General features: G+C 56.5%; 59 protein-coding genes (1 of these 59 cut by a window edge). 20 read left to right on the top strand and 39 right to left on the bottom strand.

Features of this window, described 5'->3' with window-relative positions:
• On the bottom strand, positions 1 to 591 hold the beginning of the coding sequence (locus O2597_RS14565; protein ID WP_269525984.1) for a cytochrome P450. It extends 792 nt beyond the left edge of the window; only the first 591 of its 1,383 coding nucleotides appear in the window; the start codon lies at positions 589 to 591; its stop codon lies beyond the left edge, outside the window.
• Positions 592 to 1,070: 479 nt separating this feature from the next.
• Here O2597_RS14565 and O2597_RS14560 point away from each other — a divergent pair, with 479 nt between their 5' ends.
• From O2597_RS14560 to O2597_RS14550, 3 genes are all read left to right on the top strand, one after another.
• The gene (locus O2597_RS14560) at positions 1,071 to 2,081 is read left to right on the top strand and encodes a DUF1152 domain-containing protein (RefSeq protein WP_269525983.1); all 1,011 of its coding nucleotides are present in this window, start codon (positions 1,071 to 1,073) and stop codon (positions 2,079 to 2,081) included.
• 27 nt (positions 2,082 to 2,108) lie between these two features.
• Complete coding sequence (locus O2597_RS14555; protein WP_269525982.1) at positions 2,109 to 3,110, top strand: aldo/keto reductase; 1,002 nt, start codon at positions 2,109 to 2,111, stop codon at positions 3,108 to 3,110.
• Between the two features lie 318 nt (positions 3,111 to 3,428).
• Entirely contained in the window at positions 3,429 to 3,995 is a 567-nt protein-coding gene (locus tag O2597_RS14550; RefSeq protein ID WP_269525981.1) for an REP-associated tyrosine transposase, read from the top strand.
• Between the two features lie 466 nt (positions 3,996 to 4,461).
• Here O2597_RS14550 and O2597_RS14545 read toward each other — a convergent pair whose 3' ends face one another.
• The 16 genes from O2597_RS14545 to nuoB form a co-directional block, all read right to left on the bottom strand.
• Positions 4,462 to 5,232, bottom strand: coding sequence for a creatininase family protein (locus O2597_RS14545; RefSeq protein ID WP_269525980.1), 771 nt, complete (start codon positions 5,230 to 5,232; stop codon positions 4,462 to 4,464).
• Positions 5,229 to 5,981: a hypothetical protein gene (locus O2597_RS14540; RefSeq protein WP_269525979.1), complete on the bottom strand. Its 753-nt coding sequence runs from the start codon at positions 5,979 to 5,981 to the stop codon at positions 5,229 to 5,231. The genes O2597_RS14545 and O2597_RS14540 overlap by 4 nt, the downstream gene beginning before the upstream one ends.
• Positions 5,982 to 6,007: 26 nt before the next feature.
• A complete protein-coding gene (locus O2597_RS14535; protein ID WP_269525978.1) occupies positions 6,008 to 6,811 on the bottom strand; it encodes a fumarylacetoacetate hydrolase family protein in 804 nt (267 codons plus the stop codon).
• A gap of 309 nt (positions 6,812 to 7,120) precedes the next feature.
• Positions 7,121 to 8,626, bottom strand: a complete 1,506-nt coding sequence (locus O2597_RS14530) for an NADH-quinone oxidoreductase subunit N (protein ID WP_269525977.1) — start codon at positions 8,624 to 8,626, stop codon at positions 7,121 to 7,123.
• Positions 8,626 to 10,206, bottom strand: coding sequence for a complex I subunit 4 family protein (locus O2597_RS14525; RefSeq protein ID WP_269525976.1), 1,581 nt, complete (start codon positions 10,204 to 10,206; stop codon positions 8,626 to 8,628). Before O2597_RS14525 ends, O2597_RS14530 begins: the two co-directional genes overlap by 1 nt.
• 7 nt (positions 10,207 to 10,213) lie before the next feature.
• Positions 10,214 to 12,070, bottom strand: coding sequence for an NADH-quinone oxidoreductase subunit L (nuoL, locus tag O2597_RS14520; RefSeq protein WP_269525975.1), 1,857 nt, complete (start codon positions 12,068 to 12,070; stop codon positions 10,214 to 10,216).
• A 4-nt stretch (positions 12,071 to 12,074) separates the two neighbouring features.
• Positions 12,075 to 12,380 (bottom strand): NADH-quinone oxidoreductase subunit NuoK, encoded by a 306-nt coding sequence (gene nuoK / locus O2597_RS14515; RefSeq protein WP_269525974.1) that lies wholly within the window; start codon positions 12,378 to 12,380, stop codon positions 12,075 to 12,077.
• A gap of 19 nt (positions 12,381 to 12,399) precedes the next feature.
• On the bottom strand, positions 12,400 to 12,888 hold the full coding sequence (locus tag O2597_RS14510) for an NADH-quinone oxidoreductase subunit J (RefSeq protein ID WP_425603762.1): 489 nt from the start codon (positions 12,886 to 12,888) through the stop codon (positions 12,400 to 12,402).
• A gap of 131 nt (positions 12,889 to 13,019) precedes the next feature.
• On the bottom strand, positions 13,020 to 13,571 hold the full coding sequence (locus O2597_RS14505) for a NuoI/complex I 23 kDa subunit family protein (protein WP_269525972.1): 552 nt from the start codon (positions 13,569 to 13,571) through the stop codon (positions 13,020 to 13,022).
• Between the two features lie 11 nt (positions 13,572 to 13,582).
• Complete coding sequence (locus O2597_RS14500) at positions 13,583 to 14,677, bottom strand: complex I subunit 1/NuoH family protein (RefSeq protein WP_269525971.1); 1,095 nt, start codon at positions 14,675 to 14,677, stop codon at positions 13,583 to 13,585.
• Between the two features lie 21 nt (positions 14,678 to 14,698).
• Positions 14,699 to 16,414 (bottom strand): NADH-quinone oxidoreductase subunit G, encoded by a 1,716-nt coding sequence (locus O2597_RS14495; protein ID WP_269525970.1) that lies wholly within the window; start codon positions 16,412 to 16,414, stop codon positions 14,699 to 14,701.
• A gap of 2 nt (positions 16,415 to 16,416) precedes the next feature.
• The gene (nuoF, locus tag O2597_RS14490; RefSeq protein ID WP_269525969.1) at positions 16,417 to 17,781 is read right to left on the bottom strand and encodes an NADH-quinone oxidoreductase subunit NuoF; all 1,365 of its coding nucleotides are present in this window, start codon (positions 17,779 to 17,781) and stop codon (positions 16,417 to 16,419) included.
• A 3-nt stretch (positions 17,782 to 17,784) separates the two neighbouring features.
• Positions 17,785 to 18,264, bottom strand: a complete 480-nt coding sequence (locus O2597_RS14485; RefSeq protein ID WP_269525968.1) for an NADH-quinone oxidoreductase subunit NuoE family protein — start codon at positions 18,262 to 18,264, stop codon at positions 17,785 to 17,787.
• Between the two features lie 42 nt (positions 18,265 to 18,306).
• On the bottom strand, positions 18,307 to 19,548 hold the full coding sequence (gene nuoD / locus O2597_RS14480) for an NADH dehydrogenase (quinone) subunit D (protein WP_269525967.1): 1,242 nt from the start codon (positions 19,546 to 19,548) through the stop codon (positions 18,307 to 18,309).
• An 11-nt stretch (positions 19,549 to 19,559) separates the two neighbouring features.
• Complete coding sequence (locus O2597_RS14475; protein ID WP_269525966.1) at positions 19,560 to 20,177, bottom strand: NADH-quinone oxidoreductase subunit C; 618 nt, start codon at positions 20,175 to 20,177, stop codon at positions 19,560 to 19,562.
• A gap of 3 nt (positions 20,178 to 20,180) precedes the next feature.
• A complete protein-coding gene (gene nuoB, locus O2597_RS14470; protein ID WP_269525965.1) occupies positions 20,181 to 20,729 on the bottom strand; it encodes an NADH-quinone oxidoreductase subunit NuoB in 549 nt (182 codons plus the stop codon).
• Positions 20,730 to 20,914: 185 nt separating this feature from the next.
• On the opposite strand from nuoB, the gene O2597_RS14465 reads away from it, so the two are divergent.
• From O2597_RS14465 to O2597_RS14455, 3 genes are read left to right on the top strand one after another with little or no spacing between them, the layout of a single operon-like run.
• A complete protein-coding gene (locus tag O2597_RS14465; RefSeq protein ID WP_269525964.1) occupies positions 20,915 to 21,253 on the top strand; it encodes an FmdB family zinc ribbon protein in 339 nt (112 codons plus the stop codon).
• Between the two features lie 3 nt (positions 21,254 to 21,256).
• A complete protein-coding gene (locus tag O2597_RS14460) occupies positions 21,257 to 22,183 on the top strand; it encodes an archaeosortase/exosortase family protein (RefSeq protein WP_269525963.1) in 927 nt (308 codons plus the stop codon).
• A 41-nt stretch (positions 22,184 to 22,224) separates the two neighbouring features.
• Positions 22,225 to 23,046 (top strand): hypothetical protein, encoded by an 822-nt coding sequence (locus tag O2597_RS14455; RefSeq protein ID WP_269525962.1) that lies wholly within the window; start codon positions 22,225 to 22,227, stop codon positions 23,044 to 23,046.
• Here O2597_RS14455 and O2597_RS14450 read toward each other — a convergent pair.
• From O2597_RS14450 to O2597_RS14440, 3 genes are read right to left on the bottom strand one after another with little or no spacing between them, the layout of a single operon-like run.
• Entirely contained in the window at positions 23,043 to 24,965 is a 1,923-nt protein-coding gene (locus O2597_RS14450; protein WP_269525961.1) for a tetratricopeptide repeat protein, read from the bottom strand. The genes O2597_RS14455 and O2597_RS14450 overlap by 4 nt on opposite strands.
• Positions 24,940 to 25,332, bottom strand: a complete 393-nt coding sequence (locus O2597_RS14445) for a hypothetical protein (RefSeq protein WP_269525960.1) — start codon at positions 25,330 to 25,332, stop codon at positions 24,940 to 24,942. The genes O2597_RS14450 and O2597_RS14445 overlap by 26 nt, the downstream gene beginning before the upstream one ends.
• A gap of 38 nt (positions 25,333 to 25,370) precedes the next feature.
• On the bottom strand, positions 25,371 to 27,020 hold the full coding sequence (locus tag O2597_RS14440; protein WP_269525959.1) for an ATP-binding cassette domain-containing protein: 1,650 nt from the start codon (positions 27,018 to 27,020) through the stop codon (positions 25,371 to 25,373).
• Positions 27,021 to 27,073: 53 nt separating this feature from the next.
• Between O2597_RS14440 and O2597_RS14435 the strand changes: the two genes are divergently transcribed.
• Positions 27,074 to 27,709 carry a hypothetical protein gene (locus tag O2597_RS14435; RefSeq protein WP_269525958.1) on the top strand — a complete coding sequence of 212 codons (636 nt, stop codon included), beginning with the start codon at positions 27,074 to 27,076 and terminating at the stop codon, positions 27,707 to 27,709.
• A 67-nt stretch (positions 27,710 to 27,776) separates the two neighbouring features.
• On the opposite strand, the gene O2597_RS14430 is transcribed toward O2597_RS14435, so the two are convergent.
• Complete coding sequence (locus tag O2597_RS14430) at positions 27,777 to 27,947, bottom strand: hypothetical protein (protein ID WP_269525957.1); 171 nt, start codon at positions 27,945 to 27,947, stop codon at positions 27,777 to 27,779.
• Positions 27,948 to 28,134: 187 nt separating this feature from the next.
• On the opposite strand from O2597_RS14430, the gene O2597_RS14425 reads away from it, so the two are divergent.
• From O2597_RS14425 to O2597_RS14410, 4 genes are all read left to right on the top strand, one after another.
• Positions 28,135 to 28,872: an RHS repeat-associated core domain-containing protein gene (locus tag O2597_RS14425; RefSeq protein WP_269525956.1), complete on the top strand. Its 738-nt coding sequence runs from the start codon at positions 28,135 to 28,137 to the stop codon at positions 28,870 to 28,872.
• A 28-nt stretch (positions 28,873 to 28,900) separates the two neighbouring features.
• Positions 28,901 to 29,386, top strand: coding sequence for a hypothetical protein (locus O2597_RS14420; protein ID WP_269525955.1), 486 nt, complete (start codon positions 28,901 to 28,903; stop codon positions 29,384 to 29,386).
• A 222-nt stretch (positions 29,387 to 29,608) separates the two neighbouring features.
• On the top strand, positions 29,609 to 29,848 hold the full coding sequence (tnpB, locus tag O2597_RS14415; RefSeq protein WP_269525954.1) for an IS66 family insertion sequence element accessory protein TnpB: 240 nt from the start codon (positions 29,609 to 29,611) through the stop codon (positions 29,846 to 29,848).
• Positions 29,849 to 29,943: 95 nt separating this feature from the next.
• Positions 29,944 to 30,126, top strand: coding sequence for a hypothetical protein (locus O2597_RS14410; RefSeq protein WP_269525953.1), 183 nt, complete (start codon positions 29,944 to 29,946; stop codon positions 30,124 to 30,126).
• 322 nt (positions 30,127 to 30,448) lie between these two features.
• On the opposite strand, the gene O2597_RS14405 is transcribed toward O2597_RS14410, so the two are convergent.
• Together O2597_RS14405 and O2597_RS14400 are read right to left on the bottom strand one after the other, a co-directional pair.
• Positions 30,449 to 30,832, bottom strand: coding sequence for a hypothetical protein (locus O2597_RS14405; RefSeq protein WP_269525952.1), 384 nt, complete (start codon positions 30,830 to 30,832; stop codon positions 30,449 to 30,451).
• The gene (locus tag O2597_RS14400; RefSeq protein ID WP_269525951.1) at positions 30,832 to 31,485 is read right to left on the bottom strand and encodes an RHS repeat-associated core domain-containing protein; all 654 of its coding nucleotides are present in this window, start codon (positions 31,483 to 31,485) and stop codon (positions 30,832 to 30,834) included. Before O2597_RS14400 ends, O2597_RS14405 begins: the two co-directional genes overlap by 1 nt.
• Positions 31,486 to 31,608: 123 nt before the next feature.
• Between O2597_RS14400 and O2597_RS14395 the strand changes: the two genes are divergently transcribed.
• The 4 genes from O2597_RS14395 (at position 31,609) to O2597_RS14385 (ending at position 33,473) form a co-directional block, all read left to right on the top strand.
• Positions 31,609 to 31,854 carry a DUF4160 domain-containing protein gene (locus O2597_RS14395; RefSeq protein WP_269525950.1) on the top strand — a complete coding sequence of 82 codons (246 nt, stop codon included), beginning with the start codon at positions 31,609 to 31,611 and terminating at the stop codon, positions 31,852 to 31,854.
• Positions 31,826 to 32,089 (top strand): DUF2442 domain-containing protein, encoded by a 264-nt coding sequence (locus O2597_RS14390; RefSeq protein WP_269525949.1) that lies wholly within the window; start codon positions 31,826 to 31,828, stop codon positions 32,087 to 32,089. Before O2597_RS14395 ends, O2597_RS14390 begins: the two co-directional genes overlap by 29 nt.
• A gap of 155 nt (positions 32,090 to 32,244) precedes the next feature.
• Positions 32,245 to 32,979, top strand: a complete 735-nt coding sequence (locus O2597_RS18665) for an RHS repeat-associated core domain-containing protein (protein ID WP_345783020.1) — start codon at positions 32,245 to 32,247, stop codon at positions 32,977 to 32,979.
• 5 nt (positions 32,980 to 32,984) lie between these two features.
• On the top strand, positions 32,985 to 33,473 hold the full coding sequence (locus O2597_RS14385; protein ID WP_269525948.1) for a hypothetical protein: 489 nt from the start codon (positions 32,985 to 32,987) through the stop codon (positions 33,471 to 33,473).
• A 315-nt stretch (positions 33,474 to 33,788) separates the two neighbouring features.
• Here the strand turns inward: O2597_RS14385 and O2597_RS14380 are convergent, their stop codons facing one another.
• The 4 genes from O2597_RS14380 to O2597_RS14370 are packed head-to-tail and all read right to left on the bottom strand — an operon-like array spanning position 33,789 to position 35,750.
• A complete protein-coding gene (locus tag O2597_RS14380) occupies positions 33,789 to 34,430 on the bottom strand; it encodes a hypothetical protein (RefSeq protein WP_269525947.1) in 642 nt (213 codons plus the stop codon).
• A gap of 6 nt (positions 34,431 to 34,436) precedes the next feature.
• Entirely contained in the window at positions 34,437 to 35,033 is a 597-nt protein-coding gene (locus O2597_RS18660; protein ID WP_345783019.1) for an RHS repeat-associated core domain-containing protein, read from the bottom strand.
• A gap of 56 nt (positions 35,034 to 35,089) precedes the next feature.
• A complete protein-coding gene (locus tag O2597_RS14375; RefSeq protein ID WP_269525946.1) occupies positions 35,090 to 35,422 on the bottom strand; it encodes a helix-turn-helix domain-containing protein in 333 nt (110 codons plus the stop codon).
• On the bottom strand, positions 35,415 to 35,750 hold the full coding sequence (locus tag O2597_RS14370) for a type II toxin-antitoxin system RelE/ParE family toxin (protein ID WP_269525945.1): 336 nt from the start codon (positions 35,748 to 35,750) through the stop codon (positions 35,415 to 35,417). The genes O2597_RS14375 and O2597_RS14370 overlap by 8 nt, the downstream gene beginning before the upstream one ends.
• A 364-nt stretch (positions 35,751 to 36,114) precedes the next feature.
• Here O2597_RS14370 and O2597_RS18655 point away from each other — a divergent pair, with 364 nt between their 5' ends.
• Positions 36,115 to 36,336: a type II toxin-antitoxin system RelE/ParE family toxin gene (locus O2597_RS18655; protein ID WP_345783022.1), complete on the top strand. Its 222-nt coding sequence runs from the start codon at positions 36,115 to 36,117 to the stop codon at positions 36,334 to 36,336.
• A 267-nt stretch (positions 36,337 to 36,603) separates the two neighbouring features.
• On the opposite strand, the gene O2597_RS14365 is transcribed toward O2597_RS18655, so the two are convergent.
• The 5 genes from O2597_RS14365 to obgE form a co-directional block, all read right to left on the bottom strand.
• A complete protein-coding gene (locus O2597_RS14365; protein ID WP_269525944.1) occupies positions 36,604 to 37,632 on the bottom strand; it encodes a tyrosine-type recombinase/integrase in 1,029 nt (342 codons plus the stop codon).
• 233 nt (positions 37,633 to 37,865) lie between these two features.
• Entirely contained in the window at positions 37,866 to 40,280 is a 2,415-nt protein-coding gene (locus O2597_RS14360) for a YfbK domain-containing protein (RefSeq protein WP_269525943.1), read from the bottom strand.
• Between the two features lie 20 nt (positions 40,281 to 40,300).
• A complete protein-coding gene (locus O2597_RS14355) occupies positions 40,301 to 40,822 on the bottom strand; it encodes an RNA polymerase sigma factor (protein ID WP_269525942.1) in 522 nt (173 codons plus the stop codon).
• Positions 40,823 to 40,938: 116 nt separating this feature from the next.
• A complete protein-coding gene (locus O2597_RS14350; RefSeq protein ID WP_269525941.1) occupies positions 40,939 to 42,579 on the bottom strand; it encodes an AMP-binding protein in 1,641 nt (546 codons plus the stop codon).
• 68 nt (positions 42,580 to 42,647) lie between these two features.
• Positions 42,648 to 43,697: a GTPase ObgE gene (obgE, locus tag O2597_RS14345; protein ID WP_269525940.1), complete on the bottom strand. Its 1,050-nt coding sequence runs from the start codon at positions 43,695 to 43,697 to the stop codon at positions 42,648 to 42,650.
• A gap of 118 nt (positions 43,698 to 43,815) precedes the next feature.
• On the opposite strand from obgE, the gene O2597_RS14340 reads away from it, so the two are divergent.
• The gene (locus O2597_RS14340; protein ID WP_269525939.1) at positions 43,816 to 44,772 is read left to right on the top strand and encodes a Ppx/GppA phosphatase family protein; all 957 of its coding nucleotides are present in this window, start codon (positions 43,816 to 43,818) and stop codon (positions 44,770 to 44,772) included.
• A 78-nt stretch (positions 44,773 to 44,850) separates the two neighbouring features.
• Here O2597_RS14340 and O2597_RS14335 read toward each other — a convergent pair whose 3' ends face one another.
• The 7 genes from O2597_RS14335 to nusA form a co-directional block, all read right to left on the bottom strand.
• On the bottom strand, positions 44,851 to 45,786 hold the full coding sequence (locus tag O2597_RS14335; RefSeq protein WP_269525938.1) for an RluA family pseudouridine synthase: 936 nt from the start codon (positions 45,784 to 45,786) through the stop codon (positions 44,851 to 44,853).
• Positions 45,779 to 46,726, bottom strand: a complete 948-nt coding sequence (ribF, locus tag O2597_RS14330; RefSeq protein ID WP_269525937.1) for a riboflavin biosynthesis protein RibF — start codon at positions 46,724 to 46,726, stop codon at positions 45,779 to 45,781. The genes O2597_RS14335 and ribF overlap by 8 nt, the downstream gene beginning before the upstream one ends.
• A 7-nt stretch (positions 46,727 to 46,733) precedes the next feature.
• On the bottom strand, positions 46,734 to 47,450 hold the full coding sequence (truB, locus tag O2597_RS14325) for a tRNA pseudouridine(55) synthase TruB (protein WP_269525936.1): 717 nt from the start codon (positions 47,448 to 47,450) through the stop codon (positions 46,734 to 46,736).
• A gap of 29 nt (positions 47,451 to 47,479) precedes the next feature.
• Entirely contained in the window at positions 47,480 to 48,490 is a 1,011-nt protein-coding gene (locus O2597_RS14320) for a DHH family phosphoesterase (RefSeq protein ID WP_269525935.1), read from the bottom strand.
• Positions 48,480 to 48,827 carry a 30S ribosome-binding factor RbfA gene (gene rbfA / locus O2597_RS14315; protein WP_269525934.1) on the bottom strand — a complete coding sequence of 116 codons (348 nt, stop codon included), beginning with the start codon at positions 48,825 to 48,827 and terminating at the stop codon, positions 48,480 to 48,482. The genes O2597_RS14320 and rbfA overlap by 11 nt, the downstream gene beginning before the upstream one ends.
• Positions 48,828 to 48,873: 46 nt before the next feature.
• Positions 48,874 to 51,423 (bottom strand): translation initiation factor IF-2, encoded by a 2,550-nt coding sequence (gene infB, locus O2597_RS14310; protein ID WP_269525933.1) that lies wholly within the window; start codon positions 51,421 to 51,423, stop codon positions 48,874 to 48,876.
• A 66-nt stretch (positions 51,424 to 51,489) separates the two neighbouring features.
• Entirely contained in the window at positions 51,490 to 52,707 is a 1,218-nt protein-coding gene (gene nusA, locus O2597_RS14305) for a transcription termination factor NusA (RefSeq protein WP_425603761.1), read from the bottom strand.
• Positions 52,708 to 53,003: 296 nt separating this feature from the next.
• On the opposite strand from nusA, the gene queC reads away from it, so the two are divergent.
• The 3 genes from queC to O2597_RS14290 are packed head-to-tail and all read left to right on the top strand — an operon-like array spanning position 53,004 to position 54,860.
• On the top strand, positions 53,004 to 53,705 hold the full coding sequence (gene queC, locus O2597_RS14300) for a 7-cyano-7-deazaguanine synthase QueC (protein WP_269525931.1): 702 nt from the start codon (positions 53,004 to 53,006) through the stop codon (positions 53,703 to 53,705).
• Between the two features lie 18 nt (positions 53,706 to 53,723).
• Positions 53,724 to 54,155: a 6-pyruvoyl trahydropterin synthase family protein gene (locus O2597_RS14295; protein ID WP_269525930.1), complete on the top strand. Its 432-nt coding sequence runs from the start codon at positions 53,724 to 53,726 to the stop codon at positions 54,153 to 54,155.
• Positions 54,156 to 54,170: 15 nt separating this feature from the next.
• Positions 54,171 to 54,860 (top strand): 7-carboxy-7-deazaguanine synthase QueE, encoded by a 690-nt coding sequence (locus tag O2597_RS14290; RefSeq protein WP_269525929.1) that lies wholly within the window; start codon positions 54,171 to 54,173, stop codon positions 54,858 to 54,860.
• Positions 54,861 to 55,225 lie beyond the last annotated feature (365 nt).

The raw sequence follows: 55,225 nt of genomic DNA, 5'->3' as shown, positions 1-55,225 counted from the left end.
CCAGCCGAGACTGGCGGACTTGAGCATCTCTTTATTACTGATAGCCATGGTTTCCGACATACCATCCGGCAAATCCTTCTGAATCAAAACGCGCGCCATCATGGCGATAATCGTCTGCATGCAGAAGATACGGAGATTAGTCACGCCATCCGGAAGACTGTCGATTTCCTTAAAGATCGCCTCACTCATCTTGCCTGTGTGAGGCATGATCACGCTGGGACGAAAACCCGGCAGCATACGGCGACGTTTGGCAGTGTATTCCTTGCCCTCGAGCTGATTTAGATAACGGTCACTAAACTGTTCTCTAAAGTGACGGTTTGTCTTGTAGTAGTTCCAGAGTTCGTGGTTGGTCCAGGTAAACTTGTTGGCATCCAAACCACCCATCGCGATCTGTTCGCGGCCGAAGAGTTTAACCCGGAAGACGGGTCCGTATTTGCGGTAGCCTTCCATGAACACATGGGTCGGATCCTTGAAGAAAGCCGCGTCGCTCGATCCGTCCGAAGAGCCCGGGGGAGCAAAGAAGGGGATCTCGCTGGCGGGTTTAATCACGACCTCGGCCGTGCCTTCTGTCTCTAGTGTTGCGTTAATCATGGGTCGCGGTCGCTAGCATCAGCTGTGCCAGAAAATATGAAGACACCCGTGACGAACCCCTCGTTCGAAAAACTTCAAACTTATGGCATGGAACTAGCTCCAAGTCCGGCATGCCAACCAGACAACCAGTTCAGTATTTCTTCATGATCCTGGGGAACGTTGGCTGCTGCCTTGGTCGGCGGCGTTAACCCCAGCAAGCCCGGTTTCCCGGAGAATTCGTGGACGCCAGCAAGCAATTGCCAGGCGGGGCTGCAACCGTCTGTGCCAATTTACCCGAAGTCATGCAGCACCCTCGGCAGGAGGGAATCCCTGCAGCAGACTTTTACCCAAGGACAGATTTACGACCTTGGCCACACACATAGCCGCTTGCCGGCTGCGCCAAATCGGAGTGGCGCGCCAGCAAGCGGCCCTTCGCAGGGCCCGGCCGCCAGACACACGGCAGAGCCGCCCCGCCTCACAACTACCAAAACGATTCAACCATGACACAGACATTGAAACCCTCCCTCCTGGAGGTTGCGCTCAAAAGCAAGCGAGGCCTGATACTCGGCCTTGGCGGCGGCGGAGACGTCATCCAAGGCATCCCGGTGGCGCGCCTCTTCCAGCAACTCGGCTTCGACGAAGTCTATATCGGCGGCGTGAGCTGCCAGTGGTGGATGCCGGACGGCAAGCCGCAATCGGACGTCTTCGGCACCTCTATCCTAGGCCCCACCATCTACGACATCCACCAGCTTTCAGACAGCGAGTTGCTGGCCCCGGAGATCCGCAGCGTGAACAGCAAGTCTGCCATCGGGACATGTCAGCCCGCGGAAGCGGTCCTCGCTGAAAGCCTGCCCGGCACCCCGTTCGTAGCCAGCCTGCGTCAAGGCACGGCCGGCTTGGCCGCCAGCCTCAAGGAATTTGTGGAGGCCAAAGGCATCGACATCGTTGTCGGCGTCGACATCGGATCCGACTCCTTCCACCGCGGCGACGAGGTGCAGCTGGCCCACACCTCACTGGTCGACTTCATGTCGATCGGTGCCCTCCTCGATCTGCCCTGCCCGATCTTTTACGGGGTCTCCGGCTATGGCTGCGACGGTGAAATGCAACTGCCCGAGCTGGATGAGCGGGTCGGCATCGTCATGAAAGCCGGCGGCTATCTGGGCGCCCACGGACTGACCCAGGGGGATGTGGCATCCATGCTCGAAGCCTGCGAAGCCTACCCGGACCCGGTTGAACCGCTGGCACCGCTGGCCGCGACCGGCGAGCTCGGCCTGCGGCGCGTCAACACCCATGGCCCCTGGGGCACACCCGTACATGTCAGCCCTCTGGCGGCGGTGATGATGTTTTTTGATCCTGCAATTATGGCTGCCGAAGTTTCCAAGGGGATACTGGCCCTGAAAAACACCACGAGCCTCGCGGAAGCCGAAAGGATTTTCTACGAGGATCTGGGCGAATTGCCCGAGTCGAGACTGCTCCCGACGGTTCGCTATTTCAAGGAGCCGGGGGAATAAAGGGAGGCATTCAGCAAACGTATCGCCATGCAATATACAAATCTAGGACACACGGACATCAAAACCTCAACCCTCGTGCTCGGCACTTGGGTGATCGGCGGATCCGACTGGGGCGGCAGTGATGAATCCGAATCGATCGAGGCCATCCATGCCTCCATCGACCAAGGCATCAACTTTATCGACACCGCACCGATCTACGGGACCGGCGAATCGGAACGCGTGGTTGGCAAGGCCATCGCCGGCAAGCGGGACCAGCTGGTCATCGCCAGCAAAGTCGGGCTACGCTGGGACCACGAGGAAGGCGAATTCAATTTCGAGGCCGAAGACGGCACTAAGATCTACAAGAACTTAAAGGCAGACAGCATCCGTCATGAAGTCGAGCAGTCACTGAAACGCCTCGGCACGGACTACATCGATTTACTGCAGACCCACTGGCCGGATGCCACCACCGGAATCGATGAGACCATGGAAACCCTGCTCGCGCTCAAGAAGGAAGGCAAGGTCCGGGCTATCGGCGCCTGCAACCTGACGACCGATCTGCTGCAACAGTATCTGGATGCCGGCCCCTTGGACACGATCCAGGAAAAATACAGCATGGTGGACCGGGAACTGGAAGCCGACCTCTTCCCCATGGCCAATGCCCAGGGCATGTCTATCCTCGCCTATTCCCCGCTCGGCATGGGACTCCTCACCGGCAAAGTCGGACCCGAGCGCAAGTTCGGCGCAGATGACATACGCTCATGGAGTCCACGGTTTACCGTCGAGTGCCGCCAACAGGTCGCCGCGCTGCTGGAACAGTTCGAACCGATCCGCGCGAAATACGAGGTGAGCCTGGCGCAGCTGGTCATTGCATGGACCGTACACCAACCCGTCATCAGTCATGTACTCTGCGGGGCCCGCAATTTGAAACAGGCCGAGGAAAATGCGATCGGAGGCAATCTTGAGATCAGTACCGAGGATGTGTCCGCGATGACCGCCATCCTTGAAGCCGCCAATCTTCAGCTGCCCCACCCCTTCAAAGGCGACTAGCCACAGCCGTTAATTTTCATCAGGTGTAAAGCAATCACATCCCTCCAACCGGGATCTTCATGGTATAAAAAGTAGGCAAGGCGTCCGGGTCCGAATCAAGGGCTCGGAGCCTTGCCTATAATTTTATAGATCATCCAACCCGTGGCGTGCCCGCTCGCGGGCGCCCGACCCACACCTAAATCGCGTACAACACCGCATCACCTACAACACAGCTGGCGTGCGCAAGCACACACACTACTGCCCGTGGCGTGCCCGCTCGCGGGCGCCCCAACCAATAAAAACTGGCAACACCTCTCGGAGCTCATTCAAATAACGCCAATGAGAAGATACAACCACCAAGGCACGGACCGGCTAAGGACAGGACGCATCTCGATTCCAGGCGCACGCTACTTCATTACAGTAACAACGAATGAAAGGAGAAAGAGACTTCATGCGCCAAACGTACGCACATGCATAGCTGCATCGCTAAAATCCCTCCATGATTCTGAAGACATTGAGCTATTTTGCGCAACCATCATGCCGGACCATGCACATTTGCTCTTCGCACTCGGGCAGAATTTAGGGCTCTCTCAAGTAATTGCGAAATGGAAACAGCAAACAAAGAGCCATCTAGAATCCCACAACCTGTCATGGCAGAGTAACTTTTACGACCATCGGCTCAGGACAAACAACATTCTCGAAGGTTTTGCACGATACATCTACCTGAACCCATACCGGAAAAATTTAGTCGAATTGAATCAAAGCTGGCCCGGTTGGATCTGCTATGAGAGCTACAAGCCTGAGTTCACTCTGTATCTAAAGAAGGGTATCGAACCACCAGTCGAGTGGCTACAAACATCCCCCCTGCTGGAAAAGATAATTCAAGACGATCTTTCGGAACAATAAACCCGAAGCATACTGCCCCCCCTCGTGGCGTGCCCGCTCGCGGGCGCCCAACCCATCTCCTAAATCGGCAGCAACACCGCATACCTACAACTCCGCAGGCGTGCGCAAGCGCACACACCACACTGCCCCCCCGTGGCGTGCCCGCTCGCGGGCGCCCGACCCACTCCTAAATCGGCAGCAACACCGCATCACCTACAACACAGCTGGCGTGCGCAAGCGCACACACCACACTGCCCCCCGTGGCGTGCCCGCTCGCGGGCGCCTCAACCCACACCTAAATCGGCATCAACACCGCACACCTACAACGCCGCAGGCGTGCGCAAGCGCACACACCACACTGCCCCCCGTGGCGTGCCCGCTCGCGGGCGCCTCACCCCACACCTAAATCGGCATCAACACCGTATCGCGTACAACACAACACCGCAGACGTGCGCAAGCGCACACAGCCCCCCCCTGGAAGCAACACTCAGTCGAACTTGCTCCGGATGATTCCGGCCAGCCCACGGGCGATGCCCTCGATCCAGCGGCGACCTTTCTCCGCACTGCCCGCCTTGGCATCCCCCATCGTGCCGGACTTTGAAATATCCAGTGTTTTCCATGCATAGGTGGCCGGCGCGAATTCCGCCTGCAGGCGGGATTTATTCTCCAGAGAGCCGATCCACTCGCAGTTGGCGACCGTCGGATCCGTCAGATCCGGCATGGCGGCATACAGCACCGAGGCCTCGAACTCCCCGGCATGGATACCGAAGGCCGCCTCACGCGGCGACGCCACATCCGGCTCGAAGCCCAGCGGCAGGAGATCGGCCAGCATGGCGTGTTCCAGCCGAAGCTCACGAACGAGGCTCTTCAAGACCGAGGCGTTGCCACCATGTGTATTAAGAATTCCGATACGTTGAAAACCCCACAGTTCCAACTGCAGGGCCACCGCCAGAACTTGCCGGCGGAGCGATTCCCGCGACAATATCAGGCTTCCGGGAAACCCGGTGTGCTCGTTGCTTTTGGCCACTTGAATCGGAGGGGCCACATAGACGGGCAAGTCCTGCGGCAACAGCGGCATGAGGTGGTCGAGAAAGATCTGTCCGAGAAGGGCGTCGACTCCGACCGGCAGGTGCGGTCCGTGCTGTTCGATCGCCCCCACCGACAACAGCACATAGGCGTCCTGCTTCGCCGGTAACGCCTCGATCTGCCGGAGCGTCATGGCCGGAAGGTAGCGTTCACGATAGGCCGGCCAGTTCATGACTCACCTCCGGCGTCCGGGGAAGATTCGGCAAGTGGTGGATGCCGGACCAGCTCCCCCAAGAGTGCGGACAAGTCTTCCGCAAGTGAAGACAGCAGTTCGACAACCGTCACTCCGGCCTCGATCTGGAGCGGCTCCGCCGGCCCCATCAACTCGGGAACGGGATCCAGTTCACCAGCCGAATAGACAGGCTCCGGCTCGGCATCACTGCCCAGTAATTCGGTCAGGATCTTCTGGAGCAACGAGCGGTCGCCGCTCCGCTGCGGATGAAAGTCCAAGCCCAGCCCGCTCAGGTTCACACAGAAGACCTGGAGATCGTGAGTGACCCGTAGATCCCGGGCAGCCACATCGATCCATTCCTCAAGAAAGGGACTGGTGTTGAACAGGACAAAGCGCCGGACCCCGCAGGCCGAAGCCGAAACAATCGTTTCTTCCAGGACTCGATGGGCGGCCTCGATATCCATTCCGAAACAAGTGCCACAGGACTGCCGCGGCGTGATCCGTAGCGGCGGTAACACGCGGAAGGACGCTTGGTCCGGCTTCAACTGCAAGGCGCGATCCAGCAGACAGGCCCCCAGGACCTCTTCGACATCCAGTGGTCGCCCCAACGCCCAGTCGGCAATCGAGTAGACCGGAAGAATCGCAATGCCCTGACTTTCCGCAAAGGCGGAAAATGCGGGCCAGCGCAAGGCATGCCAGGCAAAACGGTCCTCGCCGTGGTAAAGCTTATGTGAGCCGGGGGCAGTCATGTGTCAGACGCAAAATCGGTCGCTAGTCAGCACATCGGTTCCAGAACAACGGGATTCGTCAGACGACCAATCTTCTCGATTTCGATCGTCACTTCGTCGCCCGCCTGAAGAAAACGCTGCGGCTTCCGGGCGATGCCCACTCCGGGCGGCGTACCGGTCAGGATCAATGTACCGGCGGGCAAGGTCATACTGCCGCTGAGGAAGGCAATGAGCTCGGCGACGGAGAAGATCATATCCGAGGTATTGGAGGCCTGCACACATTCGCCGTTCAGTTCCGTACGGATGACCAGATTGTCCGGATCGGGAATTTCATCGGCAGTGACCAAGGCCGGCCCCAGCGGACAGAAGGTATCGAACGACTTCCCCTTGCACCACTGCCCCCCGCTGTAAATCTGCTGCCAGTCACGCGCACTGACGTCATTCGCGGCAGTATACCCGGCGACATAGTCGAGCGCGGTCTCCTTGCTCGCATTTTTACAGGGCTTCCCGATCACAACCGCCAACTCGCACTCGTAGTCCACCTGATCGCTGGGCAAATGCACCGGCAGTTCGATGGCCCCGCCGGGAGCCTGCAAACTGGACAGGTTCTTCATCGTGACAACCGGGTACTCCGGAATCGGCTTGCTCATTTCCTCCGCATGCTCGCGGTAGTTCAGCCCGATGGCAAAAATCACCGTCGGCTCGACCGGAGCCAACAGGCCGAGCGACTCCACCGGAACATCCGTCGGTGTAAAACCTTCGGCCAGTGACCCCGTACAGAGGGAGTAGTGCCCTTCCCGTTCCACGGCATAGCATGGACCGGATTCGGATAATAGACGAACAATACGCATGCTCTACCCTATACAGGAATCGGGCCATTTTGAAACGAAAGCACCCGAATCGCCAAAACAGGAAGATTCCGAGCGCCCCGCGCTGAGAGGTGAATGCGCTTTGTCATAGGATGACAAGACTCCCCAAAGCTCCTCCTCTTTTCAAGGGGAGGGGGACCGCGAAGCGGCCTGTCCTGAGCCTGCCGAAGGGTGGAGGGGTTTCAGTCCCAGCTATCTTCAACTGGAATGGGGGCTCTTGCTCACAAATCGACCGCAAAAAAAAAGCCGGTCGAAACCGACCGGCTTTTAGAAAGTCACTCGCAGTGCAGCCTAGGGCATGACCGGGAACACACCGGGGAACACACCGAGGATCACGGTCGCCACGACCAGCGCGCCAAGGATGAAGCGGTCCGCGGAGGTGTCGCGATAGCCGGTTTCCTGTACCACTTCCTCGGTCGGCTGACTGAAGAAGGCTTCGCGGATCCAGCCGAAATAGTAGTAGATGGAAATCACCACCCCGACGATCGCGATGCCCAGCAGGCCGTAGAGCCCGGCTTGGAAAGCGGCCACAAAGAGGAAGAGCTTACCGATGAAACCACCCAGCGGGGGAATGCCGGCCAGGGAACCCAGACCAAAGGCGAGCACGCCGCCAAGGAAGGGACGCTTGCGGGCGAAATTGCGGTAATCTTCCAGCTCCTGATTGGCATCTTCCTTTTTCGCAGCAATCGACATCACGCCGAAGACGGCGAAGGAAGCCAGCAGGTAGGTCACCAAATAGAAGATGACGGCATACTTGGCCCAGTGAATTTGCAGCGATGCGACCACCCCCAAAAGCAGGTAGCCGGCGTGCGCCACCCCCGAAAGGCCCATCAGGCGCTTCAGGTTACGCTGCGTCACGGCTGCGATATTGCCGAAGAGGATCGTGGCCGCCGCAATGAAGGAAAGGAAAGGAACGATCATGCTGCTCAGCCCGATGAAGGGACCGGTCACAAGCTGCAGTAGGACAATAAAGCCGGCCGCCTTAGAAGCCACGGCCAGATAGGCGGTCACCGGAGTGGGTGCACCCTGATAGACGTCGGGCACCCAGATCTGGAAGGGTACCGCACCGATCTTAAAGCAGATGCCGGCCACCACCAGCAAAGCCCCGACCCGTACGATCAGGTTGTCCGCATGCAGGATGATGAAATTCGTCAGTTCCGTAAAGTTGAGTGAATCCGTACTGGCGCCTTCCAAGGCGGGATTGCCGGCCACACCGTAGAGCAGCACGATCCCGAACAGAAGAATGGCCGAGCTCATGGCACCTAGGATCAGGTACTTCAGGCCGCCCTCAAGGGAAAGCGAACTGGTCCGGCAGTAGGCCACCAGCACGTAGAACGCGACGGTCACGGTTTCCAGTGTGACAAAGAGCATCACGAAGTTGCTGCTCTGGACGAGCAGCATCATCGCGGCGGAGATGATCATGACCAAGTGATAGAACTCGGTCTTCGCCAGCGATTGTTTGGAAAGATAGATCTGGCCGAGATAGCAGACTAGGATCGAACTGATGAGGAAGAAGATCCGCATCAGTTGGGTAATGTCGCTCTGATAGATCAGACCGCTGAAGAGCGTTTGCTCATGAAAGCCGAAGCAATTGGCCGCCGACCAGGTGACCGCGAGGATCAGGACCTGCCCCCAGATAGCGAGACGCGGGATGAGCCCCTGACGGGAAGCGGGAAGGACCATTTCAGCCGCGAGCATACTCAAGGCCAACACGGCCAGCATGATTTCAGGCATGATCGCGACCCATTCATTGGTCGCGGAGTAGCCGCGAAGGAGTTGAAGAAGCGAATCGTTCATTAGTGTGTGCCCTCCTCGTGTGCTTCGTGTTCAGACGGCAGTGCCGCAGTGTCATAAGCAGGGAGCTCGTTCTTAACAGGATACAGACCGGAGAGTTCCTGGTTCGCATCGTCGGAGAAAATACGGGGGAAGATACCGATCACCACCAAGGCCACCACCAATACGGTCGCCGGCAGCTTTTCAAAGCCCTTGATATCCTCGATGGGTTCGCTTTCCAGACGCTGGGCGAAAGACTCGGTCTTCGGTTGGCCGAAGAAAATATTGGCCACGGCACGGAGTCCGTAGATCGCGGAAATCACGATACCGAGCGCGGCGGGCAACACGATCCAGCTGGTGTGCTCACCGCCGGCCAATGCCGCAAAGATCGTAAACTCACCCCAGAAATTGCCAAAGCCCGGCAGACCGATGCTGGCCATCGAAGCCGCCACAAAGAAGGCCGCCAGTACCGGCGCCTTGGAAGCAAGCCCACCCATTTCCTTCATGTCGAAGGTCTGGCTGCGGTGGTAGATGCAGGTGGAAAGCATGAAGAGCAAAGCGACCGACAAGCCGTGCGCCACCATCATGAGCAGTGCGCCCCCGGCCCCAACCGCGGTGAAAGTCGCAATCCCAAGGAAAGCGTAGCCCATGTGCATCACGGAGCTGTAACCGAGCATCATCTTGAGGTCGCGCTGGGCCATGGTGACCAGGCCGATGATGACGATGTTGCCCAGTGCCAGCCAGACGATCCAGGGGAACCAGGCTTGTCCGCCCACCGGAAGCAGCGGCGCGGCAATTTGCAGCAGGCCGTACAAACCGAATTTCTTCAGCACGCCGGCGTGCAGCATGGCCGCACCGGTCGGTGCCACGGCATACCCCTTGGGTGCCCAACTGTGGAAGGGGAAGAGCGAAACAAGAATGCCGAAGCCGAAGAGCAGGAGCGCGAACAGGTTGCCCTGCACCGTGTCGGCCAGCGGTTGGGCGGCCAGGTAGTCACGAAGCACCGGCAGCGAGAAGGAACTCGCGCCGCTTTTCACATAGAGGGCAATCAGTCCGAGCAGCGAAAGCATCGCACCCAGCGTCAGGTAAATCGTCATCTCGATCGCCGCGCCGCGACGACCCGCACCACCCCACATGCCGATCATGATGAAGGTCGGGATCAGGGCGAATTCGTGGAAGAAGTAGAAGAAGAAGACGTCGACCGATGCGAAGGTGCCCATCAGGCCGCCTTGCATGAAGAGCAGGAGTGCGAGATAGAGGTGGAGACGCTCCGCCTTCGAATACATGGCGTAGAGCCCGGCCGCAAAGCCGACCACACCGGCCAGCATGAAGAGCGGCATGGAGATGCCGTTCAGTCCGAGGTGCAAATAGATGCCAATGGACTCCAGTCCGGTCGGCATCCGCATTTCAAAATTATAGCCGCCCACATTGGGTTGGAAGAGCCAATAAAGCAGCAGTCCGATGATCAGGGGCCAGCCAAAGCCGAAGGCGCTGATCGCACGCTGGGTCGCCGTCGACATCCGCGAACCGAATAGCAGGACCGCGCCGGCAGCCATAGGCGCCAGAATCGCGACGAGCAGGAAGAGTGAATTCGTATCAGGCATTGTGAGCTTAAGAAAAGATGGGCCAGATTGCGACGAACCAGAAGAGAATCAGTCCGGCGAGGAACCAGTATACATAACCATGGATGCTGCCGACATGCAGCGAGCGGGCACAGACGCCGATCAATCCGACGATGCCGGCGCTCCCCTTGACGAAGAGTCCCTTGATGATGAACAGGTCGAAGGCATTGAGCAGGTTGGCGAAAGGCTGCTGGATCTTGGCGACGTAGAAGTTGTAGATCTCGTCGAACCAGAGCTTGGCCTTGAGGAAATTGTAGACCGGTGCGAACTTGGTCGCGAGGCGGTCTTCCTTGGCTCCGGCCCCGTAGAAGAAAAAGGCGACCACAAGACCGAGTACACAGGCGGCACTGCCGAGCATCGTGACCTGGTGGTGCATCTCGGCGCCACCGGGCGCTTCATGCAGCGTATGCAGGTCGTGGCGGATGATCTCACCGAGCTGTTCCGGCCAGAATTGGGTCCAACCGCCGGCGACGGAAAGGACGGCCAGCACGATCAGCGGCACCAGCATGGAAAACCCGCTTTCGTGCGCATGCTCGGCGGCTTCCGACTTCGGCTTGCCAAGGAATACGATCCAGAGCAGACGGCCCATATAACCGGCGGTCAGCAGCGCACCGGCAGTCAGGAGGATAAAGAGCGTCTTGTTGTTCAGGCCGGCCGCGACCAGGATGTTATCCTTGGAATAGAAACCGGAGAGGCCGTAGACACCGCAAAGGGCAAGTGTACCGATGAAGAAAGTCAGCGAGGTGATCGGCATCTTCTTCAGGATGCCGCCCATCTTGAAGATGTCCTGCTCGTGGTGGCAGCCGTGGATCACCGAACCGGCACCGAGGAAGAGCAAGGCCTTGAAGAAGGCGTGCGTGATCAGGTGGAACAAGGCGATCCCCGGAAACCCGAGACCGAAGGCGGCGGACATGTAGCCCAGTTGGGACAGCGTCGAGTAGGCCAGGATCTTCTTGATGTCGTTCTGGGCGTAAGCGCAGAAACCGGCGTAGACCGCAACCGCGGTGCCGAGACAGGCAATGAAGGTCAATACGTTCGGCGGGAAAAGGAAATCGATGCGGATGAGGAAGTACACACCGGCCGCGACCATGGTGGCCGCGTGGATCAATGCGGAAACCGGTGTCGGACCCGCCATCGCGTCCGGCAACCAGACGTGCAGCGGGAACTGCGCGGACTTACCAATGAAGCCGCACATCAGCAGCGCGGCGATGCAGGCGCTGATCAATTCCGAGTTGGCGGCGACCACCCCCTGCATCTCGCTCAGGTTGACGGTACCGAAGTGCCAGTAGGCGTACACGATACCAACGAGGAAACCAAGGTCACCGATACGGTTGACGATAAAGGCCTTCTTCGAAGCGGCGGCCGCTTCCTCCGTATCCAGGTAGTGACCGATCAGCATGTAGGAGCTGAAACCGACCAGTTCCCAGAACACGAAGATCATGATCAGGTTGTCGGCCAGCACGATCCCCAGCATGGAGAACATGAAAATGGACAAGCCGCCGAAGAAACGGCCGCGGGCCTTGTCTTCCGCCATGTAGCCGAGACTGAAGACATGGATCAGGAAACCGACGAAGGCGACCATGGACAACATGGTGACGGCCACGCCGTCGAACAAGTAGCCCATGGACACATTGAAGTTGCCGAACTGGAGCCAGTCCCAGGCGACGGTGACGCTCCCGCCCTCGCTGCCACGAATGGCCATGAACGAGAAAGCGACGATGGCAGCGGCGGCCAGCACGGAGACATAGGATGCGATGACACCACGACGTCGCCCGAAGAGCGTGATCAGGAACGCGGACAGGAGCGGCGTGAGGAGGACGGCGGTGAGTAGCTGTGGAACGGTCATGGCGCTAACGGCTCAAGGCATTCAATTCGTTAACCATCACGGTCTGGCGCCGGCGGAACAGCGCCACGATGATGGCAAGACCGACAGCCACTTCGGCAGCGGCCACGGTGATGATGAAAAAGACAAAGATGTTTCCGTCCATCGTGCCGTTATACCGGGAAAAGGCGACCAGCGCGAGGTTGATGGCGTTGAGCATGAGCTCGAGCGACATGTAGATCACCAACGTGTTCTTGCGCAGCAGCACACCCAGCAGGCCGATTGCAAACAGCAAACCGGAAACAAGGAGAAAGGCATTCAGTCCGACGGTCATGGTATCGAGATCCTAATTCTTATTGTTCAGCCTTCGGTTTCTTGCTGACCACGATCACACCGATCATGGCAGCGAGCAGAAGGAAGCCCGTTACTTGGAACGGAAGCATGTACTTCGTAAAGAGGCTGTAGCCAAAAGACTTGGCCGAGGTGGTAAAGGCCAGCGCGCCGCCCTCGCCTGCGGGATTGGCAACGACCGGCAGCATGCCGGGCTCGGGCAGGTGCGCCCCACCGACAAAGGCTTGGCAGACCAGGATGGCCACCAGCGCGAAACCGACGAAGGAAGCGGCAATCGTCAGCTTGCCCTTGGTGAAGGTGCCACCCTCCCCTTTATCCACATCAAGGAGCATGATGATAAAGAGAAAGAGCACCATGACCGCACCGGCGTAAACCAGCACCTGGAGGATCGCGAGGAAGTAGGCCTCGAGGAGCACGAATAGCGCGGCGGTGCTGACAAAGCTGACAATCATGCACATCGCACCGTTCACCGCGTTCGGGCTCAGCACCATGCAGAGCGCGGACACCAGCGTGATCGCTGCAAAAACGTAAAAGAGTATGTCTACCATGGAAATTGTTGTTTGTTGGCCGATGACAGATGGAAGAAATGTCCTTTCCCCAGGCGTCTGTTCTCCGTGCCCGATTAATGATGGGCGTTGCCCGCCTCCTCTGCGGCCTTCTTTTTGTCCCACTTGAAGTGCTTGTCCGGAAGGGTGCCTCCCAACTCGTACAGCTTGTCCTTCTTGTTGATCATCTCTTCACGGCTGTAGCCGGAAAGCGAGAAGATGTCCTGGAGGAAGATCGCCTCCTCCGGGCAGACCTCCTGGCAGAGGCCGCAGTAAATGCAGCGCAGCATGTTGATTTCGAATTCCTGCGGCGCTTTTTCCACGTGCGCGCGCTCCGGTTCGGCGTCGGCATCGATTTCACCCGGGGTGATGCGGATCGCCTTGGGCGGACAGACGAATTCACAAAGCTGGCAGGACACACACTTTTCGCGTCCGTTCGGATCCTTCACCAGCGTTGGGACACCACGGTAGCCATCGGGAATCGGAGGGCGCTCGTCCGGATACTGAAGGGTCACCGTCTTTCCGAACATATTGCCCAAGGTCGTCTTGAGCCCGGTCACAATCTGCGGAAGGAAGGTCTTTTCCGCGAAGCTCAGCGGCTTTCGTTCGAGAACTTTTGTCTTAGCCATAGTCTTAGCGGTTATAATTTGTCGATCAGGGCGATCAGGATGACGTTGAACACAAGGTTACCAATCGCCAGCGGCAGCAGGATCTTCCAGCCCAGCGACATCACTTGGTCGTAACGGAAGCGCGGCAGCGTCCAACGAACCCAGATGAAGAAGAAGATCATGAAGAAGACCTTGCACATGAACCACAGGACGGAGAGAACCGCTCCGCCATAGCCGTCGGACCAGGGATCCGGCACCCAGGGCAGGAAATTCCAGCCGCCGAGGAAAAGCAGGACGAAGAGGGCGGAGCCCATGATCACGTGGGCGTATTCCGCCACGAAGAAGAGACCGAACTTGAAACAGCCGTACTCCGTGTGGAAACCACCGACGAGGTCGGTTTCGGATTCCGCCATATCGAAGGGCAGGCGGTTGGTTTCCGCAAAGACCGCCACGAGGAAGATCAGGGCGGACAGCGGCTGCCAGAGCACCAGCCAGGGGCCGGTTTGCGACTGGACCACACCGAAGAGGGAGAGGCCGTACTCGGAACCCGGAGCAGCCGACCAGATGAAGACCGGCAGGAGCGCCAGGCCCATGGCCAGCTCGTAGGAAATCATTTGCGCGGACGCGCGGATGGCGCCGAGGAAAGGATACTTACTGTTGGAGGCCCAACCGGCGAGGACGATCCCGTACACACCGAGCGAGGAAACCCCGAGGATGAAGAGCATGCCCACATCGATATTGGCGAGAACCAGCGGCTGAACCGCGCCACTCGGGTCCACATAACGGCCGAAGGGAAGCACCACCATGGTGGTCAGGGCCGGAGCCAAGGCCAGTACCGGCGCCAGGTAGAAATAGGTGTGCTTCACATGGCCCGGAGTGATTTCCTCCTTGAATAGGAACTTCAGACCGTCAGCCACGGGCTGGAACAGGCCCAGGCCGGTCATCAGGTTACCCAGAACCGGGATCTGGCCGAGGATCGGCAGGCGGGTGCGGTTGGGACCGACGCGCCCCTGGATCCAGCTGGATACCTTGCGCTCGGCGAGCACAGAGTAGCTGCAGAGCCCCATGAATACGGAGATCATCGCCAGGGAAAAGGCGATCGGCAGTATCATTGCGAGTAAGGTCATTGGAAAGGTCGACGACTGGAATTAGGCGGTGGCGGTTTGAGCAGCCTTGAAAGCCTCGGGATCGTATTTCAGATTCTTGGTTTCAACGAAAGGCAGATCGAGGAAGGCGGTCGGATCGACGGCTTGGCCCAAGGCCGGTATGCCGCTCCAACTGAAGCCGGAGAACGGGCTCACCTGGGCGGAAAGGCGCTCCCAGACGGTTTCCAGATTGAGCGCGGCAGGCTTTTCGTCAGCCAGCGGCGCGACGACCTGCTCCAGCATCTGGTAATCCGGAAGGATGCCCTGCGGGCCCGGAACGGCCGACTTGAAGGCCTGCAGCCGGAAGCTCTGGTTGACGAAGCTGCCCTCCTTTTCGAAGACCATCAGCGACGGAAGCACCACCTTGGCCTTCTTGCTGGTCGCATTGGCGTGCGTACCAACGTAGATGATCTTCACCTTTGAAAGTGACTCCGCGGGAATGCCGAGCTCGGTGACATCCTCATTGACCACGAACAGGGTCTTGATCGCACCGGATTGGATATCCGCGGCAATGCCGGAAAGGTCCGCTTCGGGAAGCTTGTCGGTCAGGCCGGTGAGGAGTGCGCCACGCAGATTGGGTGTGCGGTCCTCGGAAAGTAGGATCCCGTCCCCTTCCCCGTTGTGGCTGACCAGGGAAACACCGGCGCCGGTGCGCTCGGCCAGAGTCTTGTAGAAAAACTGTTCTTCGACCGAGCTGGCGGCGGAACCGACCAGTGCGACACCGCCGGCCTTAAGCAATTCGGTCGTCGCGGCAACCGCGTCGTCCAGCGTCTTCTGCACGCCGTCAACCGTGTAGTGGGTCAGGCGGTCTTCCGACTCGACCAACTTATAGAGCGCGCGGCCCGAATCGGTCATCCAGCAGTCGTTCACATCGTCATTGCGGCGCGGTGTGACCCGGTAGATCTTGCCCTCGCGGCTCCAGATCTCGGTGTTCGCGCCCACGCTGCTCTCGGTACAAATGCTGGGTGTACGCTTGAGGAACCAGACCCGCATCTTAAAGCGGAAGTCGGTGCTGGTGAGGGCGCCGACCGGGCAAATGTCCACCGTGTTGAGCGAATAGTTGTGCTCAAGCTCGCGGCCCGGATAGCAGGTCAAAGTCGAATAGGTGCCGCGATCCACGAAACCGAGCACGTCGTCCTGCGCGATCTCCTTGCTGAAACGGATGCAGCGCGAGCAGAGGATGCAGCGCTCGTCGTCGAGCGTGACCCGGGGCCCGAGCTTCGTGCGCTTGGGCTTGACGTTCTTCTGCTCGGTAAAGCGGCTGTAGCCCCGGCCGTGCTCGGCGGAAAATTCCTGCAGGCGGCACTCCCCGGCCTGATCACAAATCGGGCAATCCAGCGGGTGGTTGATCAGAAGGAACTCGGTCACCCCGTTGCGGGACTCCTTGACCATCGGAGAGTCGGTCTTGATGTGCATCCCGGGCGCAGCCGTCGTCGCACAACCGATAGTCGGCTTCGGCATCCAGCCGATCTTCTGCTTGCCGTCTTCGTCGAGAATCGCCTCGCCGGTCGCACGGTCACGCATCGGCATGCCCATTTCCACCATGCACATGCGGCAGTTACCGACCACGGACAGCTTCGGATGATAGCAATAGTGCGGAACTTCCTTGCCTTTGCCGACGCTCTTGACCGCCTCGATGATATTGGTGCCCTTGGGCACCTCGACGTCCTTGCCATCAATATTGATGGTGATTGTTTCAACTGTGCCGTTGTCGCTCATGGCTAAATAAGTGTCGTCTCCTTGGCAGGTTCCTGGCCGTCCTTGCGGCGGGCCGCTTGTTCGCGGGCTTTCTCCACGAACTCATCCTTGAATTTTGCAATAAAGCTCTGGACCGGCCATGAGGCCGCTTCCCCGAATGCGCAAATGGTGCGTCCCGCGATCTGGTCGGCGATGCTCTTCAGCAGGTCGGCGTCCTCCTCGCGGGCGTTGCCGTCGCACATGCGTTGGGTCACCTTCCGCATCCACGGCACCCCTTCACGGCAGGGTGTGCATTGGCCGCAGCTTTCGTGGGCGTAGAAATAGTTGATGTTGGCGAGCGCCTCGACCATGTCGGTCGTGTCGTCCATCACGATCACCCCGCCGGATCCGGACATGGATCCGCAGGCCATCAGGCTGTCGAAGTCCATCGGGATGTCCTCGATGCCCCAGTCGAATTCCGTGCCGTCCTTCAACTTGCCCTTGAAGCGCTCGTCGGCGCGCAGGATCTTGGCGGAAGAACCACCGGGAATCACGGCCTTCAGCTTGCGGCCCGGCTTGAGCCCGCCACAGACGTCGTAGATCAACTGGCCGAGCGTCACCGCGGCACAGGGAAATTCATAGTAGCCCGGCTTTTGCACATGACCGGAGACACACCAGATACGGGTGCCGGTATTACCGGGCGTGCCGATCTTGGCGAACTCCTTGCCTCCCATTTCCACGATGTGCTTCACATCGCAGAGGGTCTCCACGTTGTTCACAATGGTCGGACACTGGTACAGGCCGAGGGCGGCGGGGAAATACGGGGGCTTGATCCGCGGATTCGCGCGGAAGCCTTCGAGCGATTCGATCAGGCCGGTTTCCTCACCACAGATGTAAGCGCCCGCCCCGCGGTGCACGATGATGTCACAGGAATAACCGGAACCGAGGATATTGTCGCCCAGGAAATTCTTCGCCCGGGCTTCCTCGATCGCACGCTCAAGAATCTTGTAGCCTTCGAAAAATTCACCGCGGATGTAAATGAATGCCAGCTTTGCCTGGATCGCAAAGGCCGAGCACATCATGCCCTCGATCAACTGGTGCGGATCCTTGTGCACGATCTGGCGGTCCTTGAAGGTGCCCGGCTCGGATTCGTCACAATTGCAGATCAGGTAGATCGGCTTGCCGGACTTGCGGTCGAGGAACTTCCACTTCATCCCCGCCGGGAAACCGGCACCACCACGGCCACGCACCCCGGAATCCATCACTTCCTGACAGATGTCCTCCGGCTTCATCGTCACCGCCTTCTTCAACTGCTCGTAGCCGCCATTCTTGACGTAGCAGTCGATATCGTTGGTGTAACCCGGCTCGTCGATGTGCTTGAAAATGAGACGCTTTTCTTCGAGGGCCATGGTTTAAAGTTCTCCCTTCTTCATTTTGGCTGCGAGTTCGCTGGCCTTGTCCGGATCGATGTCGGTGTATTCGTCTTCGCCGATCATCACCACCGGCGCCTTGCCGCAGTCCGCGTGGCATTCGACGTATTCGATCGTCACCAACCCGTCCTCGCTGGTGTGGCCGACCTTGCAATCGAATTCTTCTTCGAATCGCTTGCAGGTCTTGTAGGCACCGGCCAGGGCACAGGGCAGCGTGCGGCACACCCGGACGTGGTACTTGCCGGTGGGCTCGGTGCGAAGCATCGGATAGAAAGTCACAATCTCGATGATATTGATGGGCTGGAGATCCAGACGCGCGGCGATCCACTCCATGGCCTCGTTCGAGAGGTAGCCCTGATCTTCCTGAACCAAGTGACAGAGCGGCAGTGCGGCACTGCGCTTGGTCGGGTAGCGCGGCACGAGCTTGTCAATTTTCTCGATGGTTTCGGGTTTTAGATTCATTGATGTCTCAGTTACCGGTTTTCAGTTCTCCAGTTGCCGGTTTTAGCGGTCACATTCACCCATCACGAAGTCGAGCGATCCGAGGATCACGGTGATGTCGGTCAGGTAGTGTCCCGGAATAAGTTTTTCCAGGATGCTCAAATTACAGAAGGACGGGCCGCGGATCTTCAAGCGGTACGGCACGCCCCCACCCTTGGAAACCACGAAGAAGCCGAGCGCCCCCTTCGGGTTTTCGGCTTCGAAGTAGACTTCGCCGGCGGGGATCTGCGGGCCCTCGGTCACGATCATGAAGTTCTGGATCAGTTCCTCCATGCTGGTCAGCACCTTGGCCTTCTGCGGCGCGAAGATCTTCTTCGCGTCTTCCGCATAGTAAGGACCGTCCGGGAACTTATCGATGATCTGCTTCACGATACGCACACTTTGGCGAATTTCCTCCGCCCGCATCAAATAGCGGTCATAACAGTCCCCATTCGTGCCGATCGGCACATCGAAATCAAAGTTCTCGTAGCCCAGGTAGGGCTTGTCCTTGCGCAAGTCCAGATCCACACCACAGGCGCGCAGGTTCGGACCGGTCATGCCGTAGGCAATCGCGTCTTCCTTGGAAATGACGCCCACCCCGACGGTCCGGTCCATGAAGATCCGGTTGCGGGTGAGCAGCTTGTCGATCTGGTCCATGAGCGGCAGGACACCGCGGCAGAAATCATTGACCCGGCCGAGCCAACCTTCAGGGATATCGCGGGCCACCCCGCCAATCCGCGTATAGCTGGTGGTGAAACGGGCGCCGGTCAGTTCTTCGAAGAGCGTGTAGAGCTTCTCGCGCTCGGTAAAGGTATACATGAACACGGTCCAGGCACCGGCATCCATCCCGTAAACCCCGACTCCCAGCAAGTGGGAAGAGATACGGGCCAGTTCGCAGCAGAGCACACGGATCGCCTGACAACGTTCCGGCACTTCCAGGTTGGCGAGCTTCTCCACCGCCATGGCATAGGCCACGTTGTTGGAAAGCGGTGCGAGATAGTCGAGACGGTCCGTGTAAGGCACGAACTGGTTGTAAGTCATGTTCTCCGCAATCTTCTCTTCACCGCGGTGCAAGTAACCGATGACCGGTTCGCACTTGGTCACGACATCACCGTCCAGCTCCATTTTCAGTCGGAGCACCCCGTGCGTCGTCGGGTGGGAGGGGCCCACGTTCAGGGCCATGGTTTCACCTTTAAGCTCCGGTTCGAGCTCTTGGTTGCGGGCGGCGACGTCGCCGAGGGAAATTTCGTGTGTGGTCGTTGCCATGCCTTAAATCCTTAGTCCTCGGTGGGTTTTTCCTTGTGCTCGTTCCAGCTTTGGTCTTTCGCCCGTGGCTCGGTCTGGCTCATGGGGCCATCGGCGGAAGAGACGAACGGCCCGCCCGCCATCGGCGCAGGCAAGACCTTGGCCTGGGTCACTTCGGCCACATCCTCAGCCGGGAACGGCACTTCGATACCGGACAGAGGGAAGTCCTTGCGCAAGGGATGGTAGGGATAGTCGTCCCACATGAGAATACGCCTCATGTTCGGGTGACCTTCATATCGTATCCCCATCAAGTCATAGGTTTCGCGCTCATGCCAGTTAGCAGAAGGAAACAAGCCGGCCAAACTGGGAAGGCCGGGATGAATGCTATCCGTGCAATCGACCGCGACGCGCAGGTATTCGTGCTTCGACGTCGAAAGGAAATGATAGATCCCGGTGAAACGCGGGCTGGCCGCATCCCAGTCGATCGCGGTCACATCCACCAGCATGTCGTAGCCGAACTCGTCACGCAGCGCAGTGCAGAACTCGATCAGCTTGTCCGCTGGACAATTGACGGCATCATGATCCGAGCTGGCGCGCTCGGTTAAATACTCGAAACGCTCCTTCAACAGAGCCAAGTCGCTCTCAGCCATAGTTTACGCGTCCTTTCCGACTCCAGCCAACTCAGGGGAGGTCTTGGCCGTTTTGGCAGTCAAGTTCTTGAGCGAACGTTCTCGCCCAATCTTGTCCTGCAATTTAATCATTGCATCCAACAAAGCTTCCGGCCGCGGAGGGCAGCCACTAATATAGACGTCCACCGGAACGATCCGGTCCACCCCCTGCAGGGTGGCGTAGGAGCGGTACATCCCGCCCGTACTGGCACAGGCACCCATGGCCACGACCCATTTGGGATCCCCCATCTGGTCGTAGATCCGGCGAATCACCTCCGCCATCTTGTAAGTCACCGTCCCGGAAACGATCATGCAGTCCGCCTGTCGCGGCGAAAATCGCATGACTTCCATGCCAAATCGGGAGATGTCGAATCGGGAAGCCCCCACCGCCATCAGCTCGATCGCACAGCAGGCCAAGCCCATTGGCATCGGCCAGACCGAGTGCTTTCGTATCCAGTTAATAACAGCATCCGCTTGAGTGACAATTACTTCGCCCTCAATCTTACTGTCATACGCTACGGTTTGTTTTTGCATGCTACTCACGGAGCCGGTTTCTTGGGTTCCTCAAAACCTGTGGAACTTAGTTTGGAGCCTTTCCCATGCAAGACACAATTTAGGTTTGTGATGCACATCGGGCCTGTTGATTGTTCGATTTAAGAGATTTAAATTGCCGCAAGAAGCGAACCAATCAGACAAGCCAGTCATAAGTTACCATTAAAATGCCGACCTACTTATATCAGGAAATTTTGCCCGACGGAAGCGATGGCGACTGTTTTGAAGTCGTTCAAAGGATGTCCGACGCCCCTTTGAAAACCCACCCGCAAACCGGAAATCCGGTACGTAAAGTCTTCGTCGCGCCCAATTTACCAACGAAGTACACCGAGGCCGCCACCAAGAGCAAGCTGACCAACGAGAATGTCGAGAAACATGGTTTTACCCGCTATGAGAAGGACAAGGTCACCGGCATGTACCACAAAACCGCCGGCAAGGACAAACGGGCACCCGACGTCGTCGATGCGGGGAAATTGAAACAAATGCAGAAAAAGGGGATCCTATAGCGGATGGGACTTCGCTCGCAACTCGCCGACAGTCTACAGCAAAAATACCGCAAGGCCGATTTCTGGGTACATGTCTTCCTCTTCGTCTGCCTCGCGGTGGTCTTCTGGCCCATGACCCGCTGGGTCGCCGGAACCGCGCATGAACAAAGCCGCATCCTGCATGCCTTCGTCGTGCTTTGCATGGCCACCGTACTCCTGATCCGCTTCGGCGGGGTCGAGATCCGGGAGGTTCTGACCATGAACCGGCCCGCGCGCCACGCACTGCTGGCCACCTACGGCCTCCTCTTCGGCAGTATCCTGCTCCGCACGCTCTTGCCGGCCCAGTCGCTCTACGGCAGCCTGACCATGGCGACCCTGAGCATTGCCGCCTACTGCTCGGCCCTCGCCGCGGTCGTATTCTTTGTTTTCGGCGACGGTGTCCGCCGCGTCGTGTTCACCGCGGTCAGCACCTTTGGCGCCTTTTTGCTGCTCAGCCTGTTCATGGGCCCACTCGATTGGCCCCTGCGCTCCCTCGCCGGCAAGTGGAGCGGACAAGTCCTGCATTGGCTGGGCCAGAGCGTGGAAATGGGCCTGTGGAATCAGCCGTCGGAACCACCCATGCTGATCCTGCTGGTCAACGACCACCCTTTCCATGTGGCCTCCGAGTGCAATGGCTTCGGTGTCATCCTCACCAGCCTGCTCCTCGCCCTGCTGCTTTCGATCTACCGCCGGCTGGGACCGGGCGACCTGACCATGAACCTGATCGCGGGAATCGCCCTCGGCTTTGTTTTCAATACCCTGCGGATCATCTGTATCGTCCTGCTCGCACCTCACATGATGAAACACTACCATCTGATGCATGAAATCGTCGGGGGCATCACATTCTGGCTCTGCCTCGTCATCGTCTGGGTCAGCCTGAAGGGTCCGATCCGCGAAGAAAACAGTCCGTAGCACGGGTTTGCTTTTACCATTCCGGCCGGTAGATTATCCGCATGAACCCCTGGCCCCTACTTCTGGCCCTTTGCCTCACCGCCCCTGCCCCGATCTGGGCCGAACCTGCAATCGAGATCGGCACCCCCCTTGAGGACACGCTGAAGATCCTCGGCAAGCCCGCCGGCATCATCGAACTACGCGACAAGACGCTCCTGCTCTATCCTCAGGGCGAAGTCACGCTGCGCGAAGACAAGGTCGCCGAGTTCTCCCTTATGACCGACGAGGAGTTCGCCGCCGACCAGGAAAGGCTCAAACGCGAACGCGAGGAGTGGTTGGTCCAGCAGGAAAATGCCCGTGTCGCCCGAATCGCTGAAGGCGAAGCCATCAAAAAGGAACGCATGACCAATCAATCTTTTGCCGCCCTGCCGGCCAAGGACCGGGTCAATTTCTGGCGCAGCTTTCAAGTCCGCTATCCGGAGGTGGATGTGAGCGAGCAATTGTCCCTCGCCCTACAAGGCTACCTGATCGAACTGGATGAGCTGAAAAACCAGCAGCGCATCGCGGAGCTGGAAGCCCGTGTCGCCAAAGCCGAACAGGAAGCGGCTACCGCCCGGCTGGAAACCGAAAAACTCCGCAAGGAAACGGAAGCACAATCACAAAGCTACTATGGGCTCCGCTACTACACCGACCCCGTCGTCCACCGCCGTTACTATTACCGCCCGCCGGTCATTACCATTCAAACCAATACGACGAACACGCAGACGGACAAGCCGGTCAAGCGACACAAGGATCCGAATCAAAAACCGAAAACTGAACCCGAAGAATCCACGACCGCACGGGTTCGTCGCCTGCTGATGGAAGCGGCCGTCGAGGAAGATTAGTCGCGCTCCGCCGGGACCGCAGATTCACTCCGCATGCGGGACATGATCGCCTTCGACATGCGTGCAACACCCTGTCGACAGAGCCGGCTGGCCGGATACACATCCTGGGCCGCCAGGTAGGAAGCCAGCGCCGCAGCCGGATGCCCTTCCGCATCCTGACGCTCGGCCCGGTTCAGCAAACTCACAAATTCGGCGACACGCGGCGCCAGATCCGCCCGGGCCCGGTTCATGGGCGCGTCATCCGGGTCGATCTTGGCCGCTTCCGCCAGAAATTCCCATGCCGCATAGGGATCGCCCTGTTTCTCCAACTCTTCGCTCTGCTTGATCAGCGACTCAATCTGCGCGACCTGATCCACCACATCCAGAAGCAAGGGACGGCGCTCCGTATCGTCCGAGAGCGCGAAGCCAAGCTCCATACGCCGGTCGTAGATGCCGCGGCGGTCCATCCGCTCATACAAGTCGTCGAAGACCTGCACGCCCTTGCTGCTGGCCGTCGCCAGTTTCGTGGTCTCCTGTTGAAACTCGCGGATCGACGGATTCGAGGGCCAGATCTCGATCGCCTGCTGTAATTCCTCCCGCGCCTTGTCGATCTGACCGAGGTTACGGTACTGCGCAGCCGCAAAGACCGCCATGTCACTCATGCTCTTCGCCGTGTTGACCGACGACTCGACCCGTGCCTTGGGAAAATCAGGCGCAATCCGGCTAATCTTGTCCGACATCTCGGTCACCCCGTCATAGTCCTTGGCTTGAGCCAGCTCTTTGGCTTCCAGCATGTAGCGGTAGAGATCCAACATGTCCCGGCGCTGCCCGACAGGGATACGGTTCAGGCTGGGCAGGTATTCCCCGAGGAAGAAGGTCTCCTGCAGACGTTCCAGCGCGATCATCTTACGCCCTTCGCCGTATGCCGCATTGACCGCATCCACTCCGGCGTTCACATCGTTCACCGCTTCGCGGGAGACAAAGGACAGTGTATCCACCGTAAAGCTGAGATCCGAGTTGGGGAAGAAGGACGTCAACTCTTCCTTCCCGACTTCGAGTTGCTGCTGCGAGCCCTTGAAGATCTGCTGGTAAAATCCGGAAAGGATCAAGGCATGCTGGAACCGGCGCTGCATCAGGAAAGTCACCACTTGGCTCTGGAACTGTAGCTTGGCCTGCATGCCGCTCACCGCACTTTGGGCTTCCAAGGCGGCAATCCGCATCTCTGTCTCCGCCAGGTCCAAGGCCCGGAAGGCGGCCTCCGTGGGCAAGCTGTCCTCCTCCGTCGCCGAGGAGCCATTATTGCTTTGACGGCGCGAAATCGAAGACTCGCGCAGGCGGCGCTCTTTTAAGCGTTGGATGGCCAGCGAGCGGTTGGCCACGATTTCCTGCTGGTAGCTGCGCAACTCCTCCAGCTCACGCTGGCTCAAGGCCGTTCCCCTGGATTCCTGACGGACACGCCATGCGTTGAAAACCTGGTTCGCCACAATGATGCTGTTGCCACCATCAAGGTCGAATTCCGCCGCCCGGAAAAGTAGCTCCCAAGTGCTCAGGACCGTACTGTCGTCGATATGGTTGATCACCGAAAGCTGGCTCAGGATGTCCGACATCAATTGCTCGTATTGCTCGGCCTCGGATGAGGGTGAATCCAACAAATAACGCTCGAACCGGGACCGGAAGGCCCGCTGGTCGGTCAGGTTGAAACTGCGCCCTTTCCAGACATAGCTCCCCTCCTGAAAATCCATCGAGTCACTGTCTGGGTTGAAGACGCGGTTGGCCATCTCCAGAAAAGTGTTGCTCTCGAAGAAGCCGCCCGTCGGAGCGGAGGCACCCATTTGTGCCGGTTGCTGTGCGGGCGCCCCCATCGACGGGGCAAGCCCCTGCCCGACGAGGGCCTGAGCCAGGATCAGACAACAACTAGTACTTACGCAAATCTTCCACATAGATCAGCCCTCCTTCCTCGATAAAGACATGCATGGTGTAACGTTGCCCGATATGCAGGTTCTCGGCATGCTCGGCAGGCACGAAAACCGGCACTCGGGCAGTACGCCCCTCCGGCAAGACAGCCATCAGCCGACCGGTCCCTTTCTCCCATTCCAACTGCCCGTCAATCTGGGCACGGAGTTGGTACTCGTTGCCGAGATAGTCTCCGGGGTGTTCCACAAAGGCATCCAACGGCAAGGCTTCCAGCTTGGAAAAGCCACCCCCGCCCTTGAGCAAAAGAGCGATCACCGCCAGCAAGAGCAGGCAAACAACGCCCAGCAGGATCGGAATAACTTTGGCTGCTTCCGGATTCGATTTTCGAGGCATAGGGAGAATAAGACGATGTAAACGTAGCGTTTCCAGACTTAGTTCCAGCGTTTGCGCTGGCAACCCCAAAAGACCAGCACCGCGCCCAGTAGAAAATGTAGCAATAAGACAATACAGGCCACCACCGGCGAAGGGATAAATTCCGCCGATTCCAGCCGGTAGGCATCGTAGAACCGTGTATTAATCATCGAACCGAAGTAGCCGGCCCAGCCCCAATAGGCATTTATGAAGGGACGGCACAACCAGACCAGTACGTCAGGCAGCGCGAGAACGATTCCTGACAATGGCAGTTGAAAGCCCACGAGGTAGACAGACAGCAGAGAGGCCTTGTCGGCCGAACCCAGGATCGCGGAAAAGCCCAGACAGACCGCCGTCATGGAGACACAGGTCAGAATCAACACGGCCGCCTGGGGAAACAGGGCACCGGGAAAGTCGCAGACATACTTCACGAACAGCGTCATCCAAAGCCCCTGCCCCATCGCCACAGCCGAAGTAAATATCAGCTTGCTCAGGGCATAAGCCGTCGGACGCAGCCCGGCAAAGCGCTCCTTCTCGTAGAGCACCCGCTCGCCCGCTATTTCACGCGCGCCGTTGTTACTGCCCATCAAGGTCAGCAGGATGACCTGGAAGAGGATGAGCCCGGTGACCAGCGAGGCGACCTCAACCGAGTCGATCCGGTAGCGTAAATCCGCCGCAGCCCGTTCCACGAAACCAACCGAGCTGTCCATCGCCAAGCCTCTCAACTCGGGCAGGCCGTCGAAGGCGAAAATCGTGACCAGCAACGGAAAGCCCAGCGTGATCCCAAGAGTCAGCATCCAGTACCCCCGATCACGGACGAACAGGAGCATGCGGCGGCGCAGTAAGGTCAGGATTTGACTGGAAGCGGAAGGCAAGGCCGGCGCCACCAATTCAGCCACTACCGGCTCCGGCGCTTTCACGACCGTGGCTTCCTGCCAGCGGGCACGCCAATCGGCCAGATCATGCTCATTCAGACGGTCGTACAAATGCAGGGCGTCGGGAATCCCGAAATAGTTCTTTAATGCGTCGAGTTCTCCCTGAAAGACCACCGCCCCCTGGTAGACCACGGTGATCCAGTCGAAATACTCCAACTTGGCCAAATTGTGGATGATGCAAAGGAAGGTCTTCTCCTGCTCATCCCGCAAGCGCTGCAACATCTCGAGGATCTGGTCCTCGGACCGGGGGTCGAGCCCGCTCGTCACTTCGTCGCAAATCATGCAGGGCGGGTCCCCGACCAGCTCAAGCCCGAGTCCCAGACGACGCAACTGGCCACCACTCAAACTCGAGACCCGGGTCCCACGCTGCGCCTCCAGACCGATCCGGCGCAAGATGCTTTCAAGCCGGTCCTCTTTGACCGATTCATCCGCCACACAGAGATCCAAGGCGTAGCGTATCGCCTCCCCCACCTCCAACTGGGGCTGCGCGATACTGAACTGCGGCGCAAATGCCAGCTTGCCCCGCAAGTCCTCGCTCGCTTCCACTGCCTCTCCCGCCATGCGCACCTGACCGCTGTGCGGCAGCAATCCAAGCAAGGCCTTGACCAGGGTCGTCTTGCCGCAGCCCGAAGGGCCGATCACCGCATTCAATGCCCCCGGCTTGAAACAGGCGCTGACCTCATCCAAAATACGGGCTCCGCCGATCTCTACTGATAGTTTCTCGCAGGATAACATCGGGTTGATAAATTAGCTTTGCCCTGCCCATCAAGGCCAGCATTTTGATACATATGTTTACTTTACGCTCCAGCTTCCTCGCCATGGCAAGCTTGGCCCTCGTTCCCCTGCATGCGGTCCAGGTCAGGTCGAATGCGATCGACAATAAACAAATTTTCGGGATCCAGTTCCCCGGTGAAGGACGCGCTTTTTACGGACGTGAAAACGCCGTCGCTTCCGTCTCGCTGCAAGAGTATGTCACCGCTGCCTATAAAGTCACGGAGATCAATCTCGTTACGGAGGGCGATGCCTTACTCCGCATCTACTACAGCCGGACTCTGAAACCCGCCGAACTCAGGGATGTCGCCGCCGACGCGACTTCGGCCGCAATCGGCGCCCCCGCCTACCAGCGCAACCTCCCCTCCCCCGTCCTGCAAGCCGCAGACCGGGCGGCCAACGTCGCCGACACGGTCACCGCATCCACCGTGGTCAAGGAGTACCCCCTCGCCACACACGCCCACACCATCGAATACCGGGTCCGCCGGCGCGACGAACTGCTCGACCTGTTTAAAGAGCTTCAAAAGCACTGGCTCAAGAAGCCCGCCTTTTTCGTGGATGGCCAGATCGTCGACGAGGGCAATAACCTTCAAAACGAAGAGCTCAAGCCCCGCAGCCTCGGCGGCACCCTCTTCACTGTCAAAGACGAGTAGCCGCCGCGACCTTGCTGCCGGTAGATTCAAAAAACCGTGGCGTGCCCGCTCGCGGGCGCCCTGCCGCTTATTCGGCTTCGGAATGGCCCCCTTCAAAAGGTGTTGCAGTACTCCCGACAGCGGCGCTCAACTCTTCGGCCTTGCGGACCAGATCGGTGAATTCGGAACGATGCCCGCCGGGGTCGGTTCCGAAACTCCACAAGTCGGTATCACCCGCCACCGCCAGCCGAGCTCTCAAAGCGGCTCATAGATCAAGGGGTGCTGACAAAAGAAGGTGAGCAGGCGTTCAGCGTTTATTGCTTCAGGTATTGATTCCTGCGTGCAATTTCCCTTCCTCTTCGCTCCGTTATTGCCTAGACTACGATTCTTTGAAAATGGTCGCCCTCAATCCAAGTTTCAACCCCCACAATACCCATCATATCCTGATGTCTGAATACGGCTTCAGATATTATGATCCGGTAACGGGTCGTTGGCCATCCAGGGACCTCATTGGGGAACAAGGCGGTCTCAACCTCTATGGAATGGTTGGGAATGATCCGGTGAACCAGTGGGATTTGCTCGGAAAAAAGGATATGCCGCATTTTAAGGAAGCTATGGGGATTGCTTTAAATGCAAGTGTTATATCTAAGTTTACAGAGTATGGACTTGTTATTGGTGCCGGGGCTTCGGTTATCTTTTTTCCTGCGACTTGCGAAGTGTCCGCTTATTTGGTCACAGCTGGCTTGTTAACTGAAACTGGTTGGAGAAACCTAATGTCAAGCGACTTTAATGATAGTTCAAGTTATGAAGAATTTCTGGCATACGAACACGGTGGTTATTTTGGAGCAGGTATTGGTGTTGAGGCTGCCACATATGTTGGTCCGGGAATTGCGGATGCGAAATCTTTCAACGGTGTTTTTCATACTGCTCAAGGGGCACTTGATGCAGTAGGAATCTCGGGATATGTTGGTGACGTAGATGGGTACGAGAGTTTTTGGGTCGGAGGCACTATTACTCTTGGACCCGGAATGGGGATCGCGAAGGTTGATTGGCTATATAATAATGGTAATATTGTACTTGATTTGGATAATCTTTCTTATGACTTGGGGGCGGGACGCTGTTTGTGTGCAGCTTTGAGGAAACAAGCAGGCGTTAGTTTATGGGATGCGATAAAATATTTTTAGGTGAAAAAATTTAGTTTGAATACCTTACATGACTAAATATAGAAACCTTGCTGGTATTGTTGGAGTGGTTGGCAGCGTTTTGGCTATTTTACTTCTGCCTAGAATTGCCAGTTGCCTAGGGCGTACTCGAGGCGAATTTATTGTGAATGGAACTCCGAGTCTTGTCTCGAAGGTTGAAATCTGGCGTAATGGGGTAAATGCGAAAGAACCAAAATTTGAGTTTAGCGACAAAAGTGATATAGAATTGATCTTGTCTTTCCTTCGTTCTTCCAAGCCAGAATGGATAAATCATCCTCAGTTTCGTGAGCGTTATGATCTGTATATACATTTGGTTGATGGAGCTAAGTTAACATTTAGTTTAGGTATAGGTGGTTCTGCGGGTGATGGGGTAAATGTATACTACCCAGGTAGCGGTGGTGATATTCACAGTGATGAATTTGGCTCCTTTCTTCGTGAGGCGGCCATTAAGTTAGATACAGAAGGCCAACCAGTTGGCGAGCGCGATGCCAACTAGAGGCAGAAAACGGGTCAAACGTTTAAAATAAATGTCCAACCTTTAGCCGCCTATCCGATCAATGCCGCTTCCGCGAAGGGGTCATTTCGTAAAAGCGCAAATAAACCTTAGCTGCTTTCCGTATCTACTAGCCAACTGTACAGTAAGCGTCCGGTAGACCCGCACGTAGCCAAGGCCGGGATTGGGTGTTAGAGTGTTCGGATGTTATTCGAGGGTGATAAAGTGATCTTGTGCCACGGCGTGGTGGACTTGCGCAAAGGAGCCTCCGGGCTGTTGAGTCTTCTGGATTCTCCAGAAGCTGGAACGTGGTATATGTTCAGCAACCGGACGCGTCGGTTGATCAAGTGCGTTCGCACAGACGGAACGGGCTGCTGGATGGCTGCCCGCCGCTTGAAGCGCGGTCACTTTTACTGGATCGAGCGTGCCGCGGGCTCGACGGCGATCGATGTGAGTGATGCGTAGGCGATTTGCACGGGCAATCGCATTAAACGCCGACCGGAGTCCGTTTTGTAGTTGTATTAGACAGTTGGATACGCAGTTTAAACGGCGTGACCAGCATGCCTACAGTCGAAGCACTTCTGGCCGAGCGCGAAGAGTTGCTCAAGGCCAATGCCGAGCTTCGGGAGCAGCAAAACAGCAACCGGGGTGAGATCGACCGCTTGCGTCAGATCATCGCTTCGCTCAAGCACAAGCTCTTCGAGCGGGCAGAACGGGTCAAACGTAGAAAACGAACATTCTAATCATTGAGCGCTACTCGACTCAACTCGACAACGGGCAGGTCGTTGCTCAGTTGATCGATGAATACTGAGCCGGCCCTTCAACAGCAGCTCTACCGGACGCTTACCCATGACGTTGCCATTCCCAACATATGCCGGGTAAAATTTCGAGTGCTGAGCCAATGTGGTCATGAGTAATCCGCCAACACCACCGGCACCTTGCAGACTTCCACTTAGGCCTAAGGTAGTATTATTAGACTGTCTCTTTTGGATTCCCTGTCCCTTTTGAAAATCTTTTAAATTTGCTTTTAAATTTCCGTTCAATCTTCAGAAACTTTGGTAGATCTCATTCATCGTGCGTTGGTTGGCCAGTCTCCGTTGGTTGAATTTCATTCAGCAGCTGTTTTCGAACATCCCCCATTGTCTTGATCTCACCCGAATCAACACCTGATTTAATATTATCAAGAGCAATCCGCACTTGCATTAAGTCTAATTCATTCAGTATCCGAACAATTTGGATCAGTTCTAGTTTTTGCATCGCGCGCCTACCTCTAGCTTCAAAGTTAATATATCCTAAAAAATATATAACGATCATACAAAAAACAAAAAAACCTAAAAAAAGCCTGTTGCCAGACCCATATGTTTTTACTTCAGCTCTTATCCAAATCCATAATAAAATAAGAATTAAAATCGGAATGCCAAAAATAAAACTATACATGGAAATCAACATTATATTTCATCTCCTTTTTTCAAGCAGCATTTCGTCAATGCTTTACTTGAAGCAGTTCGGCAGTTGTCGCCAAAACACCCCGAGCCAGCAAATGTTCCGCTAATTCCTGGAGTTGTAACCTCAAGCAAACAACTCCAAACATTATCACTCGTATAACTTGATGAAGAACAACATTTCCCTTTTGCATTTCCCGCTTTAAATTCATGAATTACTCGTCCAGTTTTATTATTACGCGCAGTATTCCAGATTCTGATATCATCTCTCATTTTATCTGGATCAGTAAACTCACGATGGTCCGACCATTCTCCATCATCCCAAAACATTTCGAAATCCGAATTAACCGCCGTATAATCCCTTCCTCCCACAGGAAAACCTTCTCCCACAAGATACTCATGCCCTACTCCCTCCTTAGTTCTAACGACGTAAACTCCGAAATCTAAGCCTAAGTAATCCCATTTTCTAAGAGCTGCGTTTCCAAGCATTCCATACAGGTTCAGACCACCCCGTTCCCCAATCGGATCCCTGCTCATCCACCTTCCCGTCCCCGAATCATAATACCTAAAGCCGTATTCAGGCAGTAGGATGAGTCCGGATGGTGCCGGCTTCCGGGCAGAAAATTGTGGATTCGGGGCAACCATATTGGCAGTCTCCATACGCTATACATGGTAGGTGATCAGAGAAAGGATAATCTGTTGCATATCACTCTTTCCAGTCCTTCAACAGCAGGGGTGTCTCATTGCTTGACCGGCCAGGCAATTGTCGCATGAATCAGACGCATGCCGACAGTCTTACGGATAGGCCCCTACAAGTTTTACTTTTACAGCCATGAGCCGAATGAACCGCCCCATGTGCACGTTGATCGGGATGCTCAATCGGCAAAAATCTGGCTTGAACCGGTATCATTAGCTGGTAACTTTGGTTTTAGTGCTCACGAACTGCGGGAAGTTCTTTCGCTAGTCTCTGAGCATCAACAGCAATTGATCAATTCTTGGGATGGGTATTTTGGCAGCACAGGCGGATGAACGCGTCAAGGACGTAAAAGTCGACCCGGATGCACTGGAAGTGGATCTGATGGACGGCCGCAGCATTCGCGTGCCTTTGGCTTGGTATCCGCGGTTGTTTGAGGCGTCAGAGGCGGAACGATCCCATTGGGAGCTGTGCGGTGGAGGCTATGGCATCCATTGGCCGGATATCGATGAGCACCTGTCCACTGAAGGACTCCTCCGCGGCGCTCCCGCGCCAAGGAAGACCGCCTGAAAGATTAAGGGTGCTGTGCGTTGGAATCGAATCTCAAGCTGGCTGGCCTTGGGGCATTTAAAACCTGCATTCTGGGATGTCGTAAAAGCAAGCAGGCCGGACTTATTTTGCTTCCTGTGACCGCCTTCTGGAGATAGGCTTCCGGGCACAATTCAATGGTCGCTCTGAATCCAGATTTCAACCCCCTAGAACCGGATGGCGTCTTAGTGTCAGAATACGGCTTCAGATATTATGATCCCGTCACTGGTAGGTGGCTCTCAAGGGATCCGATCGGGGAGTATGGCGGGAGGAACCTTTATGGGTTCGTACTCAATTCTTCGATTAATTTTGTGGATCTCTTCGGTTTTATGGCAAGCAACCCCTCATCGCGCACTCCAAATGTTATGCCTCCTGAATTTTACGAAACGGGTTTAACTGGAAATACAGGGACGACTAACTGTCTTGGGTATGCGTCATCAGGTGGGGATACTAGCCAAGCATATTACCATCCGACTGCTCCTCAGCGTAATCAAAATGATAGATCGATACTAGATGACTTAGAGGCAAACGGGTGGCGTTGTTCTGAAAGTTCTGGCGATTGTGAGTGTGAATGCGATGAAGAGCAGTTATTCGTAGGGGCACGGAATCAGGGACTGCCAACTCGTGGGCAAGATGTTAATGACCCTATTGCAGACCCAGGCGTCAATTTCGGGCCTGATTATGGGCTCGATTATCATGCGGCGTATGCATCTAGCGGTTGTTCTGCTAATTACGCGCAAATCCTTGGATCTCGTCCATCGGCTGGGCCGAATGGTGAACAGGAGGGCCTTTCTGCGCTTAGCCAGGAGCAGCTAAATGATTATTTGGGGGATGATTACCAAAGCTATTGTTGCTGTCGTCCTAAAGAGTAAGTGAAATGAAGTTGATTCAATTAGTTCTGCTCAGTGCTTCTGTAATGGTTGTTACAGAGTTGATCGGTTTCCAGTCCATTGAGGATACCATCGAAATTCAGAAAATTCGAGATGATGCATCTTTTCGCTTGTTGGCTAGGTTTGATGGTGGCTATGAAATCGGAGTGCGAAAGGAAAAGCCTTCTGGAAGTATTGATATTGAAGCTCCAAAAGGAAAAATAAAAAAGGGTGAATACCTAGCTGTATATGAGAATATGGTTTTCACTGAAAAACAGATTAAGCCTTTCCTGATGAATCATTTAGGTGATCGAGCAAAGGAGCTATGCGTAGTCGAAATCCCAATACTCTTTACGAGCGAAAATCCGACGACGAATGACGAAAGACGAGTAATTAAAAATGTCATCGCACTTCTCGGTGAGACAGGATTTAAAGAATACGTCATTATGCGACACTATGGATCTGGAATTGTTATTCTTGACCGAGGGAGACTTTGAGTGGCCAAAGAAGGGGTCGGTCCAGAATGGCACTAACTTAAGGTGGATTTCCGTAGTCGTGTTGCTTTAGCCGCACGACCGAGCGAACTTGCGGAATCCGTTGCACGTGCGGGCGACCGGCTAAAGCAAGTCGCCTACGTGTTAAATCTCGGTAAGCGTCACGTATAGCACCGTAATCCATCTCATCACCATTCGGAAACCCAAAAACTGTCACCCTGTTTTTTTGAACTCATGAGCTCATTAATCGCGAGACGGCACACCCATGGGCTGAAAAATCACTCCGACTTCCAATCTCGAAAACCCTTGAACGACACGTCAGTTTATAGGTCTCTTCATCAGTTTTCCATTGAGAGAGAGGCCATAATACCGAATACAATCAGGACGATATTTAACTGCGAAAAATTCCTCACAGCCCGAACCCAACGCAATGCCACGCGGATAGCATTCCTTCAACACTACATTTAATTTTGAATCTAAGACATAAAGCATCGAAAGATTTTTTGTCGCCTTCAAGTCAACATAGATAATCAAATAATCTCCGTTAGTACTGCTCCACTTTTTTGCATGCAAAAAGTGACCATAATTGGGGATCGTAAAAATAGCCTTAGGTCTACTCTCCGTTTTAACTTGCACTGCAATCCCATTTTTCGTGCCAAGAAGTCCGACCAATAAATCTTTCCCAAAAATTGGAACCTCATCAATGTACCTGTATTGAGATGAAATACTTTCGGGATATGATTTCAGTGATTTTTCTCTTTTTGATGTCAGGTCTATGTACTCGTCAGGGAAATAAAACCAATTCAAACAATCATCTCTATTAGATGTTTGCCTCACCTTTTCTTCTATTGCCCCCTGATTGACGCGACACTGATCTGGAGTGTAAGACCGACACGAACACAGAAAATTCAAAAACAACAAGAGCAGGAGGCGTGCTAAAACTGTAAATGATTTACTCATAGGATTCTAATTACATTTACTCGGGCAAGAACAGTTGCTTTGTGCGTTCTTAAATGCACCGCACCCTCCCCATGATACTGCTTTCTCATAAATCCATGCTAAGGCATTTCCCAATGCACTTGGACGTATAGCACTACTGTTTGCTTGAACCACATTCCGCATGCAATTTCCAAATGCAATATCGCATGCCGATTTGGATGTTTGGCCATTTTGATTACATGTACCATAGCAAATATCGTGCGCCTCGCAACATGGAGTAAAATTAAACCCAAATGGTCGATCAGGAATAACAAATTCAAGTATGCCGCTTCCAGGGCCGCAGAAACTAGAAGTGTTCAATTTAGAACGACCCAAAACAGGTATTCGCTTCGTACTTCTCCGATCACCGTCACGCTGTGGCGCTTCTCCAAGTACATCAAATATATTCACTGGAGCATTAAAGACATAGCAGTATAGGCTAATTCCTCCTTCTTCTTCCACGGGATCTCTCGATGGCCACCGTCCTGTAGTTGGATCATAATACCTGAAGCCGTATTCTGCTAGTAGGATGGGGCCATCCGGCGATGGCTTCTGGGCAGAAAATTGTGGATTCGGGGCAACCATGAAAACCAACAGCTTAGGCCGCTTATGCGCACATGCAAGGCCTACTCCGCAAGAGCTCAGCTGTCTTGCATTTCCATCAATGCTTCCGGGTGCTTTTGGGCGATGCGGAGGATTTTCAAAGCAGGCCCTGAAGGACGGCGACGTCCGCTCTCCCAACTGGCCGCCGTGCCGGCCCCAACATTAAGCATTCTGGCAAAAACCGGCTGACTCATTTTCAGGTCGCGTCGAAGAGCAGTAATCTGGGCAGGGCTCATCGGAGCTGGCTTTTTCGGCAACCTCAGTTTGGAAGTGCGCATCGTGATCTTGCGCTTCCCGGACGCGTGATCGCGCACGTCCTTAACGGCACCAATAAAGTCGTCTGCATTGAATTCGATTTCAGTGTCATTCATTTTCGTATGCCTCCTTAATTTCAGTTATCAGTTTGGCTACCTGTTTCTTTTGCTCTGGAGTCAGGTCGGTAATGTCGCCTTTGGTAAAAAGGTAGAAAAGATAGATGATGGAGGCTTTGGGAAGATGCAGGTAGATGATCCGTGCACCTCCGCGCTTACCTTTGCCTTTCGCAGCCCAGCGCATTTTACGCAAACCTGCCAGGCCGGGGATGACATCCCCGCCTTTCGGATCCGCGGCCAGTTCAAGCTGCAACTCTCGATATTCTTCATCATCAAATAGTTTTAGCACGTTCTTTGTGAAAGTCGGATGCTCAACTATCGTTAACATCTAAATACCCTTACAATGTGAGGGTTTTTGTGCAAGCGATTTCTTTTCTCGGTGGGGCAAGTTGTCGAGTTGACGACTGGCAAGTCGGGATTTCAACACAATGACCTCGAACCCGGAAGTTCATGCGTTTCGCCGATCATTTTGCTTCATATATCAGTATAGAAAGCGACCCTTGCATTAATCCAATGGTCGCTCTGAATCCAGATTTCAACCCCGTAGAACCGGATGGCGTCTTAGTGTCATATTGAAAAAAATGAGCGCCCTTATTTACAAATTGTCAACTATTTGGAAATAGCAGCGCGGCTACTTTTCACGGGAGGAAACAAGACCACTCACATGGTCCGGACGAGCAAAGGCCTACCATATTACCCCGGATTGGCTGTTAATCTACGCGGTAACAGAAACTGAGTTGGTTCTGGTGCGCACCGGTTCGCACGAATGGCACTACTTTAAGGACAAATTGAAGGGTTCCTATTGCAACAAAGCGTCGCTCGTAGTGGCTGCTTTAGCTGCCATATTCAGCATCCTAAGCCTCCTTGGCTCGATGGCGACTGAAGTCGCCACTACGATAAGAAGCTTAAAGTAGTGCCATTCCCGGTTCGCACAGCGAATTATTCAGCTGATTGCTATCTGAGCCACTTTGCAAGTTTCATTCGCTGGATGCCCTTGCTCAGTATCAGAGCAAGGTTAGCTTGGTAGGCACTGAAATGGTCACTTTAAACCTAGATTTCGTCTCCAAATTCCCGGATGGAATCACTCAGCAGCCCCGAACTCATCGGGGTGGCATTTCTGGTTCAGTGAGACCATTCGAAATACGCGAGCATGGACGACGATACCATTCTTACAAAGTTATTCAAAGCTTTCGAGTGCTCGGATGCGTGCGATTGTAGACTTCCCGGAGTCGCACGATACCGACTTCGGTGTAGATTTGGGTGGTGTCCAGACGTGCATGACCGAGGAGCTGCTGGATGCAGCGTAGGTCGGCCCCATTCTCCATCATATGTGTCGCACAGCTATGCCTCAACAAGTGGCAGGCCCCACGCTTCGTGATACCAGCCGCACGCATGGTTCGGCCCACCCAATTCCCTAAAGATCCGGGATTGAACCGGGTTCCGTAGCCGGTGATGAACAGTGCTCTTTCCGAGGCTTCCCGACAGAGTCTGGGGCGTGATTTCTTCAAATAGGCATTCAGCCACCGTACGGTTTCATTGCCCAGGGGTAAGAGTCGATCACGCCCCCCTTTTCCCTGTCGGACAAAGACGGTGGCCTCGGACAAATCGATATCAAACAAGTCCAGAAAAACCAATTCGCTGCGCCGGATACCCGTCGCGTAAAACAATTCAAGAATGGTCCGGTCCCTTAAACCAAGCGGGTCCAGATAATTGGCTTGTGCCATGAGATTGGCGATTTCTAGTCGGCTCAGAACTTTCGGCAACCCTCGGCAGGGCTTTCGCGGAAGCCTTAAATAGACAGACGGATCCACAGCCAGACGGCCTGTTTCATTCATCCACGAGAAAAACCGCTGAACCGCCGTCAAGCGTGTTAACTGTGAGCGGATACTCAAGGGACTGCCATTTCTCTGACGATACAGATACAGCCAGCTTTGGTAATGCTCCAGTTCACGTCGTGTGATCGCCTGTGCCTCGTAGAGAGTTTGTTCAGTTGTCCACAGCAGGAACATTTTCAAGCCCCACCCATAGGTATCCACTGAAGTTCGCGAATAGCCTCTTTCAGCCAGATAGGCGAGCCATGCACCCACATCCTCGACAAGACTACCGCTGACTCGTTGCTGAAAGTACTCTCGTGCCGTAAGCGATCTTCGCCCGCCTTTCGGCCGATTGATCATACCGGCAACGTTGCGTATGCCTTTCTTACCGGACATCTTTTCAACTCCCACACCCATCCCCTTCGGGATTCCCGAAGGGGTATCATTTTGCCTCTCCCTCTCAATGTGACCGCAGAAATCACGATCGCCTGCCAAGCCGTGCTATCCGTCCTAGCCTTGCACAGAGGAAATGGCCTGGCGATGGATGGTACTTTCGCGACTCCCCTATCAAAATACGGCGTTATCAGAAATCGTCCTACATTCTTCGACCTAGCAAAAGCAGTACCCGTTTATTCCGGTGTATTTCCGGCCCCTGCGCTCAACTCTTCGGCCTTGCGCACCAGATCGGTGAACTCGGAACGATGCCCGCCGGGGTCGATATCGAGCGCGTCGGCCGCAATGCGCTCGATCTGACTGTAGCTGTAAGCGGCGATCGTATCCGAACCGCGCAGGCGCAAGCCGAAGGCAGCCACGGCCGCACAGAAGCGGATATCCTCCGAGGCCTGCTTGAACGCGACCACTTCGTCCGCACGCACCGAGGACTGGATCAACTTGCTGGTTTCGGCATCGAGTTGCTTGTAGCGCAGCTTCACCGTTGCGACCTCGGCGTCCGCCTGCACAACCTCCGCAGCCTGCTGGTACTTCAGCGCATCGACGCCCGGCAAGTCCATCTCAACTCCCGAAGGCACGATTTCATACAGTGCCACCACACTGTGCCCCGGGCCGATGTCGCCGGCCTTCTTCTTGTCGTTATTGAAGTCCTCCGCTTTCAGGCGACGATTCTCGTATCCGATCAATCGATACGCATTAACTGCGGCTGGATTGAATTCGACCTGGATCTTCACATCCTTGGCGATCTTGAAGATATTACTGGCAAGATCCTCGAGGAAGACCTTGCGGGCCTCGGCGCGGGAGTCGACGTAGGCATAGCTGCCCTTGCCCTTGTTCGAAAGGGTCTCGAGCATGTCATCCTTGTAGTTCCCCATCCCGAATCCGAGAATCGTCAGGGAGACGCCCTCTTCCGCTTGCGTTTCGGCCACATCCGACAGCGCCCCGCGATCCGTCAGGCCGACATTGAAGTCTCCGTCGGTGCAGAGGATGACCCGGTTGTTTCCATCCTTGATGAAATGTTCGCGGGCCACTTTGTAAGCCAACTCGATTCCGGCACCGGCGTTGGTCGAACCACCGGCCTTCAGGTTCTCCATTGCGTGCTGGATGGTCTCGGTGTTATTAGCCGTGGTGGACGGCAGCACAAGACCGGAAGCCCCCGCATAGACCACGATCGCCACCCGGTCGCGCTGGTCGAGACGACGCACCAGGATGTCCATCGCTTCCTTGACCAGAGGAAGCTTGTTCTGACTGTTCATCGAACCGGATACGTCGAGGAGAAAGACCAGATTCGACGCGGGACGATCCTCCCACGGCATCTCATAGCCCTTGAGCGCGATCCGCAGCAAGCGGTGCGCGGGCTCCCAGGGCGCGAAGGTTTGCGCCATGTGCACGGCAAAGGGATCGCCGCCGTCGTCCAAGGATTCAGTCGGCGCTGCGTCACTGTAAGGGAAGTAGTTGATCAGCTCCTCGATCCGCACCGCATCTGCCGGGGGCAGTTGACCTTGATTGAGGAAGCGGCGTACGTTCGCATAGCTGGCCGTGTCGACATCGATCGAGAAGGTCGAGAGCGGGGCCACCCGCGGAGACCGGAAATCCGTATCCTCGATCGGATCGTATTTCTCGGTGTTCCACGCTTGAACTGCTGGCTTCGGAGCTGGCTTCACTTTAAGCCCAAAGATTTGGGTCCTTGCAGATTTCGAAGCTTGACCGAGAATTTCCTGGTCTTCTGGCAAACGAGGGAGTTCACGAAGACTTGCAGCGGCATCCGCTGCCATATCAGGGGCGCCCAGACCGGCACTGACTTCAAAACTGTCAGACATAACGGGTAGGTCTACCTCAACTGCAGCAATCTGAACGCTACTTAAAATAGAGCTAGAAGTACCGGCTGAAGAAGCCGACATGGTATGCGGGAGCGAAAAGGCCGGCTCGTCTGAAGCAGTCACTGCAGTCAGAGCATCGTCGTTATCGACAATGCGCCCTCTACTTTTCAACTGGATTTCAGCAGCGTCAAATTCACTGACGGCCGTTGAATTTTCGGCCACAGGTATACGGCCTGTTTCCGGGTGCGCTATTTCATTCTCAACGACTGCACTTCCACCGAGATCACTCACCACAGCTTCACGCGACTGGGCAGGAAGCAAACGAAGTGCTTCAGTTGGGACAGCCGATCCTTCATCAAGCGAAGACTCCTGATTGTCAGATCCGGACCTCAGGTCGTCCACAGGAATCACATCGCCGGACGACTCAACCAAGGGTGTCGTCTGTGCCTTGTAGGTCTTGAACTGCGGGATCAGGATGCCGCAAAGCGCGAGCGCAGCGGCCAGTCCGAGCAGGGAGCGTTTATTGCGCTTCCAGAATCCGTGCGTAACCGGGCGCTGTTCCATCTTTGCTTTTTCAAATTCGCTCAATTCAGGAGCGGCTTCGGAAGCAAGTCCCTCGCTGAGCAAGGCCGCCATCGAGCGGGTCGCTTCAACCGTGGCTTGCAGTTCAGGGTCGGCCGCAACGGCGGCTTCAATTACAGCACGCTCTTGTTCGTCTTCGACTTCACCGATCGCGTAGGCGGTGAGTCGGGGATCATCTGGTAAAATTTTCATCTTGGTTTTCTCCTTTCGTGTTACTCGCCGACCGCGGCGACCTGCGCGCGGAGGGTCTTTAGTGCGGTATGGAGAAGGAAGCCGACATTCGTCACGCTAAGCTCGGTGATCGAAGCGATTTCCTTGTAGCTGAGGCCGTTCTGGAATTTCAGGCGAACGACCTCTCTTTGGTGTTCCGGCAGCCCCTGCATCATGCGCAGCAACTGGGCGTGGCTGTCCCGGGTCTCAGCCACTGCCTCCGGACCGGGCGATTCGACCGGCGTACGGTCGGTCTGCATTTCGTCGAGCGGTTTCATGCGCCCGCCTTTCCGCCGGACATCCAAGGCCCGGTTCCGGCAAACACGGAAGAGCCAGGGTCGCACGTGATCGGCGACCGTCGCGCGGGGTTCCTGCCATAGTTTGATAAAGCTGTCCTGTACAACATCCTTGGCCGCATCGGCATCACCAAGAATGGACGCAGCATAACGGGTAAGGTCGGCTGCATGCGCTGCCACCATGGAGCGCATCCACTCAGAATCAGAGCTGGCTTGTTCATTTTTCATCTTGGATTGAAGGTGAAACCGGCAGCGCTACCGGACGGTTTCACATGAACAACGCATGAAAGGAGTGCTTTATTAGAAATTTTTTCGGAAAAGCCGATTCTCCGGAATGAAGCATTCTACGACAGGGCAATCGCCTGAATGGCCCGCAAGTCCAGCTTGCCGGTAGCCAGGGTGGGAATCGCCTCGAGACGCTTGATCTCCTTCGGGATCCATAAGTTGGGCAGGCCTGCGGCGGTCAACTTGTCGCGCACCTCATCCAAGTTGAGATCCATCGCGGCCAGTAGCACCAGCGCCTCCCCCTTTGCCGGATCCGGGCGTCCGGCAACCGCCAGCAGCGGCTGTTCCGCATCCAGCAAGCCATAGGATTCGTTCAAATATTGCTCGATCGTGCCGTGAGGGACCATCTCGCCCGCGATTTTGGAAAAGCGCGACAAGCGTCCCTCAATGAAAAGAAACCCATCCGCGTCGAACCGGGCGAGGTCCCCAGTGATGAACCATTCGTCCTGCTTCACTTCGACGGTGCGTATGGAATCGTTCAAGTAGCCTTCAAAGATATTCGGACCTTTCAACGCGAGGATACCGGTTCGGTCGACCGGTAGATCGCCCAGGGTGTCCGGATCGAGGATACGGGCCGCCTGCCCGGGAAGAAGACGCCCCACGGAGCCGCGGCGGTTGCCATCCTTCGACTCCCCGGGATAGTCGCCGCCCTGGGGGGTCTTAGGGAGGTTGACACTGACCACCGGAGAGGTCTCGGTCAGGCCGTAGCCTTCCAAATAAGTGCTTCCAAAGGTCGATTCCCAATGATCCGCAAAGCCCGGCGGTGTCTTTTCCGCACCGGAGACAACATACTTCAGCGACTTCAGCTGCTCCGGCTCAACCCGTTTGAAATAGGGCTTATAAAAGGTCGGTGTCCCGATGAGGATGGTCGCCTGTTCCGCCTCGATCGCCTCGGCCACTTTTTTACACTCCAGCGGCGAAGGAACCGTCACCACCCCGCAGCCGCGCAACAACGGATACCACAGGGTCACGGTAAATCCGAAGCTGTGAAAGATGGGGAGGTTCGCCAGGATCTTCTCGGTTCGGGGCAGGAGCCCGGAACTGTCGATCTGCAGACAATTGCCGAGAATATTCCGGTGGGTCAGCGCGACCCCTTTCGGTTCGCCCACACTGCCACTGGTGAAAAGCAATCCGGCCTCCTGATTCCCGCCTCTGCGGGGAATCTTTAACAGCTTTGCCAGCAATTTGGCCGGTAGTGCATAGATCGCGGCAAGCAGGGCCAGCGTCTTGACCTTGGGGAGCGCGCGCAGCGCTTCCACCAAATCCACCACCCCGGATTCGGGCCAGGGAAAATGAGGAATCTTCGCCTGCACCGCCGGTGCGCTGAGGATGCAGTCCAACTCCGCCTTGCGCAGACAGGCCTCGATCGAGGCCGGACCAAGCGTGAAGTTGAGATTGACCGGTACCTTGCCGGCCAGGACCACCGCCAGATTTGCGATGTACCCCCCGATCCCGGGAGGAAAGACAATCCCGACCCGTGCCTGCGAAGTCCATTCGCGGAGACGGCGGGAAAGCATCCAGGAGAGCGCCAGAACAAATCCGCTCTTCATCGCACGGCGCTGGTGCGTGCGGTCGGTCAGGAGAACGCGATGGGGCTGCCGCGCCAGCGCCAGAAAGCTCTCCCAAGCCAAATGGCTCTGAAGCTCCGGTTTGCGCTCGAAATCATCCGAGCCTATATCCAGTCGACGGGGGGGAGTCATGAACTGCCAAGGAAAGCAGTTCGGGCAGACTTGAAAAGGTATTTCGTGCCGGAAAGTGCCCGGGCGCTCTAGTATTCCAGATCCTCAGACTCGCCTTCTTCGGCGGCCTCGGCTTCCGCTTTCCGCACCTCGAGAACCTCCTTTAACATCGCCTGCTTGAGTGTCTCAAAGCCCTCATCCGACACACAGGAGATGGGATAAACCTGCTCCAGCTTCAGCTTCTTCTTGAAGAGCTTCAAATTCTCCACGGCATTCGGCTCGTCCATTTTGTTGGCCGCGACCAGGACCGGCTTCCGCGCCAATCCGGGCATGTAAAGCTTCAACTCATTCACGAGGACCCGGTAGTCCGAGAGCGGCTCACGTCCGTCCGTCCCTTCCATATCGATCATGATGAGTAGTACCTTGCAGCGCTCCACATGCTTGAGGAAACGATGCCCCAGACCACGGTTCTCGCTCGCCCCCTCGATCAATCCCGGAATATCGGCCAACGTGATCCGCTCGTACTGCTCCGGATACTCCAGAACGCCTACGGTGGGAAACATGGTGGTAAAGGGATATGCGCCCGTCTTCGGGTGCGCATTGGTCATCATGTTCAGCAAGGTCGATTTCCCTGCATTTGGAAAGCCGATCAGGCCCACGTCGGCAATCGTCTTGACCACCAGCCTGAAGTCGCCGGCGTCTCCCGGCTTTCCCAAGGTATATTGCCGGGGTGCCTGGTTGGTCGAGGACTTGAACTCATCGTTGCCCTTGCCGCCTTCGCCGCCCTCAAGCAGCAAGACCTGGTCGCCATGCTCCAGCACCTCGGCCACAACCTCGTCAGTCTCACGGTCCACCACGACCGTGCCAACCGGCAGGCGAAGGATCAGGTCCTCGCCTTTCGCCCCGTGCTGGTTGCTGCCACGACCGGGCTCCCCGTTCTTCGCCGCCCAGCCGGGCTTGAAATGAAAGTCCGTCAAATCCGCGACATTCGTGTCGCCCACGATGAACACATTGCCGCCGCGGCCGCCATTTCCTCCGTCGGGCCCACCCTTGGGCTCATACTTGGCCCGGCGAAAGCTGAAACATCCGTCCCCGCCTTTGCCTGCCTTGAAGCTGACCTTGACCTCATCGTAAAACATGCACCGTTTTCATCGACAGTCCGCCTGCTTTGCAACTCCAATCCATCGCCTTCCGGAACCCGCCTTCGAGACGCGGAAAGATTTTGCCAGCCTCTGCACAGTCTGAAAGATCCACTCCATGTCATCCTCTGCCAAAGTCGCTGTTATTGATGTCGGGAGCAATTCGATCAAGCTTCTGGTCGCCCGGCAAGGGTCCCATCCGGGCACGATCGACACTTGTTTCGTCGAAACCATTGAGACCCGGATCAGCGCGGGAATCAGTAAAACCCTGCCCAGCCTCACGGATGAGGCCATGAAAAAAGGCTGTGCGACCATCGTGGAACTGCTGCGCCTCGCTCATCAGTACGAACCGGCACAGGTAACCATTGTGGCAACCAGCGCGGTCCGGGATGCGATTAACGGAATGGATTTCACCACCATGGTGGAAGATGTCACCGGCTTTAAAATCCGGGTACTCAAAGGCACCGAGGAGGCGACGTATATTGGGCGGGGTCTGGCATGCGACCCACATGTCGCCGGAATCCGCGATTTCATACAGATGGATATCGGAGGCGGCAGTCTGGAACTGATTCGATTCCACAATGCTGCCATTGAGCAGGCCATTTCCCTTCAACTCGGGGCGGTCCGCTTGACCGAACGCTTCATTGAGAACCGGGACGCAACTGTTTCAGAAGTAACCGAGCAGGCGATTCGTGCCCACGTCACGGAGACCATACGTCAGGCAGGTTTTAGTTTCGAGCCACAGCAACTGCCCCTGCTCGTCACTGGTGGCGCCTTCGTCATTTCACGGGCAATGCTCGCCTTTCAGCAGAGTAAGGACATCGAAGCCATTCCACCTGTACTAAGGCTCGAAGACATCAACCGCCTGAAAGCCGAGCTCTGCCAAATGCCCCTTCACGAGCGGATGGCGGTCCCCCACCTGCCGGCATCACGCGCCGACATCATCCCCACCGCACTCATCACAATCGAAGCCGTCCTTCGAACTGCCCGGCGTACAGAACTCACGCATTCCTTTTATAACCTGCGCTACGGCATCGCCGCCGAACTGCTGCAAGGCACAAATCCAAACGCCTAAAGGCATCCCCGATGCAGGGCATGTCCAAAACTACCCGAAAACTTGCCTGCGCAAGCCTCGGATTACAGCCCCCCCCGGTCAGCCTTGTTTTAGGCGTGCGATGAGGTCTGCAAAATCCTGGGGTAAGGGAGCGATAAAGCGCATCAATTCGTCTCGCTCGGGGTGTTGGATGTGGAGTTCGGTGGAGTGCAACATCACACGGGGCACATCGATGCCCGGCAAGCGAGTGGGTTTGAAGCCGTAGGTGCTGTCCCCCAACAAAGGATGCTTGAGATGGCTCAGGTGCACGCGGATCTGGTGCGTGCGGCCGGTATGAATCACGCAATGTACACAGGCTGCTTGTTTGGCATATGTTTCGACCACCGACCAATCGGTGTGCGCCTCGCGCCCTCCGCGGACCACGGCCATACGGGTCCGATGCACCGGATGGCGGCCAATCGGTTCGAGGCATGTGCCTGAGGCACGTTTGGGAACGCCGAGCACCAATGCGGTGTATCGTTTAAAGGTCTCCCTCGCGCTGAATGCTGCGGCGAGTCGGTGATGCGCCAAATCATTCTTGGCCACGACAATCAGTCCACTAGTTTCCTTGTCCAGCCTATGCACGATTCCCGGACGTTCCGGCGCACCGACCGAACTGAGTACCCCACCACAATGGTGCAGGAGTGCATGAACAAGCGTATCATCGCCGGTACCGCTCCCCGGATGTGTCACCATACCCGCAACCTTGTTGACGACGACGATGGAAGCATCCTCGTAGATGACATCCAGAGGCATGGCAACCGCCTGAGGCCCCTGTTCGGCATCCGGCTCGTCCAGAATCGCGCGCAACAAGCCGGGTCGCGACAACTTGAAACGCTTGTCGATCACTTCCCCGTCAAAAGTCACCTGACCGGCCTCGAAGGCCCGTTGCAAGCGCGCCCGGCTGACATCCTCGAATTTGGCGGCAAAGAATTTATCGGCCCGTTCGGAACGGACATCCGCCGGCACCTCGAATTCAAGAATGCGCTCAGACATGTGCAGCCAGATTACGCGCCGTGGCCGCATCCTCGGCAATCTGCGCTTTGAGGGCCTCCAGCGATTCAAACTTCTGCTCCGGGCGTATAAAACGAAGCCACTCCACGTAAAGACTGTCTCCGGTATCCAGCCCGGTCGCCTCAAGCGCATGCACCTCCAAAGCAGGCACCTGTGATTCCGACTGAACCGTCGGCTTCACCCCGTAGTTGGCCACACCATACGCCCATACCGCCGTTCCCGGTTGACGAAAACGCACGAGGTAGACCCCGAAGCAGGGGCGACATTCCGGATCCCAAGGCAGATTGAGGGTAGGAAACCCGATCGTACGTCCCAAGCGGGCTCCGGAGACAACCTGCCCCTCGGCAAAATAGTTATAGCCCAACAAGGCATTCACACTCTCGATCTTACCGGACTCGAGTTCCCCACGGATCCGCGTACTACTGATCGGCATCCCGTTCAGCTTAATGCGGTCGACACTGAAAACGCCCACCCCCAAGGCTGCTCCGGTTTCAACCAGTGTATTCACATCACCGGAGCGCTTCTTACCGAATCGGAAATTCTCCCCGACGTAGATCGCAGCCAGCTGCGGGATCGCAGTCTTGAGTTCCTGAAGGAAACACTCAGCCGGAATTGAAGCATAGTCGCGGTCGAAGTGCTTTCGAATGACAACATCCACCCCGACCGAATGCAGCAGTCGGACCTTGGCATCAATCCCGACAAGCAAGCGCGTGGGCTCCTCCGGCCGGAAAAGCCGGCTCGGATGCGGATCAAATGTCAAGACCCCGGCCACCCCACCGGCTCGACGCGCGGAAAAGACCGCCGAATCAATCACTGCCTTGTGCCCCAGATGTACCCCGTCGAAGACACCGATGGCCAAATGCAGGGGGCCTTGCAGGCCGTCCAGCTCATCGAAGCGTTCTACACTGGCGGGGTAATCCATGGAGGGCTTAAAGCACGTGACTGGGCACGGCCTGAAAAATGGGAATCAACTTGCGGCGGAGGCTCGTCGGGGAAAGTTCCTGAAGGGTTTCCAGAGTATCCGCATTCTCAATACGAAAATTGCCGATACCCGTACGGCGAAGCTCACAAAGATGTCCCCCGCAACCGATGCGTTCACCGAGATCATGAGCCACTGTCCGGATGTACGCACCCTTGCTGCACCCCACGACAAAGCTCAGGTAGGGCAAGTCGAACTTGGTCAGTTCAAATCGGCTGATATGAATGACCCGAGGCTCACGAGCCACTGTCTGCCCCTTACGCGCAAGCTTGTAGAGCGGCTGCCCATTCACCTTCTTGGCCGAATACATGGGCGGCGTCTGATATTGATCGCCCAGAAAGGCTTTCATGTGAGCCTTCACGTCGTCCTCCGACAATTCGGGGACCGGCGCCTGGGCAATAATCTCACCGTCGGCATCCTGCGAGTCAGTCACTTCGCCCAATTTGACCGTACCGATGTATTCCTTGTCCATGCTCATCATGTACTGGGACACCTTCGTCGCCCGACCGATCAGCATGATCAGCAATCCGGTCGCCATCGGATCCAAAGTTCCGGCATGGCCCACCTTCTTGATCCGGAAGATCCGGCGACAGCGGGCCACAACATCGTGCGAGGTAATACCTTGCGGCTTATCTACCAGAAGAATGCCTTCAGGGTCTTCACTCATAACAGGAAATAATCAGTTAATAAAACAGGCTATGCCGGCTGCCCGAGCTCGGCCAGATGGGCACGGATGGCTTCGATCAGCTGCGGCAGAAACTCCTCGATCGAGCTGTCCTCAACATTCAGACCGGCCGCACATGCGTGGCCGCCCCCATGAAACAACTTAGCGACCTGATCGACGCGGAAGAACGGATCCTTGGCCCGCAGGCTGCCCTTGAGCGAACGTCCCCGCTGCTCCAGCAAGACCCCCACATCCACGCCTTCAATCGAACGCGCGTAATCGACAAGCCCCTCGGAATCTTCCACCGTCGCACCCGTTTCGTCGTACACGCCGTCTTCCAGCAAACCGACGCAAACACGGTCCTCCACTTCCATACGAAGCGAGGCCAGGAAGGCCTGCAGCAGCTTGATCTTGGCAAAGCTTTCGCGTTCGTACAACTCATGAGCAGCCGCGGCAGGTCGCGCGCCATGCTCGCAGAGCTGACGTGTAATTTCGAAGGTCTCCGGAGTCGTTGAAGGGAAACGGAACTGTCCCGTATCCGTGGCAATCCCGACGTAGAGGGCCTGGGCCATAACCGGATCAATGGGCAATCCCAGATCAAGAAAGAAGCCGGCAAGAATCTCGGCCGTCGCGGAAGCATGGTCGATAATCAAGTTTTCCGCGGCATAGGCTTTGTTGGAAATATGGTGGTCCACGTTAAGCGCGACTTCGGGAAAGAGCTCATTCAGCCGGTCCCCCACTCGCTTAAAATCAGCGCTATCGACCGTGACAGCGATGTGGCCATCCAGCTCAAAGTCCTCGGAGCGTACCAAGGGGGTATCGGCAACGAAATCGCATAGGTTCATGGGCACCGGATCCCGATTTACGCCAATGGCTTCGATCCCCTGACTCCGGAGCAAGCGAACCATCGCCACGATGGACCCGATGCAATCGCCATCCGGCCGGACATGCCCGAGGACCGCAACCTTATGGCCCTTTAATTGTTCCAGAGCTGCCGCAAAGCGGGCACTGTCTTCTGCGAAAAATTTACTTTCAGCGATCATTCTCTTCGTCGAGTTCGTCGAGTAGGTTCAGGATGTTGGCCCCCCGCTCCAGCGAAGGATCGTAGATATATTCAAATTTCGGGAAATACTTCAGCACCACTTCCTTACTGACGCGCCGGCGCAGGTCGGCGCCGATCCGACGGAACAAGGCTTCGGCCTCCGTAATCGCACGCGCATCTCCGATGACCGAATAATACACGCGGGCCACTCGCAGGTCTGTCGAGGTTTCCACCTCGCTGATCGTGATATTGACCGCATCATTGCGGTAGTAGCGCCGAAGTTGCCCGCTGATTTCGCGATGCAACAATTCGTTAACCCGTGTAATACGTTTAGACATAATTGAAAGGGATTGGACCTTTCAGCAGATATGTGAAAGGAGCGTGTTATCGAAGGGACGGACGGATCGCCTCGACATCGAAGCATTCGATGATGTCGCCCTCTTCGTAGTCATCGTAGCCGTCAACATTGATACCACACTCGTAGCCGGCGCGCACTTCCTTGACGTCGTCCTTGAAGCGGCGAAGCGTATCGATCGTGCTTTCGTGGATCAACTCGCCATCGCGAAGAACACGGGCCTTGCGGCCGCGGTTGATGGTACCCTCGGTAACCATACAGCCGGCAACGTTGCGTCCCTTGCCGACACCAAAGACCTGACGAACCTCGGCGGCGCCCAGCTTACGCTCGGACATCTCAGCCTCGAGCAACCCGGCCATCTCTTCTTCGACCTGATCGAGCAGTTCGTAGATGATCTCGTGCTGGATAATCCGCACGTTGTGGTGCTTTGCCAGACTCTGCACACCGTTATCGAGCTTCACATTGAAACCAACAATGCAGGAGCCACCGGCACTGGCCAGCGTGATATCGTTCTTGGTAATATTGCCGACCCCGTAAGAAATGACGTCGAGGTCCACCTTGTCGCTCTCGATCGCCTCCAGGCTGTTGACCAAGGCTTCGGCCGAACCGTGCACGTCCGACTTCACAATCACGCGGAGGCACTTCTTCTGCTGATTTTCGATCGCGGCGAAAAGATCTTCCACAGTGGTGGCCGGAGCCTTCTGGGAATCTTCCTTGGCCTGCAAAGCAGCCTCACGCTTGCGGTCCAGAGTCGCTTCCTCCGCCGCACGCTTGGCCATCTTCTCGTTCTTCTCCGTGGAGAACTTCGCGCCCGACTTCGGGGTTGTCGACCAGCCCATGATCTTAACCGGAGTGGCCGGCGGCGCGTCTCGCAGAACATTACCGGCGTCATCCAACATGGACTTCACCTTACAATAAGCCTCACCACAGAGCAGCGCGTCACCCTTCTTCAGTGTGCCCTTCTCCACGATCACAGTCGCGGTGGATCCGCGACCTTGCTCGATCTGGGACTCAACTATGGTACCGGATGCGGCGCAGCTCGGGTTGGCCTTCAACTCAAGCACTTCAGCTTGGAGCAGGATCATGTCGAGCAACTCATCAATGTTCGTGCCCTTGAGCGCGGAAATTTCAACACAGATCGTTTCACCGCCCCAGTCTTCCGGAGCGATTCCCTTCTCTTGCATCTGCTGCTTCACCCGGTCCACATTCGCCCCCTTCGCGTCGATCTTATTGATCGCCACGACGATGGCATTGTTGGCGGCCTTGGCAAAACGCAGCGCTTCATCGGTCTGCGGCATAAAACCGTCATCAGCCGCGACCACGAGAATCGCGATATCGGTGACATTGGCGCCACGCGAACGCATCATGGAGAAGGCGGCGTGACCAGGCGTGTCAACGAAACTGATCTTGTTTCCATTGTGATCAATCTGGTAAGCCCCGATGTGCTGGGTAATCCCACCCGCTTCATCTCCGGCGACATTCGCTTTCCGGATCGTATCCAGTAGCGTGGTCTTACCATGGTCGACGTGTCCGAGAATACAACAGACCGGAGGACGCGGTTTGAGGAAACGCGGATCGTCCTCTGCCGGTTTTTCTTCCTTCTTTTTCGCAGCCGGCTTGTCGGAACCTTCACCACGGTGATGGATCTCAAGAACAAAACCGTGGCGTTCCGCCAACTTGGTCGCAACCGTCTCCTCGATCGTCTGGTTCATCGAGGCGAAAATCCCCATTTCCATCAGTTCGGAAATGAGCTTGAAGGGCTTCAGGCCAATCTGCCCCGCAAAGTCACGAACCACGATCGGAGGCTTGGCATGCAGAATCTTCTTTTCGGCAGGCTCGGCAGCTTCGTCCTCTGCCGATTCCTCCGCAGCTTCAGGCGCAGGCGGCTTCGGGACCGAGGGAGGCATGGATGCCGACGGAGGCTTGGGAGGACCGGCGGGCGGCTTGGGCGGACCGGCGGGAGCGGGCGGCTTGCCAGCGGCCGGTGCAGCCGGTTTGCCGGCAGTCGGAGCCGGAGCGACAACCGGAGGGGTCGCCGCCTTAGGCGGACCGGCGGGTGCGGGCGGTTTGCCAGCGACAGGCGGCTGGGAAGGCTTGGGAGCCACGGGTGGTTGCGACGGACGCGGAGCCACCGGCGGACGCGGGGGACCGGACGGGCTGGGCGGACGGCCGGCAGTCGGCGGTGTCGATGGACGCGGCGGTGTGGCAACCGGAGGTGCCTTGGGTGCAGGAGGCGGTGCTTTCGCGGCCGCAGCGGCGGCGGCCTTTTCAGCCTTTTCACGGGCCTCTTCCTGCTCGCGCGCTTCGCGCTCACGTTGAAGATCTTCGGCCGTCTTGACGATCGCCCCTTCGGGAATCTTCGGCCCCGCAGGCGCGGCCTCGGCCTCAGCAGTTGCTTCAGGTGCTTCGGCGGCAGGGGACTCCTCTTTGGTAAACTCCTCTACCAGCGATTCGGCAGAGATGTTATCGATCGTGCTGGAAGCGCTTTTGACCTCGAAGCCACGATCTCGCAGGAGCTCAATAAGCTCCTTGTTATCCATGCCGATTTCTTTGGAAAGCTGGTGTATACGGACACTCATGTATGAGTTCTATTCTTTGTATGCGGGTGAAATAATTTCCGGGCGATTAACGATCTATCTGTAAACTTATGTGTTTTGCTGGAGGTAGGCATTCACCTTGGCCAGGACATCAGTCGCTTCCTCCGAAGTGAAACCGGCATCAAGGAGGTCGCCCTCAGAGACACCTTCAAAGGCCTCGGCACTCACCAGACCAATGGCAACCAAACGCTCGGCCAGCGAAGGCTCGATACCGGGGATCATGTTAATACCCTCGACCGCGCGAGCGACTTTCTCATCAAACCCGACTGCTTCCTTCTCTTCCTTGCCGATATCCAGCTTCCAGCCCAGAAGGCGTGAAGTCAGCTTCGCATTGAACCCGCGGCGACCAATCGCGATGGAGAGGTCATCCTCAGCCACATCGAAGTGAATGCGGCGTTCGACTTCGTTGACCTTGATGTTCTTAGGAAGCGCCGGCTTGAGCGCCTCTTCAAGGAGCACCAGCGGGTCCGGATCATAACGAATGATGTCGATCTTTTCGCCACCAAGTTCACGGACAATCGTCTTCACGCGGGCACCGCGGGCACCGACACAGGCACCCACCGGGTCCACCTTCGGGTCCGCGCTATGCACCGCAATCTTTGTACGATACCCGGCCTCACGGGCCATCGCTTCGATGGTCACGGTGCCATCCGCAATCTCAGTCACTTCCAATTCGAAGAGACGGCGCACGAAATTGATATTGGAGCGGGAAAGGATGATATCCGGGCCTCGGTTGGTCTGCTCGATCTTGAGGAGCAGGCAACGGATGCTTTCACCCGGGGCGTAGTCCTCACCCGGCACACGCTCACGCGGCGGCAGGATGGCTTCGGCCTTGCCCAGATCGACGATCAGGTCACCGCGCTCGCGACGACGCACGGTCCCCGTGACAATGTCACCCACAGTATCCTTGTAGTCATCGTAGATGCGGTCCTTCTCAAACTGGCGAATGCGCTGCATGATAGCCTGACGGGCCGTCTGAGCCGCGATCCGGCCGAGGTATGCAGGGTCCACTTCCTTTTCCACGGTCTGGCCGATCTGCACATCCGGATCGATTTGACGGGCCTTCTCGATATGGATCTCGAGTGCCGGATCACTCACAGAATCAACGACATTCAAAATACTCCACGCCTTAAGGGCTCCGGTCCGGGGGTTGATTTCGACACGGATATCCTGACCGGCACTGATCCCTTTTTGGGCGGCACTGGCGATGGCAGAAGCAATCGCGGCGATCATATCTTGGCGATTGATCCCCTTCTCCTTTTCCATGTACTCTAAAACTGAAAGTATTTCGTGGCTCATTCTGAACTGAAAATAAAAAAAGCGAGGCAGGCCCGCTTTATCATTGTGCTGGGTGAATTTGTGAAGGGAAGAAAGTAGGCGGTGCCCTTCGCTTGTCAAGAGTCAGTATGGAGCGATACGAGATCCCCCCACAGGCCAATCCGTTATCGTTCGCGCCTTTCTGCAATTTCCGCTTGCCCATTTCAGGAGAAAGCCCACGTTTTCGCCGCCTTCCCTGCTAGAGGATTCCCAGGGAGCCCGCATCATTCGGCAAACACTGAATCATGAAATCACTCGTCATCTATTCAGGTGGACTCGACTCCACCGTCCTACTCTATCACTTGCACGCATCGGGCGCAGAGGTCCATGCCCTCTCGGTCGACTACGGTCAACGCCATCGTTGCGAACTGGAAAGAGCACAAGCCATCTGCGAGCGTCTCGGAGTGCCGCAAAAAGTCGCCGACCTGTCCGCGATCCAGGGATTGCTGGCCGGCAGCAGTCTCACCTCTCCGGAAATCGATGTCGCGGAAGGCCACTACACCGAGGCCAACATGAAGACCACCGTGGTACCGAACCGGAACATGATCCTGCTCGCACTGGCTGCCGGACATGCGATTTCCATCGGTGCGGAACAAGTCGCCTACGCCGCCCACAGCGGTGACCACGCCATCTACCCAGACTGCCGCAACGAATTCGCAGATGCCATGGCCGAAGCGATGCGCCTGTGCGACTGGAGCCCGATCGAGCTGAGCCGCCCCTTTGTCAACTGGACCAAGGCGGATATCGTCCGCCGCGGCGCCGAGCTCAAAGTCCCCTTCGAACTAACCTGGTCCTGCTACAAGGGCCAATCCCAACATTGCGGCCGATGCGGCACCTGCATTGAGCGCCGGGAAGCCTTCGACTTGGCGGGCATCGAAGATCCGACGGACTATGCCGCCGATGCCCCATCCGTAGCCACCCTGCGCGCACAAGGCTGGCACCTCTAATCACAATCCCAGATCACCATGCTTACCTGCAAGAAATCATATCGGGATATTCCCTTTGCCCATCGCCAGCATCACCACGACGGCCATTGCGCGCTGATCCACGGCCACAACTGGGGCATCACACTGACTTTTGCCTGCAAGGAGACCGACTTGAACGGATTCGTCGTCGACTTCGGCAAACTGAAGTACCTCAAGAAATGGATCGACTCCAATCTCGACCATGCCTGCCTCTTCAACGAGGACGACCCGGAAAAGGACCGTCTCCTCGAACTAGCCGGCCATCTATTTAAGCCCTACTTCCTGCCAAGCTGCTCCAGCGAGGGACTCGCCCAGCACCTTCACTCGGTCTTTGATCCCATGGTGCGGGAACAAACCGACGACCGCGTCTGGATCTGCGCCGTCGAGATCGAGGAAGACTCAAAGAATTCCGCCTGCTATACTGTAGGCTAGAAGTAAGCACCGACCATGAAGCTCCCCATCCACGAGCGCTTCTACACCTTTCAGGGTGAAGGCAGCCACGCGGGCCGTGCCGCTTTTTTCATCCGCTGCTTTGGCTGTCCGGTCCATTGCCCCTGGTGCGACTCTGCCGGCACCTGGCACCCGGACTACATACCCGAACAAATTGCACGCCTCGAAGTGGAGGCCCTCGCCGACGAAGCAGCACACACAAAGGCTGAATTCGTCGTTGTGACGGGTGGCGAACCCGCCATCCACGATCTGGCCCCCCTTTGCGACGCACTGCACGCCCGGAAGCTCCCCGTGCACCTCGAAACCAGCGGTGCCTTTCCCATCCGCGGCGACTTCGACTGGATTACACTCAGCCCGAAGCGCTGGAAACTGCCCCTTGCCGAAAACCTGCAGAAAGCCTCGGAGTTCAAGCTCATTATCGACCGGACCGACGCCTTGGAAGAATACCGGGAAGTCATCCGAGATGCATCCACCGGCACAAGCGACCAACGTTCGGTCTGGCTCCACCCGGAGTGGTCACAGCACGGAAATGCGGAACTACTCAGCCACATCACCGAATGGATCAAGGCCCACGGCGCCCCCTTCAGGGCCGGATGGCAAATGCATAAGAATTATGCGGCGGACTTAAACGACCCGCGATCCGCGCCACCCGCACCGCTCGGAGGCGACTCCCAAAAGGGCTACTAGGTAGCGGTACGCCCTGACTCAGCTCAACCAAAGCTGGCAGTTCACTCGGATCGGGAGCTGTCCCCTGCACCGCGATGACACAAAAAAGGCTCATCGTCACTTGCCGGGTAAGGGCTTGTTGAAGTGGACGGATTCCATCGGGTCAGACTTGTGTAAAGGTTATCCGTGAGCTCGGTTCAGCCTAGTGATTCTGTGGCTAGGCTTAAGTGTGGACCCCTCCGTCCCGGGCGAACCGGGCCACCTCCCCTTGTAGGTTACATCGATACTTCACCAGCTTTTTGAGTCCTTCCGAGAATGGGTCCTTAAAACTCGTCGGAGGAAGGACTCGAAAAAGCCTTCCGGGCTCTTAGCCTTGGAAGGGACCA

The sequence above is a fragment of the Coraliomargarita parva genome (assembly GCF_027257905.1).
Classification (GTDB): Bacteria; Verrucomicrobiota; Verrucomicrobiia; order Opitutales; family Coraliomargaritaceae; genus Coraliomargarita_A; species Coraliomargarita_A parva.
The sequence above is the reverse complement of the archived record's forward strand: the minus strand, read 5'-3'. Positions and strand labels throughout refer to the sequence as shown.

Bases quoted from the DNA above. Each gene is read 5' to 3' on its own strand.
- O2597_RS14560 (WP_269525983.1), top strand. From the start codon at position 1,071: ATGACACAGACATTGAAACCCTCCCTCCTGGAGGTTGCGCTCAAAAGC.
- O2597_RS14555 (WP_269525982.1), top strand. From the start codon at position 2,109: ATGCAATATACAAATCTAGGACACACGGACATCAAAACCTCAACCCTC.
- O2597_RS14550 (WP_269525981.1), top strand. From the start codon at position 3,429: ATGAGAAGATACAACCACCAAGGCACGGACCGGCTAAGGACAGGACGC.
- O2597_RS14545 (WP_269525980.1), bottom strand. From the start codon at position 5,232: ATGAACTGGCCGGCCTATCGTGAACGCTACCTTCCGGCCATGACGCTC.
- O2597_RS14540 (WP_269525979.1), bottom strand. From the start codon at position 5,981: ATGACTGCCCCCGGCTCACATAAGCTTTACCACGGCGAGGACCGTTTT.
- O2597_RS14535 (WP_269525978.1), bottom strand. From the start codon at position 6,811: ATGCGTATTGTTCGTCTATTATCCGAATCCGGTCCATGCTATGCCGTG.
- O2597_RS14530 (WP_269525977.1), bottom strand. From the start codon at position 8,626: ATGAACGATTCGCTTCTTCAACTCCTTCGCGGCTACTCCGCGACCAAT.
- O2597_RS14525 (WP_269525976.1), bottom strand. From the start codon at position 10,206: ATGCCTGATACGAATTCACTCTTCCTGCTCGTCGCGATTCTGGCGCCT.
- nuoL (WP_269525975.1), bottom strand. From the start codon at position 12,070: ATGACCGTTCCACAGCTACTCACCGCCGTCCTCCTCACGCCGCTCCTG.
- nuoK (WP_269525974.1), bottom strand. From the start codon at position 12,380: ATGACCGTCGGACTGAATGCCTTTCTCCTTGTTTCCGGTTTGCTGTTT.
- O2597_RS14510 (WP_425603762.1), bottom strand. From the start codon at position 12,888: ATGGTGCTGAGCCCGAACGCGGTGAACGGTGCGATGTGCATGATTGTC.
- O2597_RS14505 (WP_269525972.1), bottom strand. From the start codon at position 13,571: ATGGCTAAGACAAAAGTTCTCGAACGAAAGCCGCTGAGCTTCGCGGAA.
- O2597_RS14500 (WP_269525971.1), bottom strand. From the start codon at position 14,677: ATGACCTTACTCGCAATGATACTGCCGATCGCCTTTTCCCTGGCGATG.
- O2597_RS14495 (WP_269525970.1), bottom strand. From the start codon at position 16,414: ATGAGCGACAACGGCACAGTTGAAACAATCACCATCAATATTGATGGC.
- nuoF (WP_269525969.1), bottom strand. From the start codon at position 17,781: ATGGCCCTCGAAGAAAAGCGTCTCATTTTCAAGCACATCGACGAGCCG.
- O2597_RS14485 (WP_269525968.1), bottom strand. From the start codon at position 18,264: ATGAATCTAAAACCCGAAACCATCGAGAAAATTGACAAGCTCGTGCCG.
- nuoD (WP_269525967.1), bottom strand. From the start codon at position 19,548: ATGGCAACGACCACACACGAAATTTCCCTCGGCGACGTCGCCGCCCGC.
- O2597_RS14475 (WP_269525966.1), bottom strand. From the start codon at position 20,177: ATGGCTGAGAGCGACTTGGCTCTGTTGAAGGAGCGTTTCGAGTATTTA.
- nuoB (WP_269525965.1), bottom strand. From the start codon at position 20,729: ATGCAAAAACAAACCGTAGCGTATGACAGTAAGATTGAGGGCGAAGTA.
- O2597_RS14465 (WP_269525964.1), top strand. From the start codon at position 20,915: ATGCCGACCTACTTATATCAGGAAATTTTGCCCGACGGAAGCGATGGC.
- O2597_RS14460 (WP_269525963.1), top strand. From the start codon at position 21,257: ATGGGACTTCGCTCGCAACTCGCCGACAGTCTACAGCAAAAATACCGC.
- O2597_RS14455 (WP_269525962.1), top strand. From the start codon at position 22,225: ATGAACCCCTGGCCCCTACTTCTGGCCCTTTGCCTCACCGCCCCTGCC.
- O2597_RS14450 (WP_269525961.1), bottom strand. From the start codon at position 24,965: ATGTGGAAGATTTGCGTAAGTACTAGTTGTTGTCTGATCCTGGCTCAG.
- O2597_RS14445 (WP_269525960.1), bottom strand. From the start codon at position 25,332: ATGCCTCGAAAATCGAATCCGGAAGCAGCCAAAGTTATTCCGATCCTG.
- O2597_RS14440 (WP_269525959.1), bottom strand. From the start codon at position 27,020: ATGTTATCCTGCGAGAAACTATCAGTAGAGATCGGCGGAGCCCGTATT.
- O2597_RS14435 (WP_269525958.1), top strand. From the start codon at position 27,074: ATGTTTACTTTACGCTCCAGCTTCCTCGCCATGGCAAGCTTGGCCCTC.
- O2597_RS14425 (WP_269525956.1), top strand. From the start codon at position 28,135: ATGTCTGAATACGGCTTCAGATATTATGATCCGGTAACGGGTCGTTGG.
- O2597_RS14420 (WP_269525955.1), top strand. From the start codon at position 28,901: ATGACTAAATATAGAAACCTTGCTGGTATTGTTGGAGTGGTTGGCAGC.
- O2597_RS14410 (WP_269525953.1), top strand. From the start codon at position 29,944: ATGCCTACAGTCGAAGCACTTCTGGCCGAGCGCGAAGAGTTGCTCAAG.
- O2597_RS14405 (WP_269525952.1), bottom strand. From the start codon at position 30,832: ATGTTGATTTCCATGTATAGTTTTATTTTTGGCATTCCGATTTTAATT.
- O2597_RS14400 (WP_269525951.1), bottom strand. From the start codon at position 31,485: ATGGAGACTGCCAATATGGTTGCCCCGAATCCACAATTTTCTGCCCGG.
- O2597_RS14395 (WP_269525950.1), top strand. From the start codon at position 31,609: ATGCCGACAGTCTTACGGATAGGCCCCTACAAGTTTTACTTTTACAGC.
- O2597_RS14390 (WP_269525949.1), top strand. From the start codon at position 31,826: ATGGGTATTTTGGCAGCACAGGCGGATGAACGCGTCAAGGACGTAAAA.
- O2597_RS18665 (WP_345783020.1), top strand. From the start codon at position 32,245: ATGGTCGCTCTGAATCCAGATTTCAACCCCCTAGAACCGGATGGCGTC.
- O2597_RS14385 (WP_269525948.1), top strand. From the start codon at position 32,985: ATGAAGTTGATTCAATTAGTTCTGCTCAGTGCTTCTGTAATGGTTGTT.
- O2597_RS14380 (WP_269525947.1), bottom strand. From the start codon at position 34,430: ATGAGTAAATCATTTACAGTTTTAGCACGCCTCCTGCTCTTGTTGTTT.
- O2597_RS18660 (WP_345783019.1), bottom strand. From the start codon at position 35,033: ATGGTTGCCCCGAATCCACAATTTTCTGCCCAGAAGCCATCGCCGGAT.
- O2597_RS14375 (WP_269525946.1), bottom strand. From the start codon at position 35,422: ATGAATGACACTGAAATCGAATTCAATGCAGACGACTTTATTGGTGCC.
- O2597_RS14370 (WP_269525945.1), bottom strand. From the start codon at position 35,750: ATGTTAACGATAGTTGAGCATCCGACTTTCACAAAGAACGTGCTAAAA.
- O2597_RS14365 (WP_269525944.1), bottom strand. From the start codon at position 37,632: ATGTCCGGTAAGAAAGGCATACGCAACGTTGCCGGTATGATCAATCGG.
- O2597_RS14360 (WP_269525943.1), bottom strand. From the start codon at position 40,280: ATGAAAATTTTACCAGATGATCCCCGACTCACCGCCTACGCGATCGGT.
- O2597_RS14355 (WP_269525942.1), bottom strand. From the start codon at position 40,822: ATGAAAAATGAACAAGCCAGCTCTGATTCTGAGTGGATGCGCTCCATG.
- O2597_RS14350 (WP_269525941.1), bottom strand. From the start codon at position 42,579: ATGACTCCCCCCCGTCGACTGGATATAGGCTCGGATGATTTCGAGCGC.
- obgE (WP_269525940.1), bottom strand. From the start codon at position 43,697: ATGTTTTACGATGAGGTCAAGGTCAGCTTCAAGGCAGGCAAAGGCGGG.
- O2597_RS14340 (WP_269525939.1), top strand. From the start codon at position 43,816: ATGTCATCCTCTGCCAAAGTCGCTGTTATTGATGTCGGGAGCAATTCG.
- O2597_RS14335 (WP_269525938.1), bottom strand. From the start codon at position 45,786: ATGTCTGAGCGCATTCTTGAATTCGAGGTGCCGGCGGATGTCCGTTCC.
- ribF (WP_269525937.1), bottom strand. From the start codon at position 46,726: ATGGATTACCCCGCCAGTGTAGAACGCTTCGATGAGCTGGACGGCCTG.
- truB (WP_269525936.1), bottom strand. From the start codon at position 47,450: ATGAGTGAAGACCCTGAAGGCATTCTTCTGGTAGATAAGCCGCAAGGT.
- O2597_RS14320 (WP_269525935.1), bottom strand. From the start codon at position 48,490: ATGATCGCTGAAAGTAAATTTTTCGCAGAAGACAGTGCCCGCTTTGCG.
- rbfA (WP_269525934.1), bottom strand. From the start codon at position 48,827: ATGTCTAAACGTATTACACGGGTTAACGAATTGTTGCATCGCGAAATC.
- infB (WP_269525933.1), bottom strand. From the start codon at position 51,423: ATGAGTGTCCGTATACACCAGCTTTCCAAAGAAATCGGCATGGATAAC.
- nusA (WP_425603761.1), bottom strand. From the start codon at position 52,707: ATGGAAAAGGAGAAGGGGATCAATCGCCAAGATATGATCGCCGCGATT.
- queC (WP_269525931.1), top strand. From the start codon at position 53,004: ATGAAATCACTCGTCATCTATTCAGGTGGACTCGACTCCACCGTCCTA.
- O2597_RS14295 (WP_269525930.1), top strand. From the start codon at position 53,724: ATGCTTACCTGCAAGAAATCATATCGGGATATTCCCTTTGCCCATCGC.
- O2597_RS14290 (WP_269525929.1), top strand. From the start codon at position 54,171: ATGAAGCTCCCCATCCACGAGCGCTTCTACACCTTTCAGGGTGAAGGC.